This window comes from Streptomyces triticagri, assembly GCF_003429565.1.
Classification (GTDB): domain Bacteria; phylum Actinomycetota; class Actinomycetes; order Streptomycetales; family Streptomycetaceae; genus Streptomyces; species Streptomyces triticagri.
Genome location: NZ_QUAK01000049.1, coordinates 1 through 57,671, shown reverse-complemented (window position 1 = coordinate 57,671; position 57,671 = coordinate 1). Strand labels below are relative to the sequence as shown.

General features: G+C 71.4%; 47 protein-coding genes, 2 tRNA genes and 1 pseudogene. 37 read left to right on the top strand and 13 right to left on the bottom strand.

Going from position 1 to position 57,671, the window contains the following annotated elements; translation table 11 throughout:
- Positions 1-74 precede the first annotated feature (74 nt).
- The 3 genes from rplU (at position 75) to obgE (ending at position 2,258) form a co-directional block, all read left to right on the top strand.
- Positions 75-395 carry a 50S ribosomal protein L21 gene (gene rplU, locus DY218_RS09325; protein WP_128555456.1) on the top strand — a complete coding sequence of 107 codons (321 nt, stop codon included), beginning with the start codon at positions 75-77 and terminating at the stop codon, positions 393-395.
- Positions 396-409: 14 nt separating this feature from the next.
- Entirely contained in the window at positions 410-667 is a 258-nt protein-coding gene (gene rpmA / locus DY218_RS09320) for a 50S ribosomal protein L27 (RefSeq protein ID WP_128555455.1), read from the top strand.
- 154 nt (positions 668-821) lie between these two features.
- Complete coding sequence (obgE, locus tag DY218_RS09315) at positions 822-2,258, top strand: GTPase ObgE (protein ID WP_128555454.1); 1,437 nt, start codon at positions 822-824, stop codon at positions 2,256-2,258.
- A 113-nt stretch (positions 2,259-2,371) separates the two neighbouring features.
- Here the strand turns inward: obgE and DY218_RS09310 are convergent, their stop codons facing one another.
- A complete protein-coding gene (locus DY218_RS09310) occupies positions 2,372-4,501 on the bottom strand; it encodes a hypothetical protein (protein ID WP_128555453.1) in 2,130 nt (709 codons plus the stop codon).
- A gap of 517 nt (positions 4,502-5,018) precedes the next feature.
- Here DY218_RS09310 and proB point away from each other — a divergent pair.
- The 5 genes from proB to DY218_RS09285 all read left to right on the top strand — a co-directional run bounded on the left by proB (position 5,019) and on the right by DY218_RS09285 (position 10,119).
- Positions 5,019-6,149, top strand: a complete 1,131-nt coding sequence (gene proB, locus DY218_RS09305; RefSeq protein ID WP_128555459.1) for a glutamate 5-kinase — start codon at positions 5,019-5,021, stop codon at positions 6,147-6,149.
- A 205-nt stretch (positions 6,150-6,354) separates the two neighbouring features.
- Positions 6,355-6,810, top strand: a complete 456-nt coding sequence (locus DY218_RS09300) for a hypothetical protein (protein ID WP_128555452.1) — start codon at positions 6,355-6,357, stop codon at positions 6,808-6,810.
- Positions 6,811-6,915: 105 nt separating this feature from the next.
- Positions 6,916-8,208, top strand: coding sequence for a glutamate-5-semialdehyde dehydrogenase (locus DY218_RS09295; protein ID WP_128555451.1), 1,293 nt, complete (start codon positions 6,916-6,918; stop codon positions 8,206-8,208).
- A gap of 114 nt (positions 8,209-8,322) precedes the next feature.
- The gene (locus tag DY218_RS09290; protein ID WP_456341168.1) at positions 8,323-8,907 is read left to right on the top strand and encodes an SCO2584 family spore wall biosynthesis protein; all 585 of its coding nucleotides are present in this window, start codon (positions 8,323-8,325) and stop codon (positions 8,905-8,907) included.
- Positions 8,908-9,030: 123 nt separating this feature from the next.
- On the top strand, positions 9,031-10,119 hold the full coding sequence (locus tag DY218_RS09285) for an SCO2583 family membrane protein (protein ID WP_128555449.1): 1,089 nt from the start codon (positions 9,031-9,033) through the stop codon (positions 10,117-10,119).
- A gap of 22 nt (positions 10,120-10,141) precedes the next feature.
- Here the strand turns inward: DY218_RS09285 and DY218_RS09280 are convergent, their stop codons facing one another.
- Complete coding sequence (locus tag DY218_RS09280) at positions 10,142-11,248, bottom strand: M48 family metallopeptidase (protein ID WP_128555448.1); 1,107 nt, start codon at positions 11,246-11,248, stop codon at positions 10,142-10,144.
- 209 nt (positions 11,249-11,457) lie between these two features.
- Between DY218_RS09280 and DY218_RS34485 the strand changes: the two genes are divergently transcribed.
- The 6 genes from DY218_RS34485 (at position 11,458) to DY218_RS09255 (ending at position 15,516) form a co-directional block, all read left to right on the top strand.
- Positions 11,458-11,622 (top strand): hypothetical protein, encoded by a 165-nt coding sequence (locus DY218_RS34485; RefSeq protein WP_199566676.1) that lies wholly within the window; start codon positions 11,458-11,460, stop codon positions 11,620-11,622.
- Positions 11,623-11,696: 74 nt separating this feature from the next.
- The gene (gene nadD / locus DY218_RS09275; protein ID WP_128555447.1) at positions 11,697-12,332 is read left to right on the top strand and encodes a nicotinate-nucleotide adenylyltransferase; all 636 of its coding nucleotides are present in this window, start codon (positions 11,697-11,699) and stop codon (positions 12,330-12,332) included.
- Between the two features lie 16 nt (positions 12,333-12,348).
- A complete protein-coding gene (locus DY218_RS09270) occupies positions 12,349-14,073 on the top strand; it encodes an LCP family protein (RefSeq protein WP_325051983.1) in 1,725 nt (574 codons plus the stop codon).
- Between the two features lie 120 nt (positions 14,074-14,193).
- Positions 14,194-14,637 carry a ribosome silencing factor gene (rsfS, locus tag DY218_RS09265; RefSeq protein ID WP_128555445.1) on the top strand — a complete coding sequence of 148 codons (444 nt, stop codon included), beginning with the start codon at positions 14,194-14,196 and terminating at the stop codon, positions 14,635-14,637.
- The gene (locus tag DY218_RS09260) at positions 14,634-15,302 is read left to right on the top strand and encodes a histidine phosphatase family protein (RefSeq protein WP_128555444.1); all 669 of its coding nucleotides are present in this window, start codon (positions 14,634-14,636) and stop codon (positions 15,300-15,302) included. Before rsfS ends, DY218_RS09260 begins: the two co-directional genes overlap by 4 nt.
- 141 nt (positions 15,303-15,443) lie before the next feature.
- Positions 15,444-15,516: transfer RNA gene (locus tag DY218_RS09255), tRNA-Ala, on the top strand.
- Positions 15,517-15,600: 84 nt separating this feature from the next.
- Here DY218_RS09255 and DY218_RS09250 read toward each other — a convergent pair.
- Complete coding sequence (locus DY218_RS09250; RefSeq protein ID WP_128555443.1) at positions 15,601-16,479, bottom strand: helix-turn-helix transcriptional regulator; 879 nt, start codon at positions 16,477-16,479, stop codon at positions 15,601-15,603.
- Positions 16,480-16,572: 93 nt separating this feature from the next.
- On the opposite strand from DY218_RS09250, the gene DY218_RS09245 reads away from it, so the two are divergent.
- The 4 genes from DY218_RS09245 (at position 16,573) to DY218_RS09230 (ending at position 18,778) form a co-directional block, all read left to right on the top strand.
- Positions 16,573-18,027 carry an MFS transporter gene (locus tag DY218_RS09245; protein ID WP_128555442.1) on the top strand — a complete coding sequence of 485 codons (1,455 nt, stop codon included), beginning with the start codon at positions 16,573-16,575 and terminating at the stop codon, positions 18,025-18,027.
- Positions 18,028-18,117: 90 nt separating this feature from the next.
- Entirely contained in the window at positions 18,118-18,351 is a 234-nt protein-coding gene (locus DY218_RS09240; protein WP_128555441.1) for a hypothetical protein, read from the top strand.
- Between the two features lie 3 nt (positions 18,352-18,354).
- Entirely contained in the window at positions 18,355-18,588 is a 234-nt protein-coding gene (locus DY218_RS09235) for a hypothetical protein (protein ID WP_128555440.1), read from the top strand.
- Between the two features lie 117 nt (positions 18,589-18,705).
- Positions 18,706-18,778: transfer RNA gene (locus tag DY218_RS09230), tRNA-Ala, on the top strand.
- Positions 18,779-18,859: 81 nt separating this feature from the next.
- Here the strand turns inward: DY218_RS09230 and DY218_RS09225 are convergent.
- From DY218_RS09225 to DY218_RS09205, 5 genes are read right to left on the bottom strand one after another with little or no spacing between them, the layout of a single operon-like run.
- A complete protein-coding gene (locus DY218_RS09225; protein ID WP_407703587.1) occupies positions 18,860-19,687 on the bottom strand; it encodes an ATP-binding cassette domain-containing protein in 828 nt (275 codons plus the stop codon).
- Between the two features lie 38 nt (positions 19,688-19,725).
- Positions 19,726-20,790: an ABC transporter ATP-binding protein gene (locus DY218_RS09220; protein WP_128555438.1), complete on the bottom strand. Its 1,065-nt coding sequence runs from the start codon at positions 20,788-20,790 to the stop codon at positions 19,726-19,728.
- A complete protein-coding gene (locus tag DY218_RS09215) occupies positions 20,787-21,677 on the bottom strand; it encodes an ABC transporter permease (protein ID WP_128555437.1) in 891 nt (296 codons plus the stop codon). Before DY218_RS09215 ends, DY218_RS09220 begins: the two co-directional genes overlap by 4 nt.
- A complete protein-coding gene (locus DY218_RS09210) occupies positions 21,670-22,599 on the bottom strand; it encodes an ABC transporter permease (RefSeq protein WP_128555436.1) in 930 nt (309 codons plus the stop codon). The genes DY218_RS09215 and DY218_RS09210 overlap by 8 nt, the downstream gene beginning before the upstream one ends.
- Positions 22,600-22,642: 43 nt before the next feature.
- Positions 22,643-24,247: a peptide ABC transporter substrate-binding protein gene (locus DY218_RS09205; protein WP_158574000.1), complete on the bottom strand. Its 1,605-nt coding sequence runs from the start codon at positions 24,245-24,247 to the stop codon at positions 22,643-22,645.
- Between the two features lie 284 nt (positions 24,248-24,531).
- On the opposite strand from DY218_RS09205, the gene DY218_RS09200 reads away from it, so the two are divergent.
- The 3 genes from DY218_RS09200 to DY218_RS09190 all read left to right on the top strand — a co-directional run bounded on the left by DY218_RS09200 (position 24,532) and on the right by DY218_RS09190 (position 28,429).
- Complete coding sequence (locus tag DY218_RS09200; RefSeq protein WP_128555434.1) at positions 24,532-26,238, top strand: PucR family transcriptional regulator; 1,707 nt, start codon at positions 24,532-24,534, stop codon at positions 26,236-26,238.
- 72 nt (positions 26,239-26,310) lie between these two features.
- On the top strand, positions 26,311-26,928 hold the full coding sequence (locus DY218_RS09195) for an FMN-binding negative transcriptional regulator (RefSeq protein ID WP_128555433.1): 618 nt from the start codon (positions 26,311-26,313) through the stop codon (positions 26,926-26,928).
- Positions 26,921-28,429 carry an amidohydrolase gene (locus tag DY218_RS09190; RefSeq protein WP_128555432.1) on the top strand — a complete coding sequence of 503 codons (1,509 nt, stop codon included), beginning with the start codon at positions 26,921-26,923 and terminating at the stop codon, positions 28,427-28,429. Before DY218_RS09195 ends, DY218_RS09190 begins: the two co-directional genes overlap by 8 nt.
- A gap of 77 nt (positions 28,430-28,506) precedes the next feature.
- On the opposite strand, the gene DY218_RS09185 is transcribed toward DY218_RS09190, so the two are convergent.
- Positions 28,507-30,228, bottom strand: a complete 1,722-nt coding sequence (locus DY218_RS09185; protein ID WP_128555431.1) for a M14 family metallopeptidase — start codon at positions 30,226-30,228, stop codon at positions 28,507-28,509.
- 269 nt (positions 30,229-30,497) lie between these two features.
- Between DY218_RS09185 and DY218_RS09180 the strand changes: the two genes are divergently transcribed.
- The 3 genes from DY218_RS09180 to DY218_RS09170 all read left to right on the top strand — a co-directional run bounded on the left by DY218_RS09180 (position 30,498) and on the right by DY218_RS09170 (position 33,987).
- On the top strand, positions 30,498-31,217 hold the full coding sequence (locus tag DY218_RS09180) for a VIT1/CCC1 transporter family protein (RefSeq protein WP_199566675.1): 720 nt from the start codon (positions 30,498-30,500) through the stop codon (positions 31,215-31,217).
- Positions 31,218-33,035: an FAD-binding protein gene (locus tag DY218_RS09175; protein ID WP_128555430.1), complete on the top strand. Its 1,818-nt coding sequence runs from the start codon at positions 31,218-31,220 to the stop codon at positions 33,033-33,035.
- Positions 33,036-33,126: 91 nt separating this feature from the next.
- Entirely contained in the window at positions 33,127-33,987 is an 861-nt protein-coding gene (locus DY218_RS09170) for an ABC transporter permease (protein WP_128555429.1), read from the top strand.
- A gap of 39 nt (positions 33,988-34,026) precedes the next feature.
- Here DY218_RS09170 and DY218_RS09165 read toward each other — a convergent pair whose 3' ends face one another.
- Together DY218_RS09165 and DY218_RS09160 are read right to left on the bottom strand one after the other, a co-directional pair.
- Positions 34,027-35,613, bottom strand: coding sequence for an NADH-quinone oxidoreductase subunit NuoF family protein (locus DY218_RS09165; RefSeq protein ID WP_128555428.1), 1,587 nt, complete (start codon positions 35,611-35,613; stop codon positions 34,027-34,029).
- Positions 35,610-37,133 (bottom strand): ferric reductase-like transmembrane domain-containing protein, encoded by a 1,524-nt coding sequence (locus tag DY218_RS09160; protein WP_128555427.1) that lies wholly within the window; start codon positions 37,131-37,133, stop codon positions 35,610-35,612. The genes DY218_RS09165 and DY218_RS09160 overlap by 4 nt, the downstream gene beginning before the upstream one ends.
- A 492-nt stretch (positions 37,134-37,625) precedes the next feature.
- On the opposite strand from DY218_RS09160, the gene leuS reads away from it, so the two are divergent.
- The 10 genes and pseudogenes from leuS (at position 37,626) to DY218_RS09110 (ending at position 51,109) form a co-directional block, all read left to right on the top strand.
- Entirely contained in the window at positions 37,626-40,517 is a 2,892-nt protein-coding gene (leuS, locus tag DY218_RS09150) for a leucine--tRNA ligase (RefSeq protein ID WP_128555426.1), read from the top strand.
- Between the two features lie 153 nt (positions 40,518-40,670).
- Complete coding sequence (locus DY218_RS09145) at positions 40,671-41,498, top strand: hypothetical protein (protein ID WP_128555425.1); 828 nt, start codon at positions 40,671-40,673, stop codon at positions 41,496-41,498.
- 138 nt (positions 41,499-41,636) lie between these two features.
- Complete coding sequence (locus DY218_RS09140; protein WP_128555424.1) at positions 41,637-42,482, top strand: DegV family protein; 846 nt, start codon at positions 41,637-41,639, stop codon at positions 42,480-42,482.
- An 890-nt stretch (positions 42,483-43,372) separates the two neighbouring features.
- Positions 43,373-44,314, top strand: coding sequence for a ComEA family DNA-binding protein (locus DY218_RS34980; RefSeq protein ID WP_233521443.1), 942 nt, complete (start codon positions 43,373-43,375; stop codon positions 44,312-44,314).
- Between the two features lie 248 nt (positions 44,315-44,562).
- A pseudogene (locus DY218_RS09130) lies at positions 44,563-46,415 on the top strand (ComEC/Rec2 family competence protein); the annotation flags it as partial.
- A gap of 1 nt (position 46,416) precedes the next feature.
- The coding region (locus tag DY218_RS34975) for a ComEC/Rec2 family competence protein (RefSeq protein WP_325051982.1) at positions 46,417-47,135 on the top strand (719 nt) is incomplete at its 5' end.
- Between the two features lie 62 nt (positions 47,136-47,197).
- Positions 47,198-47,830 carry a winged helix-turn-helix domain-containing protein gene (locus DY218_RS09125; RefSeq protein WP_128555422.1) on the top strand — a complete coding sequence of 211 codons (633 nt, stop codon included), beginning with the start codon at positions 47,198-47,200 and terminating at the stop codon, positions 47,828-47,830.
- Positions 47,827-49,137, top strand: a complete 1,311-nt coding sequence (locus DY218_RS09120) for an MFS transporter (protein ID WP_128555421.1) — start codon at positions 47,827-47,829, stop codon at positions 49,135-49,137. Before DY218_RS09125 ends, DY218_RS09120 begins: the two co-directional genes overlap by 4 nt.
- Positions 49,138-49,169: 32 nt before the next feature.
- Positions 49,170-50,081: an arylamine N-acetyltransferase family protein gene (locus tag DY218_RS09115; protein ID WP_128555420.1), complete on the top strand. Its 912-nt coding sequence runs from the start codon at positions 49,170-49,172 to the stop codon at positions 50,079-50,081.
- 134 nt (positions 50,082-50,215) lie between these two features.
- Complete coding sequence (locus DY218_RS09110; protein WP_128555419.1) at positions 50,216-51,109, top strand: YceI family protein; 894 nt, start codon at positions 50,216-50,218, stop codon at positions 51,107-51,109.
- A 26-nt stretch (positions 51,110-51,135) separates the two neighbouring features.
- On the opposite strand, the gene DY218_RS09105 is transcribed toward DY218_RS09110, so the two are convergent.
- Complete coding sequence (locus DY218_RS09105) at positions 51,136-51,381, bottom strand: hypothetical protein (RefSeq protein WP_199566674.1); 246 nt, start codon at positions 51,379-51,381, stop codon at positions 51,136-51,138.
- A gap of 121 nt (positions 51,382-51,502) precedes the next feature.
- On the opposite strand from DY218_RS09105, the gene holA reads away from it, so the two are divergent.
- Entirely contained in the window at positions 51,503-52,492 is a 990-nt protein-coding gene (holA, locus tag DY218_RS09100; RefSeq protein ID WP_128555418.1) for a DNA polymerase III subunit delta, read from the top strand.
- A gap of 524 nt (positions 52,493-53,016) precedes the next feature.
- On the opposite strand, the gene rpsT is transcribed toward holA, so the two are convergent.
- On the bottom strand, positions 53,017-53,283 hold the full coding sequence (rpsT, locus tag DY218_RS09095; protein ID WP_128555417.1) for a 30S ribosomal protein S20: 267 nt from the start codon (positions 53,281-53,283) through the stop codon (positions 53,017-53,019).
- 282 nt (positions 53,284-53,565) lie between these two features.
- Between rpsT and lepA the strand changes: the two genes are divergently transcribed.
- Positions 53,566-55,431: a translation elongation factor 4 gene (gene lepA, locus DY218_RS09090; RefSeq protein ID WP_128555416.1), complete on the top strand. Its 1,866-nt coding sequence runs from the start codon at positions 53,566-53,568 to the stop codon at positions 55,429-55,431.
- Positions 55,432-55,689: 258 nt separating this feature from the next.
- Positions 55,690-57,579 (top strand): AMP-dependent synthetase/ligase, encoded by a 1,890-nt coding sequence (locus tag DY218_RS09085; protein ID WP_128555415.1) that lies wholly within the window; start codon positions 55,690-55,692, stop codon positions 57,577-57,579.
- The last annotated feature ends 92 nt before the right edge of the window (positions 57,580-57,671 follow it).

Here is a 57,671-nt window from a genome sequence, read left to right as displayed (position 1 = left end):
GATCCTCGGTTCCCCAGGGAGCCGTGTGAGCGGCTGGCATCAGGGGTTCCGTTCCGAGCGAGAGAGAGTTCCGCGTGTACGCCATCGTGCGCAGCGGTGGTCGCCAGCACAAGGTTGCTGTCGGCGACATCGTTGAGGTTGACAAGATTTCCACCGCCCAGGTAGGCGACACGGTAGAGCTCTCTACCCTGCTCGTTGTCGACGGCGAGTCCGTGACCAGCGACCCGTGGGTGCTGGCCGGCATCAAGGTCCAGGCCGAGATCGTGGACCACCACAAGGGCGCGAAGATCGACATCCTTCGCTACAAGAACAAGACCGGCTACCGCCGTCGTCAGGGCCACCGCCAGCAGTACACGGCGATCAAGGTCACTGAGATCCCCACGGCTGCGAAGTAAGGGACTGAGGAGACATGGCACACAAGAAGGGCGCATCGTCCACTCGGAACGGTCGCGATTCCAACGCTCAGCGGCTCGGCGTGAAGCGCTTCGGCGGTCAGCTCGTCAATGCCGGTGAGATCATCGTCCGCCAGCGTGGCACCCACTTCCACCCGGGCGACTCCGTCGGCCGCGGCAAGGACGACACGCTGTTCGCGCTTGCCGCCGGCGCCGTGGAGTTCGGTACCCACCGCGGCCGCAAGGTCGTCAACATCGTTCCGGCCGCCGAGTAATTCCGGCTCCGTAGAGCGGTTCTTTCCGAGGGCGGACCTCGCCTTCCGTACGGACTCCGTACGGGAAGCGGGTCCGCCCTCGGCGTGTTACGAGTAAGACCATTCCGTACTCCTCCGGCCGCCGGCCGGGGGGACCCCCAGGAGGCACCCCACCATGACCACCTTCGTGGACCGCGTCGAGCTGCACATCGCCGCGGGTAACGGAGGCCACGGCTGTGCCTCCGTGCACCGGGAGAAGTTCAAGCCGCTCGGCGGCCCGGACGGGGGGAACGGCGGCCGGGGCGGTGACGTCCTGCTGGTCGTCGACCAGTCCGTGACGACGCTCCTCGACTACCACCACAGCCCGCACCGCAAGGCCACCAACGGCAAGCCCGGCGAGGGCGGCAACCGCTCCGGCAAGGACGGCGGCGACCTCGTGCTGCCCGTACCGGACGGCACCGTCGTCCTGGACAAGCAGGGCAACGTCCTCGCGGACCTGGTCGGCGAGGGCACCAGCTACGTCGCCGCCCAGGGCGGCCGCGGCGGCCTCGGGAACGCGGCGCTCGCCTCGGCCCGCCGCAAGGCCCCCGGCTTCGCGCTGCTCGGTGAGCCGGGCCGTACCGGGGACGTGGTCCTCGAGCTCAAGACCGTCGCCGACGTGGCCCTGGTCGGCTACCCGAGCGCCGGCAAGTCCTCGCTGATCTCGGTGCTCAGCGCCGCCAAGCCGAAGATCGCGGACTACCCCTTCACGACGCTTGTGCCCAACCTCGGTGTGGTGACGGGCGGTTCGACGGTCTTCACGATGGCCGACGTGCCCGGGCTCATCCCCGGCGCGAGCCAGGGCAAGGGCCTCGGCCTGGAGTTCCTGCGGCACGTGGAGCGCTGCAGCGTCCTCGTACACGTCCTGGACACCGCGACCCTGGAGTCCGACCGCGACCCGCTCTCCGACCTCGACGCGATCGAGGCGGAGCTGAACGAGTACGGCGGGCTGGCCGACCGTCCGCGCCTCGTCGTCCTCAACAAGATCGACGTCCCCGACGGCAAGGACCTCGCCGAGATGGTCCGGCCCGACCTGGAGGCCAGGGGGTACCGGGTCTTCGAGGCGTCCGCCGTGGCGCACACGGGGCTGAAGGAACTGTCCTTCGCGCTCGCCGAGTTGGTCGCTGCGGCGCGTGCCGCGAAGCCCAAGGAGGAGGCGACCCGTATCGTCATCCGGCCGAAGGCGGTGGACGACGCCGGGTTCACGGTCAAGCGCGAGGAGGACGGCCTCTTCCGGGTGCGCGGCGAGAAGCCGGAGCGCTGGGTCCACCAGACCGACTTCAACAACGACGAGGCCGTGGGCTATCTCGCGGACCGGCTCAACCGCCTCGGTGTCGAGGAGGAGTTGGTGAAGGCGGGCGCCCGCTCGGGCGACGGCGTCGCGATCGGCCCCGAGGAGAACGCGGTCGTCTTCGACTGGGAGCCCACCGTGCTCGCGGGCGCCGAGATGCTCGGCCGGCGCGGCGAGGACCATCGCCTGGAGGCCCCGCGGCCGGCCGCGCAGCGCCGCCGTGACCGGCAGGCGGAACGGGACGAGGCGGACCAGGAGTTCGACGGCTTCGAGCCGTTCTGAGCGGCGCCCCGCCGCCGCGGGAGATGTGAGCGGCCCGGCGCGCTCGGAAGAACGGGTCGGGCCCCCAGGAGAAGTTCCTCGGGGCCCGACCCGTTGCGCGTGCCGTCGTCGATTCAGGCGTTGACCGAGTCCTCGGCTCCGGCCGCATCGGTGTTCTCGGCGTTCTCGGCGTTCTCGGGGTCGGCGTTCTCGCCGTGCAGCTCCGCGGCGGCCTCGTCGGCCTCCGCCTCGCGCTGCGTCGGGATGCCCGCCGCGGTCTTCGACTCCATCCGGGCCCGCCGCTCGTCCGCCCGCGCACACAGGGCGCGTACGGCGTCGTTGAAGCGGACCAGGGACGGCGGGTCCGCGGGGCCGAGGAGGTGCTCCTTCAGCTCCGCGCGGGCCGCCGCGTGCCGGTCCTTCTCCGGGTTGCGCACGGTGTCCAGGAGACCGGGCACCTCGTCGGCGGCCGGGCTCAGGATCGTCGCGGCGCTCACGGTCGGGAAGCTGCTGCGGAACTCGGCCTCGGACATGCCCGAGGTGTTTGCGACCGCGTACGGCTTCTCGCTGGTCAGGTAGTCGGAGACCACACTGGACACATCGCTGATCAGCAGGTCGGCCTGGTTGAAGCAGGTGAAGATGCCGGGCCGGGCGTCCGTGATGATCTGGTGCTCCCAGTCCGGCAGCGACGCCCAGTAAGCGGCCTCCCAGGCCTCGGTGGCGACCGCGACGGCCGCCTCCCGGCTGCCGTCCGGGACGCCCTGGAGCAGCATCCGCTCCATTTCGTCCGCGCCGGTGCGGAAGTTCGTGGAGGTCAGGTCGTCGAGCTCGGTGGCGCGCCGGGCCAGCTCCTGCGCGGCCTCGGGTCCGGGGCGCTCGCCGGAGCGCCGGGCGGCGGCCTCGCGGATCAGGGCCCGGATGCGCTCGTCCGCCGCGCCCGCGCGCGGGTCCACGGAACCGGTCATCGGATGCGGCTTGTAGAGCAGCCGGACGCGGTCGTCGGCGAGCAGGTGGCGCACGATGTTCTCACCGGCAAGCACCACCGAGGTGTTGCCCGGGTTGCCGTCCCAGCCCTCCCAGGTGGGGGCGTACAGGACGGTGGTGTACGTGCCCTTCGGGGCGCCCGTGTACGGCAGGATCGGCGAGAGCTGGGGGCGGCCGACCTCGACCACGTCCCGGTCGTCGACGCCGATGTCGGCCTGCTGGTAGCGGTCGCGGGCGGCGGGTCCGGCCACCCAGACCTCGTCGTAGGCCTTGGCGTACGGGTTGCAGGAGGAGAGCTTGTCGCTCTCGCCGTGGTTGGTGAACGCGTGCTTGATCGACGGTATCCGCAGGACCTGCGACGTCTTACCGGAGTTGGCCGGGTGCAGCATCATCTTCAGCGTCGAGTTCTCGAGCGCGAACATGTTGGCGACCTTGGGGATGCAGACGATCGGCACGTCTGTGGCGTCGATCTTCTGCACCATGAAGCGCTCGCGGAGCACGATCAGCGGCTTGCCGTCCACCTTGGAGAGCGTGGAGAGCCACATGTTCGCCTGGTACGCGGAGGTGGTGCCGCCGGAGAAGTACATGGCGACCGTGGGCCGGTACTCGGCGAGCCACCGGTCGAACCACTCCATGACCGCCTTGTCGTTCGCCGCGCGCTTGGCCGGGAGCAGCCAGGTGGCCAGGTGCACGGTGCCCGCCAGGGTCACGGCGAGCGAGACGCCGACGCCGACGGCTCCGCCGTACACGGTCTTGGTGAGTGCCGAGGTGAGCAGGCCGACGGTCGCGGGGACCGAGAACAGCAGCAGGCGGTGAGCCTGCCGGCGGGCCAGGATGCGCGGCGGGGCCTTGGTCAGGTGCAGCGCCGACGCGTCGATGTTCCGCGTGACGAGCGGCAGCTGCCGGCTGCGGCGGACCAGGACGGCGAGCGCCTGGCAGACGAAGTGCAGCAGGAAGAAGGCGAGCAGCGAGATGGTCAGCGGCGCCTGCTCGTGCAGCGGGTTGATGCCGGGCAGTCGCAGCAGGCCGACCAGGATCAGCATGTCGCGCAGGAGCTGGCGGACCGTGACGTCGAAGCGGATCTTGCCCAGGAGCGCGAGCAGACCGGGCTGCCGGTACTGCAGATACGTGTCGAGGGCGAGCCCGCCGGCGGAGGCGATCACGAAGACCGGCAGGTTCGGCAGCAGCGCGCCGGCGAGCTGGGCCGTGAAGAGCACGAACATCGACAGCAGGGCAAGCAGCTGCACGACGCGGCGGGGTGCGAGACCGGCGGAGGGCACGGGCTGGGCTCCTGGCAGGTTGGCTGGGGGGAGGGCGAGTGTTGCTCGAGGGTGCTGCGGGACCGGCGGCGAGCTGCCGGCCGGAACTTGCGGATCATCCTCGGACCTTGGTGGGGAAGGTCGACCCCTGACCGTATGGCTATCCCGGTCCCTGTAGCAATCTTCGGTCCCAGGAATCGTGAGATAAAGGGGCAAACGCTATGAACCTCAACACGTCCCGGCCCTCTGTCGGTTGGGACGTGAAACGCGCCACATTCCGTTCCCTGTCCCGGGCGCTCGGCACGGTCCTCGTACCTGCGCCTTCCCGCCCTTGGACCCTGGCGTTCCGCCCCTCGGAATGCAGAAGCGGTCCCACGCGGTGCTCGCGTAGATTGCAGACACCGCTCCGCAAGCGGACTCCGCTGCGGATACCAGCAGGTCATGACCATTGGGGACGTACGTGTCGGGCGCAGGGCAGAACGAGGCAGGCATCGGAGCGGACGAGGCCGAGGCCGTGCGACCGCCCGAGCGCCGGGCCGTGCGCGAGGCCCGGCGGATCGTCGTCAAGGTCGGCTCGTCCTCCCTGACCACCGCGGCGGGCGGCCTTGACGCGGACCGGGTGGACGCCCTGGTCGACGTGCTGGCCAAGGCTCGGACCCGGCCCGCCGCAGGAGCGCCCGAGGACGGCGGGCGGGAGATCGTGCTCGTCTCCTCCGGGGCGATCGCCGCCGGACTCGCCCCGCTCGGACTGATCCGCCGCCCGCGCGATCTGGCCCGCCAGCAGGCCGCGGCCAGCGTCGGCCAGGGACTGCTCGTGGCCCGCTACACCGCGTCCTTCGCCCGCTACGGCGTACGCGTCGGCCAGGTGCTGCTGACCAGCGACGACATGGCCCGGCGCGCCCACCACCGCAACGCCTCGCGCACCCTCGACCAGCTCCTTGCGATGGGCTCGCTGCCGGTGGTCAACGAGAACGACACGGTGGCCACCGACGAGATCCGCTTCGGCGACAACGACCGGCTGGCCGCCCTGGTCGCCCACCTGGTCCGCGCCGACCTCCTGGTGCTGCTCTCCGACGTGGACGGCCTCTACGACGGCGATCCCGCCAAGCCGGGGACGTCCCGTATCGAGGAGGTGCGCGGCCCCGCCGACCTCGACGGGGTGCAGATCGGCAGCTCGGGCCGGGCCGGCGTCGGCACCGGCGGCATGGTCACCAAGGTCGAGGCGGCCGGGATCGCGGCCGCGGCCGGCATCCCCGTGGTGCTGACCTCCGCCGTGCACGCCGCCGACGCCCTGGCGGGACGCCCCACGGGCACGCACTTCCACCCCACCGGGCGGCGCTCCGCCGACCGGCTGCTCTGGCTGCAGCACGCCTCGACCCCGCAGGGCGCCCTCACGCTTGACGACGGTGCGGTGCACGCGGTCACCGAGCGCCGCACCTCGCTCCTGCCGGCCGGGATCCGGGCGGTCGAGGGCGAGTTCTCGGCCGGGGACCCGGTGGAGCTGCGGGACGTGGCCGGCCGGGCCGTCGCCCGGGGGCTCGTCAACTTCGACGCCAAGGAGATCCCCCAGCTGATCGGCCGGTCCACCCGCGATCTGGCCAGGGAACTCGGGCCTGCGTACGAGCGCGAGGTCGTGCACCGGGACGATCTGGTGGTCATGAAGGCGTGACGGGCCCGGTCGTTCCGCGAAGTGCCCGGCCCGGGTCAGCCCGTGTCGCCACCTGTCGCCACCTGTCGACACCTGTCGAAAAGAGGCCGAAACCGCAGCCCCCGGTGAGGGACCTTCCGTAAAACCGTCACGCGCGCTCTCGTCGCCTGGTCAACTTTGTCCAGGGGGCAACTTCCGCACGACGAGAGCTTGACAGGAGGCCGCCGTGAGACGAGTGCGCCCTGGGGCGGCAGCCCGAGGTGTGCCCGCCGAACGAGCGCTGACCAGCGTGACGGCGGGCCAGGAGTGCCCGGACGAGGAGCGGCCCGGGCCCGTGGACCTGCCCAGGCTCTGGCACGTCACGCTGAGCGTCTCGGGCCCCGCGGCGCAGCTGCCCGATGTGCGGCGCGGCCTCGAGCAGCTGGCCCACGACCACCCCTTCCTGCTGACCAGCCGCTATGCCGCGGACCACGCGGAGATCCGGTACTGGGAAGAGGCCAGGGATCTGCACGACGCCGCCGCCGTCGCGCTGCGCCTGTGGGGCGAGCACCGCCTCAGTGCCGGGCTGCCGCCCTGGGAGATCGTCGGCCTCGAGGTCATCGACCGCGAGACGTACCACCAGCGCATCGCGGAAGGCTACGGTCCGCCCCCGGCGGCCCCGGTCGGCGTGCACCCCTTTTGAGCCGAGTCGCGCCCGCGGGGGCGTCCGCGCGCAGACGCCTCCGCGCACGTCTCGGAGTACGGAACACCCTCTGGACGCCCCAGGCCGCCCGGCTACCCTGCGGTCATGACGTCGCCCATCCCGGTCTCCCCGTACGACAACATGACGCCGGTCGCCCAGGCCGCCTACCGGGCCAGGTCCGCCGCCGCCGACCTCGCCCCGCTGCCGCGCTCCGTCAAGGACGACGCGCTCCTGGCCATCGCCGACGCCCTCGAGGTGCGGACCAAGGAAATCGTCGAGGCGAACGCGAAGGACGTCGCAAGGGCCGAGGAGGCCGGCACCAGCGACACCGTCGTGGACCGCCTCACCCTCACCCCCGAGCGGGTCCGCGCCATCGCCTCCGACGTACGCGACGTGGTGGCCCTGCCCGACCCCGTCGGCGAGGTGGTCCGCGGCTCGACCCTGCCCAACGGCATCGACCTGCGCCAGGTCCGCGTCCCGCTCGGCGTGGTCGGCATCATCTACGAGGCCCGGCCCAACGTCACGGTGGACGCCGCCGCCCTCTGCCTGAAGTCGGGCAACGCGGTCCTGCTGCGCGGCTCCTCCTCCGCGTACGACTCGAACACCGCCCTGGTCCGCGTGCTGCGCGACGCCATCGGCGGCGCCGGCCTGCCCGCCGACGCCATCCAGCTGGTCCCGGGGGAGTCCCGCGACTCCGTGACCGAGCTGATGCGCGCCCGCGGCCTGGTCGACGTCCTCATCCCGCGCGGCGGCGCCTCCCTGATCCGCACCGTGGTCGAGGAGTCCACGGTCCCGGTGATCGAGACCGGCACCGGCAACTGCCATGTGTACGTGGACGCGCAGGCCGACCTCGACACGGCCGTCGAGATCCTGGTCAACTCCAAGGCCCAGCGCCCGAGCGTCTGCAATGCGGCCGAGACCCTGCTCGTCCACCAGGACATCGCGGACGCCTTCCTGCCGCGTGCCCTCGACGCACTCGCCGAGGCCGGCGTCACCGTGCACGGCGACGAGCGCGTCGTCGCGGCCGCCGCCGGCAGCAAGGCCACCGTCGTCCCCGCGACTCCCGAGGACTGGGAGACCGAGTACCTCTCGTACGACATCGCGGCCGGCGTCGTCGACTCGCTCGACAAGGCCGTGGAGCACATCCGGCTGTGGACCTCCGGGCACACCGAGGCCATCGTGACCACCTCGCAGCAGGCGGCCCGCCGCTTCACCCAGCTCGTCGACTCCACCACCGTCGCGGTCAACGCCTCGACGCGGTTCACCGACGGCGGCCAGTTCGGCTTCGGCGCCGAGATCGGCATCTCCACCCAGAAGCTGCACGCCCGAGGCCCGATGGGACTGCCCGAACTGACCTCCACGAAGTACATCGTCACCGGCGACGGCCACGTGCGCTGACGCTCGCCGCTCGGCGCCGGTCCGACCCCGCGCGGACCGGCGGCACACATCGGGTTGCGGGGTGAATTCCCGTACCGTCTGCCCAAATTGCCCCCTCCGGTCTACGCTGGAGCCGTGCCGGAGGACGTGGGGGGCACGCCGTTTCCGGACGGCCGGGAGCCCGACGACAGCCACGACCGCGGAGGTGCGGACGACGCGTTCGCCTCCGTGGTCTTCGACGAGGCCTTCGTGCGCTCGGCCGAATTCCATGAACCCACCGCGGTCGAGCGGCTGCTCGCCGCCGCCGAGGCCCGCAGAGCCCGTGGCCACGGCTCCCCGGGGGACGACGACCCGGAGGCGGCCGACGGCCCGGGCGACTACGGCGAGCGCACCGGGTACGGCACGCGCTATGTCTTCGGCACCGGCGCGTTCGCCCGCTCCGACGCCGAATCCGATGACGACGCGGACGAGCCGGAGTACGCCGAGGGGCCGTACGCCCGCCGCGGCAACTCCCGCTGGCACCGCCCGGTGGCCTGGCTGCTCGCCCTGGTGATGGGCGTCGGCATGGTCGCCCTCGCCTTCGCCGCCGTCTACCGCGGCAGCAGCTCCGGCCGTCAGGACCCCACCCCGCCGCCCGCCACCACCGGCGTCGACCAGGCACCCTCGGCATCGGCCGACTACTCGCAGCCACCGGTCCCCGCAGAGCCGCGGCTGCCCTGACAGGACCTGCCGCGCACCCGTCCGGCACCAGCCCGTACGCAGGTCGGAGGGCTGTGAGATTCCGTCAGAACTTGTGGCGCACCAGGGCGTTTAGGCACGCCCGTGACGACCTACTCTGAATGTATGGCCGGGTCTGGAGAGCCACCTGAGGGCACACCCGATTCAGTCCCGGGTGGCGGCGAGGAAGAGTACCGCTCCGTCGTCTTCGACGAGTCCTTCGTCCGTGCTGCCAGGATCCAGGAGTTCTCCGCGCACGAGCGGGTCGACGAGCACACACCGGCCGTCCGCAGCCGCCCGGCCGCCGCCGTGGTCAAGAACTTCTCGCGCCAGGCCATGATCCTCGTCGTGCTCATCGCGATCGCCTTCGGCACCGCGATCTACATGGGCGTCCGCCACCCGTACGAGCAGCCCTCCGCGGGACGCCCCGCGGAACCGCTCCGGTCGACCGTCATCCCGCTCGTGCCCAAGGGCGCGGTGCCGGGCGCGAAGGACCCCGAGAAACTCTTCGCGAACAGCCCGGCCGCCCAGTTCAAACAGGGCGCGGCAGGCATCTCGCTGCCCGCGGTCCGGGCCACCGCGCACTTCTCCGAGAGCCAGGTCCTCACCGCCCTGACCACGGCCAAGGACTACCTGGTCGAGTCGTCGCTCGACCACGACGTACTGAACGGGCACACGGTGCGGCCGGTGCGGATACTCCTCGACCCGGACCAGCTCGACCAGTTCGACGCCAGCTTCGCCCGGCCCGTCGCCGACGGACGGCACGCCGCCACCGGCTGGCTGGTGCGCTTCGACCCCGGCCAGGCCGCGCTGGCCGACAGCGGCATCCGGGTCCGCGGCTCGATGCACGTCGGCGAGGCCAACGACCGTACGCTCGAGGTCACTTCGGAGCACACCTTCGTCTACGCGCTGCGCGAGCCCGGCTCCGACGAGGGCCGCAGCTCCCTCTTCACCGTCCGGCGGGAACTGCACTTCCGCTTCGACCAGACCGATCTGCGCATGCACCGGGCCGAGCTGCTCGTCTCGTATCTGCAGGCCGGACCGCTGGCCTGCGCCGCGGACTCGGTGGGGCGGCTCAGGCCGCTGCTCGCCGGTCAGAAGGCCGAGGTGGGCGGGCCCGCGGGCACCGACCCGTACGCCCCGGACAGCGCCACGGCACTGTGCGGATCGCTCGACCCCTCGGCCCAGCCGAAGCCGCCCCGCTCCTCGTCGTAGACCGGGCCGTCCCGGCCGGGGCTCAGGCCCGGTCGTCCGGTCCCTCGCCGTTCTCCGTCGGCGTACCGGAATCGCGGCCCGAACCGCCGCCGGAGCCGCCGGAGCCGCCCGTCCCGCCCGTGAACCGGTCGCGCAGCTTGCCGCCCAGGTCGCCCGCCCCGCCGGCCAGGTCCGAGACCAGCTTCATCAGCGGGTCCTTGCTGCTGCGCACGTCCTGGGCGTACGCGCCCGCGGACTGGCGGAAGGAGTCGGAGACCGACGCCTCCTTGTCCTCGTCGCGCCGCGGGTAGTGGCCGTCCATGATCCGCTGGTAGTCGCGGGTCTCCGCCCAGCGCTTGAGCTCGGCGGCCCGCACGGTGGTGAAGGGATGGGTGCGCGGCAGCACATTCATGATCTTCAGGACCGAGTCGCGCAGGTCGCCGCCCGCCTCGTACTCCTCGGCCTGGGCCAGGAACGCGTCGACGTTCATCTCGTGCAGGTGATTGCCGCCCGCGATCTTCATCAGGCCGCGCATCGAGGCCTGCAGATCCTGGCCCACCAGGAGGCCCGCGCGGTCCGCCGAGAGCTCCGACTTGCGGAACCACTCGCGCAGGGCGGTGACGATCGCCATGATCGCGACGTTCCCCAGCGGGATCCAGGCGACCTTCAGGGCCAGGTTCGTCAGGAAGAGCAGGATCGTCCGGTACACCGAGTGGCCCGACAGGGCGTGGCCCACCTCGTGTCCGACGACCGCCCGCATCTCCTCCTCGTCGAGCAGCTCCACCAGGCCGGTGGTGACCACGATGATCGGCTCGTCCATGCCGATGCACATCGCATTCGGCTTCGGGTCCTGGCTGACGTACATCGGCGGGACCTTCTCCAGGTCCAGGATGTAACAGGCGTCCTGCAGCATCGTGTTGAGATGGCTGAACTGGGCGTCGCTCACCCGCACCGAGTCCGACAGGAACAGCAGCCTGAGGCTCCGCTCCGGGAGCAGACCGCTCAGCGCCTTGAAGACGGTGTCGAAACCGCTCAGCTTGCGCAGGGCCACCAGGGCCGAGCGGTCCGCCGGATGTTCGTAGGCCCGGGTCGAGATCCCCGGAAAGCGCCGGCGGTTGCGGCCCGGCAGCTGGTCGTGGCTTTCGGTCATTTCACGGCCCCCAAAGATCTGCGAGTGGTCTCGCCCCCCGTACGGGAATCCAGCCTACGGGCTCCGCCTGCGCTGCGAGAGGGACGAGCCGGCGCTTTCCGGGCCGAACGGCCGCGGGGCGTGTCCGGTACCCGGTCCCCGTGAGCGCTGCGGAACGTCCGATTACGATGTGGCAGAACCCGCTCCCACCCGGATAGGTCCACTCCACGATGAGTCTGCACAGCACCGCGGCCCAGCTGGTCACCCTCGCCTCCGAGGGCGGCGAGCACGGCGGCAACCACGAGAGCCTCAACCCCTACTTCGTCGGCGGCATGGCGTTCTTCGCGCTGATGCTGCTCCTGTGGATCACCACGCGGTTCAACCGCGACCGCTGACACGGCCCGCGGAGCGGTCCTCCGGAGGACGGCCGCGACCGCGTCACCCGAACGGGCCGGTAGGGTCTGCACGCATGGGAGAGCAGGACACGCCTACCGGCCCGCAGACGGAGCCCGGCGCCGCCAAACGCCGTCTCGGCGTCATGGGCGGCACCTTCGACCCGATCCATCACGGGCACCTGGTGGCCGCCAGCGAGGTGGCCGCGCAGTTCCAGCTGGACGAGGTCATGTTCGTCCCGACCGGAGAGCCGTGGCAGAAGAGCCACAAGACGGTCTCACCGGCCGAGGACCGCTATCTGATGACGGTCATCGCCACCGCCGAGAACCCGCAGTTCTCGGTCAGCCGTATCGACATCGACCGCGGCGGCAAGACCTACACGATCGACACCCTGCGCGATCTGCGCTCCATGCACCCCGACACGGATCTGTTCTTCATCACCGGGGCCGACGCCCTCGGCCAGATCCTCACCTGGCGGGACGCCGAGGAGCTGTTCTCCCTCGCCCACTTCATCGGTGTGACGCGCCCCGGGCACACGCTGGCGGACCCCGGCCTCCCGGAGGGCGGCGTCTCCCTGGTGGAGGTCCCGGCCCTGGCCATCTCCTCCACGGACTGCCGTGCGAGGGTCGCGGCCGGCGACCCGGTCTGGTACCTGGTGCCGGACGGCGTGGTGCGTTACATCGACAAGCGCGAGCTGTACCGCGGCGAGTGAGCCGAGAGGGGCACCGGTGAACGACCGACAGTACGACCCGTACGCGGGCGGGCAGGACCCGTACGCTCAGCCGGGCTCCGCCTACGAGATCGTCGGCTACGACGAGTACGGCCGGCCGGTGTACCAGCAGGTCCCGCAGCAGCCGCCCGCGGCGCCCCGGCAGCCGCCGCATCCGCAACACGACCAGCACACCCAGCAGTTCGACCCGTACGCCGGCGACCAGGGCTACGGCTACGACCCGTACGGCGCCGCCGCGAACACCGGTCCGCAGCCGCCCGTACCGGACCAGGGCTACGGCGGGCAGGGCTACGACCAGGGATACGGCGGCTACGACCCGTACGGGCAGGCCGCCGGCACCGGACAGCAGCCGCGGGTCGACGACCGGACCGCCTGGGTCCCCCAGCAGCACCGCCCCGAGGATCCGCCCCAGCAGCCGCTCCCGCCCCAGCGCGGCCCGCAGGGCGACGCCGCAGCCGGCGGCGACGAACGCGACTACCGCACCGAGCAGTTCTCGTTCATCGAGGAGCCGGACGAGGAGTCCGAGGACGTCATCGACTGGCTCAAGTTCACCGAGAGCCGCACCGAACGCCGCGAGGAGGCCAAACGCCGCGGCCGCAACCGACTCGTCGCCCTGGTCGTCGTCCTGGCCCTCGTCCTCACCGGCGGCGTCGGCTACCTCTGGTACGAGGGCAGACTGCCCGGCGTGTCCGACACCAAGGGCGACGACGCCGCCGCGTCCGGACCGCAGAAGCGCGACGTCATCGTCGTCCACCTGCACAACACCAAGAAGGGCGGCACCTCCACGGCGCTGCTCGTCGACAACTCCACCACCGGCCGCGGCAGCACCGTCCTGCTGCCCAACTCGCTGTCCGTGACGAACGACGACGGCGCCACGACCACCCTCGGCAAGTCCGTCGACGACGACGGCACGGGCGGCACCCGCGACTCCATCAACTCGCTGCTCGGCACCCGCATCGAGGGCACCTGGCGCCTGGACACCCCCTACCTGGACAACCTGGTCGAACTCGTCGGCAACATCGACATCGACACCGACACCGACGTCCCCGACCCGGCCGCCGAGAAGAAGGGCCAGGCGCCGCTGGTCAAGAAGGGCGAGCAGCAGACCCTCAGCGGAGCGATGGCCGTCGCGTACGCCACATACCGCGCGAAGGGCGAGCCGGAGACGGCGCAGCTCAAGCGGTTCGGCCAGGTCATGCAGGGCGTACTGCGCAAGATCTCGACCGATCGGCAGGCCGCGACCACCACCGTCGAGACGCTCACCCTGATCCTCGACCCGCCGCTGGACGAGAAGAGCCTCGGCGCCTTCCTCGCCAAGCTGGCCGACCGCGCCAAGGGCGGCGACTACCAGTCGACGGTGCTGCCCGTGCAGCGCGACGGGACCCTGACCCAGGCCACCTCGCAGAAGGTCGTCCAGGATCTTCTCGGCGGCAAGGTCAAGGCCCCCGACCAGGACGAGGCGGTCCGGGTCAGCCTCTCCGGCGCCGGGAAGGCCGTGCAGCGGGCCCGGGTCGATCTGGTCAACGGCGGCTGGTCGGTCGTCGCGGGCAGCGGCTCCGACCGGACCACGTCCCAGGTCACCTACGGCGACACGGCGCAGCAGAAGGAGGCCGCCGAGATCGCCAAGACCCTGGGCCTGCCCGCGGCCGCCGTACGCAAGGGGAAGACGGCGGCCAACGCGGACATCTCAGTGGTCCTCGGCTCCGACTACAGCGCTTCCTGAGGCACCTCGCGGTCCGCCCCCAGCGCGTCCCCCCGGGGGGCGGACCTGATATCGGCTCCAGTGTCCTGTGCGGTCCGTGAGACCCTGGAGGTCCACCCGATATCGACGGAAAGCCTTGCAGTGACCGCGACAGACCGCTCCATCGAGCTCATCGAGACCGCCGCCCAGGCAGCCGCCGACAAGCTCGCGCACGACATCATCGCCTACGACGTCAGCGACGTGCTGTCGATCACGGACGCCTTCCTCCTCGCCTCCGCGCCGAACGACCGGCAGGTCAAGTCGATCGTCGACGGCATCGAGGAGCGGCTGTCCAAGGAGCTCGACGCCAAGCCCGTGCGCCGCGAGGGCGACCGCGAGGCCCGCTGGGTGCTGCTCGACTACGTCGACATCGTGGTGCACGTCCAGCACAGCGAGGAGCGCGTCTTCTACGCGCTCGAGCGGCTGTGGAAGGACTGCCCCGAGCTCGACCTGCCCGAGGACGCCGAGGCGACCCGCGGCAAGGGGGCGGAGCACGCCGAGCAGACCGCGCAGGACACCGATCTCCCGGCCGGTGACATCCGGTGACGTCCGGGCCCTTCCAGAACGCCACGGCCGGCCGCGGCCGCCGCATCGTCCTGTGGCGGCACGGCCAGACCGCCTGGAACCTCGAGCGCCGCTTCCAGGGCACCACGGACATCCCGCTCACCGACGAGGGCCTCGCCCAGGCCCGCCGCGCGGCCCGGCTGCTCGCCTCCCTGAAGCCGGCTGCGATCGTCGCGTCCGACCTGGCCAGGGCAGCCGCCACCGCCGGTGAACTCGCCGCCCTGACCGGCCTCGAGGTCAGCCACGACGAAGGTCTGCGCGAGACCTACGCCGGTGCCTGGCAGGGGCTGACCCACGACGAGATCATGGCGTCCTACGGCGAGCAGTACGCGGCGTGGAAACGCGGCGAGGCCGTCCGCAGAGGCGGCGGTGAACTGGAGACCGAGGTCGCCGACCGCGCGGCCCCCGTCGTCCTGGGGCATGCCGACAAGCTCCCCGACGGCGGCACCCTCGTCGTCACCAGCCACGGCGGCACGATCCGTACGACCATCGGGCGGCTGCTCGACCTCGAGCCGCACAACTGGGAGGGGCTCGGCGGCCTCTCCAACTGCTGCTGGTCCGTGCTCGGCGAAGGCGCCCGCGGCTGGCGGCTCCTCGAGCACAACGCGGGCACGCTGCCCGAGCCGGTCCTCGGCGACGACGACTGACGAACGGCTCCTGCGGGGTGCGGGCGGGGGCCTGTCGGGTCGCCCACCGGCCGGTGGGCGGGGCCCGCACCCGGATTTCACTTTCCGCCTGGTCCCGGGCTAAAGTTCTTCTTGTTCGCCCGCCGAGCGGGGAGAGCGCAAGGGGCTATAGCTCAGTTGGTAGAGCGCCTGCATGGCATGCAGGAGGTCAGGAGTTCAATTCTCCTTAGCTCCACAGCTCCACAAGCAGTACTTTTCGTCCCGTCCCCAGCAGGGGGCGGGACTTCTGCGTTCCCGGCCGCAAGGGCGTCCGCGGCCGTCAGGGGCTCGCCGTCAGGGGCTCACTGCGGGCCCGCAGTACGGCCAGGCGCCGGCGGCTCTCCTCGTCCTCCGGCGTGTACGCCACGATCCGGCACTCCGGCATGCCGTTGATCGCGAGCGATACCGACGTCATCCGCAGCTCGCCCACCAGACCGTGCTTGAAGTGCTTCACCCGCGGTCCCGGAGGCACCACGTCCCCGCCGGCCCACAGCTCCGCGAAGTGCGGGCTGGCCTCGCACAGACCCGATATGAAGCACTCCCAGGCCGGCTCGCCGACATGGGTGCCGTACGCGCCGCGCAACTGCGCGACCATCACCGGCAGTTCGGCGTCCCGGAAGACCAGCGGACAGGCCTCCTCCGAGACGGTGAACAGCGTCCACAGCACATTGGGCGTGGGGGTGTCGGCCATCGGCGGGACGAAGAACAGCGCCCGGTAGGCGGCATTGGTGGCGAGGATGTCGTACCGGGCGTTGTAGACCACCGCCGGGTGCGGGTCCAGGGCGTCCAGGAGGCCCTGGATCTCCGGGCCGACCTCCTGCGCCAGTGCGGATCCCGGCACCTCGGGCGTGAACGGCACCTCCGCCAGGTGGTACAGATGCTCGCGCCCGGGGCGATCCAGGCGCAGGGTGCGGGCGACCGCGTCGAGCACCTGCGGCGAGGCATTGATCGGACGGCCCTGCTCGAGCCAGGTGTACCAGGTCACACCGACACCGGAGAGCTGGGCGACCTCCTCGCGGCGCAGGCCGGGCGTGCGCCGCCGCACGCCGGGCGGCATGCCGACGTCCGCCGGGCTCACACGGGCCCGGCGGCCACGCAGGAAGGCGGCCAGCTCCGTCCTGCGGCGCTGTGTGGTGGCCATCGTCGTCACATCCCCCATCGTCGTGCCCCGGCCGATGCCTTGCCAGGTGCTGTCACTACCCGTATCGGCGGGCTCTCGGTACGGGCACCGGGCTGCGGTCAGGCTCGGCGCATGACCACTTCCGCCGTCACCAGTAGAACGCGCGGCACTGACAATGCGCACGGCACCCGGCCCGGCCGGGTCCTCGCGCTGGTGCTCGCCGCCCAATTCATGGCCCTGCTCGACGTGTTCATCGTCAATGTCGCGGCACCCACCATCCGCACCGACCTGTCCGCATCGGGCGCCGGCCTCCAGCTCGTCGTCGCCGGCTACACCATCGCGTACGCCGTGCTGCTCATCACCGGCGCGCGGCTCGGCGACCGGTTCGGGCACCGTCGGATGTACCTCGTCGGCCTTCTCGTCTTCACGCTCGCCTCGCTCGCCTGCGGTCTCAGCGTGAACACCGGCGAGCTGATCGCCTTCCGACTGGTGCAGGGCGCGGGCGCGGCCGTACTGATCCCCCAGGTCCTCAGCCTCATCCAGCGGACCTACCAGGGCGAGGCACGGGTGCGGGCGCTCGGTGCGTACGCCGCAGTGCTCGCCACGGGGGCGGCGGCGGGCCAGGTGATCGGCGGGGTCCTGGTGAGCGCCGACCTCTTCGGGTCGGGCTGGCGGCCGGTCTTCCTGGTGAACGTGCCGATCGGTGCTGCTCTGCTGCTCCTGGGCGCCCGGCTGCTGCCCGCGGACACCCGGCCCGCACCCGAGAGCCGGCGCGGGCTCGACCTGCCGGGTCTGGTCCTGCTCGCGGCGGCGGTGACCCTTTTCACCGTCCCTATGGTCCTCGGTCAGGAAGAGGACTGGCCCTTGTGGTCCTGGCTTTCGATGGGCTCAAGTGTCTTGATGTTCGCGGTTTTTGTGGCCGTCGAATCGAGGCTCTCCGCGCGCGGGAGCGCCCCCATCGTCGCCCCCAGGGTGCTGCGACTGCCGGGCATGGGCCTCGCCGTCGCCCGCATCCTCCTGGTGATGGCGGTCAACGCCGGTTTCCTGTTCGTACTTGCCCTGCATCTCCAGGGCGGGCTCGGATACAGCGCGCTGCGTGCCGGCCTGACGTTCGCGCCGGCCGCGATCGCCTTCGGTGCGGTGGGGCTCACCTGGCGGAAGTGGCCGGCGCCGCTCCAGCGGTGGCTGATCCCCGCCGGGTGCACTCTGGTCGCGGTGTGCACCACGGCCTTCGCACTGCTGCTGCGGGACGGCGACGACGGCGGGCTGCTCCTGTACCTGGCCTTCGTCGGGGTCGGCGTAGGGCTCTCGCTCGGCTTCAGCCCGGCGCTCACGGGAGCGCTCGCCGGGGTCGGTCCGGCCGACGCGGCGGACGCCAGCGGGCTCCTGGCGACCGTCACCCAGCTCGGGCAGCTGGTCGGAGTCGCGGTCTTCGGCGCGCTGTTCCTGAACCGCGTGGAGGCCGCTGCGACCGGGGGTACGGGCGGGGCGCAGGCGTCGGCGGACGGGCTGCTCGTGTGCGCGGCCGCGCTTGCCGCGACCGCCCTGGCCGGCGCCTTGTCCGGACTGGTACGCGCACGTCGCTGACCCATGAGTGCGGCCGTGGCAGAATCGGGCGGGGCCGGAAGGGGGCCGCCCCATCACGCGAGGAGCCGGGTCGACGGGAGGGAGAGACCGATGCCTGCGAGCATCCTCGAGGAGGTCAACGACCTGCTCGACGTCGCAGAGGCACAGGGCTACGACTGGCTCCCGGAATACGCCCTCCGGTTCACCTGCCCCGCGTGCGAGGACCCCGTCGGCTCCGGCGATCTCAACTGTCCGTCCTGCGGCTCGGGCCATGTCGCCCAAGTCCTCGGGGACAACGGCGGAATCTCCTTCGTCTGCACGGCCTGCGGCCACTCCTGGAGCTGATCGATGGGTGCGCACAGGAGGAAATGCGACTGGTGCGGCAGTGGTACGCCGATCGTCCGCGACATGGAGCCGGTGAACGCGGAGTACCAGTACTGGTGCGAGGAATGCGCCCGGGCGCTGATCATAAAAGGCGACCCCATCGAGACCTACCGGGAGCTCGAGGGGGAGCCCATCTACGGCCGCCTCCTGGAGGAGCACTGCACGCTCAAGCGCTTCTATTCCTTCGCCACGGCCTGACCACAGGTCTGCGCCCTGACCGGCGGTCTTCGCGGACAAACGATTTGGCGAACGGCCGGGGGGACCGTGTAATGTTGTCGACGTCGCCGCGGCCCGGGGCCGCTGTACGGACAGCAAGGGGCTATAGCTCAGTTGGTAGAGCGCCTGCATGGCATGCAGGAGGTCAGGAGTTCAATTCTCCTTAGCTCCACACCTCGACCTCGGTTCACCGAGGTGATTCCACCAGATCCCGCCTGACCGGTTCGTCAGGCGGGATCTTTGCGTCGGCCTGCTACGGCAACGGCGCGGGTGAGCTGCTCAGGAGCTCTGCCGTGTATGGGTGCCGGGCGTGGTCGTAGATCTCGTCCACCGTGCCCTGCTCCACGATGCGACCGTGGTGCATGACGGCGACCCGGTCGGCCATGTGCTCCACCACCGCGAGGTCGTGGGAGATGAATACATAGGCGATGCCCAACTCGCGCTGGAGCGCGGTGAACAGGTTCACGATCTGGGCCTGGACGGAGACGTCGAGAGCGGAGACCGGCTCGTCGCAGACCACGACCTCGGGGCGCAGCGCAAGTGCCCGCGCGATGCCGATCCGCTGGCGCTGGCCGCCGGAGAACTCGTGCGGCCGCCGGTCCGCATGGTCGGGGTTCAGTCCTACGAGTTCCAGCAGTTCGGCGACGCGTCGGCGCCGGTCCCTGCGCGGCGCCGGATCACGGTGGATGAGCAAGGGCTCACGCACGATGGCACCGACCGTCATCCGGGGATCCAGGCAGGTGTACGGGTCCTGGAAGACCAGTTGGATGTTCCGGCGTGCGGCACGCAGCGCTCGTCCGTCCAGCTGATCGAGCCGGCGGCCCAGCACCTCGACGTGTCCCGAGGTCGGGCGGTCGACGGCCGTCAGCAGGCGGGCCAGACTCGACTTGCCGCACCCCGACTCACCGACCAGGCCGAGCGTCTCGCCCTGGCGCAGCCGCAGGCTCACACCGTCGACGGCAGGAGTGTCGCTCGACGCCCGGGACCGGAGGAACCCGCTGCTGCGGTGCCGCTTGACGAGATCCGACGCTTCGAGGACCAGGGGGCGCGCGGACGACAGGGGATCCCCATCACGGTTCACGGGACTCTCGTCAGGGCTCACGGCTCGGGAACTGCGGCTCATCGCGCGGAAACCTCCTGGGAACGGTGGCAGGCGGACAGATGGCCGGGGCCTACCGTCTCCAGCGGCGGTGGTACCGCACAGTCCGCCTGCGCGAGCGAACACCGGGGACGGAAGGGGCAACCGCCGGGCGGCCGCGCCGGATCCGGCGGAGCACCGGGGAGCGCCGCGAGCGGCCGGCCCCGGTGGCCCCGCCGGGGGACGGCGTCGAGCAGCGCCCGGGTGTACGGGTGGGCGGGGCGCGCGTAGAGATCGTCCGCAGCGGCCTCCTCGACGACCCTTCCGCCGTACATGACGGCGACGCGGTCGGCGGTTCCGGCGACGACGGACAGGTCGTGGCTGATCAGGACGAGGCTCAGCCCGTGTTGGTCCTTGAGGCTCTTGAGGAGGCCGAGGATCTGGGCCTGGACGGTCACGTCGAGAGCGGTGGTCGGCTCGTCGGCGATGAGTACCCGGGGCGTCAGCGCCAGGGCCATGGCGATCATGACCCGCTGGCGCATCCCGCCGGAGAACTGATGCGGGTAGTGGCCGGCGCGTACTGCGGGCTCGGGTATGCCGACCCGGGCGAGCATCGCCACCGCCCGGTCGAAGGCCTCCCGGCGTCCCGTGCATCCGTGCACGCGGTACACCTCGGCGATCTGGTGCCCGACCGGGACGACCGGATTGAGGGCGGCGAGCGCATCCTGGAAGACCATCGCGATGTGACGTCCGCGCAGGGAGCGTGCCTGCCGGTCCGGGAGGCCGAGCAGATCGACCCCGCAGAGCCGGGCGTGGCCGTCGGTGACGCGGGCGCCGTGCGGCAGCAGCCCCATCACGGCGCGAGCCGTCAGGCTCTTGCCGCTGCCCGATTCGCCCACCACGGCGAGTGTCCGGCCCGACGCGACCCGGAACGTGGCACCGGAGACGACGTCGGCCCGCGGTCGGGACCGGGTGGCAGGGAACTCGACCTGCAGGCCGCCGACTTCGAGGGGAGCGGCCCCGGGATCGTAGCCGGGCAGGTCCTGCAGCGGGCCCGGGTGCAGCGGGCCGGAGTGCTGGGGGCGGGCGTACGGCGCAGTGGTCATCGGGACCTCGGATCGAAGGCGTCGCGGAGGCAGTCCCCGAGCAGGACGAAGCTGAGGACGGCGACGGACAGGAACAGGGCGGGGAAGACGAGCAGATTGAGGTGCTCGGTGAAGTACTCCTGAGCGGCGTTGAGTTGGACACCCCAGGACATCGCCGGTGCGGTCAGGCCGACGCCGAGGAAGGTGAGGGCGGCCTCGGCGGTGATGACGGCGCCGATGCTCAGGCTCGTCAGGACGGCGACGGGTGCGATGGCGTTCGGTATCACGTGCCGGACCAGAATGCGCAGCGTGCCCGCCCCCAGCTCGCGGGCCGCGGTGACGAATTCGAGACTGCGGACGGCGAGTACGGACGATCGCATGATGCGGGTGAGCGAGGGCCAGGTGAAGAGCGCGAGGACGACCGAGACGCTCCACACGTCGTGCACGCCGAAGGTCTGCAGCACCACGATCATGCCGATCAGCAGCGGGAACCCGAAGAAGATGTCCATGACCCGGCTGATCACCTGGTCGACGAGCCCGCCGAAGTATCCGGCCAGGGAACCGAGTACGACCGCGACGGCGAAGCTGAGCCCGGTGGCGAGCAGGCCTATGGTCAGCGAGTCACGGGTGCCGTGCACGACGTTGCTGTAGAGGTCACACCCCTGGATGTCGAAGCCGAACGGGTGCCCTGCGGCGGGCCCTTGGCCGCTGCGTTCGAGCGTGCACTCCCGCGGGTCGCCGTGTCCGAACCAGCCGCTGAAGACGCCCGGGGCCACGGCCATGGCGCACATCAGCAGGACTCCGCATGCCGGTACGAGGAATCGTGGCCGGCGCAGCAGCCCCCGGAAGGTCCCCTCGCTACGGCTCCGGTCCCGGTCGGTGACGGGTGTGTTCAGGACGCTAGTCAAGGCGGATCCTCGGGTCGATGACGACGTAGAGCACGTCGACGATGAGGTTGATGAGCAGGAAGGTGAGGACGAGAAGGGTGCTGATGCCGACGACCACGGGCCCGTTGTGCTGCTGGATGCCCTGGAAGGCCTGGTAGCCGAGGCCGGGCAGATTGAAGATCCCCTCGATCAGGATCGTCCCCGACATCAGGGTGCCGAGGGTCAGTCCGAGCATGGAGACGACCGGGATCAGCGAGTTCCGCAGGACGTGTCCGACCAGCACCCGCAGCCGGCCTGCGCCCTTGGCGACCGCGGTGTCCACGAACTCGGCGTGCAGATTCTCCAGCACGCTGGCGCGGGTGAGGCGGGCCACCTCGGGCACCCCGAGGAGCGCGAGGCAGAGTGCGGGTACGAGATAACTCCGGGGCCAGCCCTCGTCGATGCCCGACACGGGGAACCAGCCCAGCCGGTCGCCGAGCACGATCTGGGCGACGTACGCGGTGATGAAGTACGGCACGGCGAGGATCAGGGTGGAGCCGCCGAGGATCGCGAAGTCGGTGGCCCGGCCGGCGCGGACGGCCGCAAGCACCCCGAGCCCCACCCCCACCAGGGCCTGGATGACCCAGGTCATCAGGGCGAGCCGGACGGTCACCGGCCAGCCGGCCGCGATCAGCGAGGAGACGGGAGTCTCGTTGAAGTCGATGCCGAAGTCCCCCTGGGCCAGCCCTGCGAGGTAGTGCCCGTACTGGACGAGGAAAGGCTCGTCCAGGCGGTAGTGCGCCCGCAGCGCCTCCGCCATGGCGGGCGTGACGGCGCGGTCGGGACCGGCCAGGGTCTGTACCGGGTCACCGGGCAGGGCGTAGACGGCGGCGAAGATGATCAGGGTGGTGCCGAGCACCACAGGAATCGTCATGAGAAGCCGGCGCAGGATGTGACGGGCCACACGCGCTCCTTCCTTGGTCGGCGGTGCCGCGGGCGGGGGGTGGTCAGCGGATCCCGATACCGGGGAGCCGCACGTCACCGAGGGCGTCGAGGCGCACGCCGGTCAGGTTCTCGGCGTGCACGGCGCCGGTCGTCGGGTGATACAGCGGAGCGAGCGGCAGGTCCTTCAGGGCGGCCCGCTCGGCCTGCCGGGCCAGGGCCGAACCGGCCGCCCCGGAGCGGGCCGCCGCCCGGTCGAGCAGCGCGTCGAAGCGTGCGCCGCGGTACCCCGTCGTATTGGTGGCGGAGCCGGCCGCGAACAGCTGCTCCGCCTGGGCGTACAGGGCGGGGTAGGCGGCTCCCATGTACAGCAGGAACGGGCCGTTCGCCTTGTGCTGGGCCAGATTCGGGTAGAGCTGCTCGGTGGGCTGCGCCTTGATGGTGATGCGGTCGATGCCCAGATTGCTGCGGAGTTGATTGAGCACGGCCTCGAGCACGGTCTGCATCAGCGGATCCTGCTCGGTCCACAACGTCAACGCGCCCTGCCAGCCGCCCGCCTCCTCGAGCAGCCGGCGTGCCTCCTTCGGGTCGTAGCGGCAGTCCGCACATGTCCTACCGCCACCACCGACGACGGCGTCGGGGGCGATCCCCGCCGCGGGCTCCGCCAGACCCTGCAGCAGTGAGCGGGAGATGGACCGCCGGTCGATGGCGAGCGAGAACGCCCTGCGCACCCGCGGATCGGTGAACCGCCGGTCCCAGAGCGGGAATCCGAGGTAGCTGACACCGCCGACGGCCGCGGCCTCGGTGCTGTCCGGGCGGGTGCGCTGCGACCGGGCGAGGCGGTGCCCGCTCGCCAGGGCGAGATCGACGGCGCCGGCCTGGAAGCTGGTGTACGCGGTGGCGTCGTCCTGATACGACTTCACCTCGATGCGGGCCGCCTTGCCCGCGGGGCCCGCGTATCCGTCGTAGCGTTCGAGCGTGATCTCCTGCACGCCGGGGCGCAGGCCCGGTGCGGCCACCCGGTAGGGGCCGTTGCCGATCGGTCGGCGGTCGTGGGCGGTCAGGTCCTTGAAGGCGGCCTTCGCCATCGGTGCGAACACCGTGCCGGCCAGCACGTACGGGAAGGTGGCCAGCGGCTTGGTCAGCGTGATGCGCAGGGTGTGTGCGTCGACCACGTCCACCCCGGAGAGCTTCTTGGCCGTGGGACGGCCCTCGGCCGGATTCAGCGCCGCGTAGCCGTCGATCGCGGCGAACATGTAGCCGTACGGCATGGCGTTGGGGCCGTAGGCGGCGGCGTTCCACGCGTCGGCGAAGGACTGTGCGGTGACCGGCTCCCCGTTGTGGAACGTCCAGCCCTCCTCGAGCCGGACGGTCCAGTGCCGGTTGTCGTCCGAGCGTATGGATTCGGCCACCGCGCCGACCGCTCTGCCGTCCTTGTCCACCCGGGTCAGCGGGGTCCACACGGCTTCGGCGACGGAGCTCTTTCCGGCACGCGCCGGCGTCAGATGGGCGACGTACCACGCGGGCACGCCGACGCTGAAGCTGCCGCCGTCCGCTGCGGCGACGGGTCCGCGGCCGGCGCCGCCGCCGCATCCGCCCACGGTCGCGACGAGCGCCGCCGTCCCGACGGCGAGCACCGCCCTGCGGACTGCTCCGGAGCTTCCTGGCACAGCGAGCAAGGCTTCCTCCAGGGGCTTTTCGCTCGACGGCATGCGGCGACCGAGTGGCACGGGAGCAAGGAGAGTCCCGGAATCGCAGGCGCCGCAGCATCGTCGGCGACGGCAAAAAACGCCCGGGTGGATTGTCGGAGCCCACACGTCGGGGCGACCTCGTTTCCGTCCGGTGAACCGACCGATTCCGCTCGGTTTCCGGGCACCGGCCGGCGACCGCAGGGCACATCCGGCCGCCGCCCAGGCCTTGCTGCGGACGATCTCCGTGTGCCTACGATGACCGGATGCCGAGCCCTACGGACCCATCAATTCCGGACATACGACAGGGCCGGTCGTCGCCGGAGGACCGCATCGCTCTGCGGCGGCTGCGCGAGGCGCTCGGCCCCTTGGTGCTCCGCCTCGAATGCGCGCCCGCAGGCGAGGACATCCCGGTCGGACCGCAGATCATCCACGGTCTGCACGAGCCCCTCATGGTGAGCCCCAGCGGATTCCTGATCCTGGTCGGCGGGGCCGCCGAGGACAGCGGGACGCTGGAGGTGATCGCACGGGCCGGCGAGACGGGCTGCAGCGCCGTGGTGCTCAAGTCGTACGGAGCCGATCTGACGTCCGCCGTCTCGGCCGCACGGCAGGCCGGCATCGCGCTGTGCACCGTGCCCGACGACATGCCGTGGCGGCACTTCGATGCCTTGGTGACGGCCGCGTCCGGGGCACTGGAACCGGCGCAGGACACCTACGCCTCGGTCGGCCTCGGCGACCTTTTCGCCCTCGCCAACGTCATCGCGTACCAGGTCGGCGGCGCCGTGAGCATCGAGGATCCGCGTGGCCATGTGCTCGCGCACTCGAGTCTGCCGCACCAGGAGATCGACGAGATCCGCCGCAGCGCCATCCTGGGGCGGCAGACCCCGCACCGTCCCGGCAACAGCGCGGAGTACGAGCGGGTCATCCGCGCGGACGGGCCGGTGCGGTTCGACATTCCGGCCGACGACCACACCGACCGGCTGGCCATGGCGGTCCGTGCCGGCTCCCAACTCCTCGGTCTCGTCTGGGTCCTGGACGGATCGCCGGCCCTGGGCGACGGCGCGGAGTCCGCCCTGGAGGAGGCCGCGAAGGTCACGGCCCTGCACCTGCTGCGGGCCCGTACCCATCGTGACCCGAGCCGGCGGCACCGGGCCGAGGCCCTGGCGTCACTGCTCGACGGGGAGATCGGGGGCCGTACCGCGGCCGGCCAGCTCGGCCTGGCGCAGGAGGCGGGGACTGTGGTGGTGGCCTTCGCCCAGTCCGCTCCGGAGGAGACACCGGGACTTGCCGGCGCCCGCATCGTCGACCTGGTCAACCTGTACTGCGAGGCCTGGCACCCGCAGGCGCTGTGCGTCGCGGCCGGCGCCACCGTGTACGCCCTCCTGCCGGTCAGGAACGATGCCGGCGCCCAGCAGCGCGTGGTCAAGTTCGCCGAGAACGTCTGCGACACGGTGCGGCGCAGCACCCAGGTCGTCCTGAAGGCCGGCATCGGCGCACGCAACGACCGGCTCGACCGGGTGCCGGCCGGGCGGCGCACCGCGGACCGGGTGCTGCGCGCGCTGGCGGCCGACGGCGGACGGCTCGAGGCCGCCACGGTGGAGGACGTACGCAGCCGGGTGACGCTCCTGGAGTACCTCGACCGCGGCGCCTCGAACGCGGACCTGGGCCCCGGACCGGTGCAACGCATCATCGAGCACGACGAGTCGAACGACTCCGCGTACGGTATTTCCCTCCTCGCCTACCTCGACGCGTTCGGTGAGGCGATACCGGCGGCCGCCCGGCTCTCCATTCACGAGAACACCCTGCGCTACCGGATCCGGCGTATCCAGAAGCTGTTCGGCCTCGATCTGGATGACCCGGAGACCCGCCTGGTGACCTGGCTGCAACTGAGCCTGCACCAACTCGGCCGGGCGGACGTGCGGCCGGACGGGGGTGTGTCCGCGCCGACAAAGAGGGCCTCCTCAAATGCATGACTCGCACGATGTTCCTCCGCTGCCGGGCCCATAGCGTCGGGCCGTCAAGGCAGCACAGACCGTGAGGAACGCATGCTGGAACAAGACGAATACGCCCTGGACGACGTCGATGCGCTCAGAGGGCTGATCGCCGGCCACGGCTGGGTCACGCTGGTCAGCGCGGCGGACGCGGGCCCCGTCGTCTCGCATCTGCCGGTGCTTCTGGAGAACGGCCGAGGGTGCGAGATCGTGGGGCATCTGGCGCGGGCGGACGCGGAGCGGCACCGCCTCGGCGAACATCCGGTGGTCGTGGTGGTCCAGGGGCCGCACGGCTATGTCTCTCCCACCCTCTACGCGGCCGGCCCGTATGTGCCCACCTGGAATTTCGTGGTCGCCCATCTGCACGGGACCCCGGAAGTCCTGGGCGGCGACGAGACGTTCGACGTGCTGCGGCGTACGGTCGACCACTTCGAGGCGGAGCGGCCCGTGCCGTGGCGGCTCGAATCGGTGCCCGAGTACGCCCACTCGCTCGCCCCGTACACGACCGGCTTCCGGCTGCGGCCCGACCGGATCGTGGGCAAGCAGAAGCTCAGCCAGGAGAAGCCGCGCGCCGTCGCCGAGCGGGTGATCACAGCGCTCGGCGGGGACGATCCGCAGCGCAATCCCCAACTGGCCGCCGCCATGCGCCAGGTGGTGACGGCGGATGAGTGAGCTCGGCATCGCCACGGATCTGGACACCTCCCTGCTGCTGACCCGGGTCAGGCTCGGCCCGCACGGCCCGATCGGCCATGTGGAGATACGCGGCGGACGCATCGTGTCCATCTCGGCGAGTCCGCCGACGGATCGGCCCGATGAGATCTTCGATGCCGGCGGGCGCACGCTGCTGCCCGGCCTCACGGACGCGCATGTGCATCTCGTGCAGTGGGCGAGCGCCCGCCGCCGGGTGGACCTCTCCGGTGCGGCCTCCGCACGGGAAGCCGCGGATCTCATGGCGCAGGCGGCGCGACGCGCCCCGGGGCCGGGAGCCGGCGAGGCGCTCATCGGCTTCGGGTTCCGCGACGCGCTCTGGCCGGACGCCCCGCACCGCGACCTGCTGGCCTGGGCTCAGGACCGCGCGGTGGCCCTGGTGAGCAACGACCTGCACACCGCCTGGCTGGGTCCGGCCGCACTCGCGGCACTCGGCAGGTCCGGCCACCCGACGGGGGTCCTCCGGGAGAACGAGGCCCTCGACGCCGCGGCGCAGCTCGCCAGTACCGGCCGTGCGCTCACGGACGCCTGGATCGGCGACGCGCTCCGGGCGGCCGCGGCCCGTGGCGTCACACGTCTGATCGACTTCGAGTACGCGGACAACGTGACGGACTGGGCACGGCGTGGCGCCGAGGAAGAACTGCCGGTCCGCGTCACGTGCACCGTCTATCCCGACCATCTGGAGCGGGCGATCGCCGACGGCCTGCGGACCGGAAGCGTGCTGCCCGGAACTGCCGGCCGGGTCGACGTCGGGCCACTCAAGCTCTTCGTCGACGGCTCCCTGAACACACGTACCGCCCTGTGTCACGACCCGTATCCGGGTACGGGTGGGGAAGTCCCGGACCGCGGCGTCCTGCTGACCCCGCCGGACGAGCTGCAGCGGACCATGGCCCGGGCTGCCGCGCACGGTCTGCAGAGCGCGGTGCATGCGATCGGCGACCGGGCGAACGCCATCGCGCTCGGAGCCTTCGAGCGGGTGGGCTGTCCGGGCAGGATCGAGCACGCCCAGCTCATCGATCCTGCCGACCTGCCCCGGTTCGCCCGCCCGGATCTGGTCGTGGGCGTACAGCCGGCACATGCGCCGGACGACCGCGACGTGGCCGACCATCATTGGGGCGGGCGCACACATCGCGCCTATCCGTACGCGGATCTGCTGAAGGCCGGTGCCACCCTGGAGTTCGGGTCGGATGCCCCGGTCACGCCGCTCGATCCGTGGCACGGTGTCGCGGCCGCCGTGCACCGCGGCGGTGACGCGGAACGCCCGCCGTGGCACCCGGAACAGCGGATCGGCCTCGACGATGCACTTCTCGCCACGGGAGCGGGGCCCGGAGGCCTCCAAGTGGGCAGGACCGCCGACCTGATCGTCACCGAGGAGAATCCAGCTGACGTGGCGCCGCAGGAACTCGCCGCGATGCCGGTCCACGCGACGCTTCTCGCCGGCCGCTGGACGCACCGAGCCGATTGAGAAGGGGGGGCGCGATGCCGCCCCCCCCTCGTTCCCCTCACTCTTCTCGCTCTTCTCGCTCTTCCTGCTCGGGCGAGTCAGTCCCCGAGGTGCACGCGGGCGCTGTCCGCGCCGGCCCGCGGGTGACGTGCGGTCACCGTCACCGTGGTGCCGGGCGGGGCCGTCACCACCCACTCGGCCGCGGCCAGGTCGGGAGTGCCCGGGGCGTGCCCCCACCAGGTGGTGGAGGAGAGCGCTCCGCTGCGTCCCTCAAGGCTTCCCACGGACACCGCGGCCTCGCCCGCCAACAGGCGTACCCCGTCCGGCAGTTCGATACGGAGCATGGTGCTGCCGCCGCGCCGCCTCCGTACGGCCTGCTCGGAGACATGCGTCGGCAGCCAGCCGTTGTTGGCCACGACGGCACGGATCCGGTACACGCCCGGTGCCTGTTCGGTCGCTGTCACGGAGCGCATCTCCAGGCGCGGCGAGCACAGCGCCTGGAACACGACCCACTCCGTGTGCGGCGCGACCTCGTCCTCGATGCGTGACAGCGGTGGGTTGTACCAGTAATTGATCATGTCCCAGCCGCCGAGCTCCACCTCGCCGAGCTGCGGGTGGTCGAAGGGGTACCAGTCGACGAACCCCTTGCCGTCCAGCTCCTTGTCGCTCCACTCGATCATCCGCAGGTCGTCGCCCTCCGGGTGGTCGAGGAGCCAGCGCGAGGGGTGGTACGCGGTGATCCCGGCGGCACGCTGCGGGCTCCAGAACTCGGTGATCCACGAGAAAATGCCCAACTGCTCGTAGTACCAGCCCAGTTGGCCGCCGTGGAACTCGATGTCCGGGTCGTACTTGAGGTCCTGGAAGGACATCACGTCGTAGCCGGTCAGCGCGGCGGCCCTGGCGCCGAACGTCTCGTACACGCGGCGGTCCGCGTAGGGCAGTTGCTCACCGCTGTTGAGCGGCGGGCGCAGATGCAGCCCTCCGAAGGTGTGGCAGGTGACGAAGCCGGTGATGTTGGGTCGGGCGGTGACGGCCTTCAGTACGGCCCGGGTCTCCGGCTCCGATCCCGCGAACGGGCCCGCGTTGTCGGGTATGCGCCCCGCCGTCGCCCAATCGGTGGGGAGGTTCTGGCCGAGGTCGATTCCTTCCAGCGGCTCGGCCGGCTCGATGACGTCCGGGCGGGGACGGTCGGCCCCGCTGTCGAGCCCGTCCCCGTGGCCGCCCTCGATCTCGCCCTCCAGCAGGAGCCGGTAATACGTGCCGCCTTCCTCGTCCGGCTCGCGCGGCACCATCAGCCGGGGCTCCTCGTGGTGCTTCTTCCATGGCCCGTGCGGGTCGGGCAGGCGCATGAACAGCACCCGGCCGTCGCCGTCCACGTCTCGGAGCTGAAGTCCCGGGTCGGGGACGGGATTCGGGTACGCACGCATGCTGGACCGTATGTAGCGGCCCTCGGTCATCATGTGCTCGGTGCCGTCCGGATTCAGCCGGGGGACCACGTACACCGCCCTGGTGTCGAGCAGTCGTGTCACCCGCTCGTCGCGGCCGTGGCCGGCCAGCAGACGGTGGACGAGGTGCAGGGCCGCGTAACTGCCGGTCCACTCCGCGGCGTGAATGCCGGCCTCGACGAAGAACCCCGGCTTGTCCTCGGCCGGTCCCGTCGCCGAATTGGTCAGCGTCAGAAGCCAGATGTCCCGGCCCTCGAGTGAGCGGCCGGCGCTTTCCAGGCCGGCGAGATCAGGCCTGGCGGCCACCCAGTCCGCGAGCAGGGCACCGAGTTCGGCGTGCGTGTGGAACCGGTCGTACGTCAGGGGTCGGATCATGGGGCGGCAGTCCTCACATTCGGTCGACGGCTCGGGTGTGTGCACGGGGTCAGTCTTCGGCTCCGGAGGCCTGCCGTTCTTTGTTCGCGCGCCCAAGCTTCGCCGCTCAGGTTTTCAGATGCCGCCAATTTCTGTAACGGGTGTGCGCTCTACGTTTCTTGACGAACACGCTCACCGCTCCGGTAAAGCAATCCTTACCTAACGGCCCGGGTTCTTCAGGGGTTTCAGGGTGGGCGTACCGGATTCGATGCCGAAGGACGGAATGTTTCATGGCAATGACCGCCGATGCTGCCGCACCGGAAATCCATCACGCCCACCGTGATGTCACGGGCGGCTGGGTACGTCCGGCCACCTTTGGTGCGATGGACGGGCTCGTGTCGAACTTCGCGCTGGTCGCCGGCGTTGTGGGCGGAGGCGCGGCGACCGGCGCCGTCGTCCTCACGGGCTTCGCCGGCCTGGTGGCAGGCGCTTGCTCGATGGCGACCGGCGAATTCACCTCGGTGTCCTCGCAGAACGAACTCACCCAGTCGGAGATCGAGCGGGAACGCCGCGAGCTGGAGCGTCACCCGGAGGACGAACTCCGTGAACTCGGCCTGATATTCGAAGCAAAGGGCGTGAACCCGAAGCTTGCGGCGGATGTCGCGAAAGAACTCACCGCGGATCCCGATATCGCCTGGCGGGTCCACGTCCGGGAGGAACTGGGAGTCGACCCCGACGATCTGCCGTCCCCGTGGGCGGCGGCCGGCTCGTCCTTCCTGGCCTTCTCGCTCGGTGCCCTGATCCCGCTGCTGCCCTTCCTGCTCGGTGCGGCCAGTCTGCTGCCCGCCCTGCTCGCCAGCGCCGTGGGCCTGCTCCTCACCGGGGGGCTCATCGCCCGCATGACCGCGCGCCCCGCGTGGTTCGGCGGGGGCAGGCAGCTGTTGCTCGGTGGGCTCTCGGCCGCGGTGACATTCGGCATCGGCCTCCTCGTCGGCACCGGGGTCTCCTAAGTGACCGCCCCGCAGGACCGCCCCCTGCGCATCGCCGTACTCGTCAAGCAGGTACCGGCGTACGGCGATGTCACCGAACTCGACGGCCGGGGACGGCTCGTACGGTCCGGGCGTCCTGCCGAACTCAACGCCTGGTGCCGGCGGGCGGTGGCCCGAGCCGTCGAACTGGCCCGTGCCTCCGGCGGCATGGTGACAGCAATCACGATGGGGCCGCCACCGGCCGTCGACGTCCTGCGCGAGGCCCTCGCCTGCGGCGCGGACGAGGCGCTGCAGCTGTGCGATGCACAGCTCGCGGGCGCCGACTGCCTGGTCACGGCACGGGCGTTGGCCGCCGGCTTGCGCACCCTGCCACCGCTCGATCTGGTGGTCGCCGGGCACAGCAGCACCGACGGGGCGACCGGTGCGGTCGCCCCGATGGTGGCGGCTCTCATGGGACTGCCGTTCGCCGGACCGGCGCTGACCCTGCGCCGGCAGGGCGCCGGCCGTCGCCTGCACTGCACGCTCCAACGGGACGACGGGAATCACGAGACCGAGGTGCGGCTGCCCGCGGTGATCTCGGTGGCGGAGCGCTCGGGCGCCGTGGCCCGGGCGGAGCGCGCCACATGGCCCGGTACGGAGCGGATCCGCAGGGTGCCGCTGAGTCGGCTCGCGGGGGCGAGCCCGGCATCCGGCTCGCCGACCCGTGTGCTGGACGTCACCGAGCCGGCCGCCCGGCGTCGCCCGATCCTGGTCACCGACGACCTTGCCGACGCGGGCCGGATCATGGAACTTGTACGGCGTCGCCTCGACGCCGGGCCGGCTCAGGACGAGCCGCCCGTGGCGATGCGGTGGGCCCCGGCTGATCCGGACGGCGGGACTGCCACCGGTGATGGGGCGTGGATCCTTGCCGTCTGCGCCGAGCCCGACGGTCCGGCCGCGCGGGCGCTGCTCGGAGCTGCCGCGGATGTGGCGGCCGGAGTGGGCGGGCACGTCGTGGCGGCCGGACCGGGCGGCGACCTGCGACGCCTGTCGGCGTGGGGCGCGGATACGTACGTCGGCCTCGACGGACTGGCTCCGCGCCCGGCCGCGGACGCGCTGGCTGCCTGGGCACAGCGCCGGGGCGTCCCGGCAGCCGTCGTCGGCGGTGCCACGGCCTGGGACCGTGAACTCCTCGCTCGGCTCGGCGTACTGCTCGACGGAGGTCTTCTGAGCGATCTGACGGAGATTCGTCACGACACCGTCACCGGCCGTCTGATCGGCACGAAACCTGCCGGAGCAGCCCTGGCCCTCGTGGCGAGCAGCGCCCGCACACAGCTCGCCACGGTGCGCACCGGGTGCCTGCCCCTGCGTCCGCCTCGGGCTCCGGGACGGCTGCCGGTCCGGGCGCTGAGCGTGGCGCCCGACCCGGCCGTCACGACGCTGCGCCGGATGCCGCGAGGCGACGCCGACGCATTGGATCGCGCGCCGGTCGTCCTCGGAATCGGCGCGGGAGTTCCCCAAGAGTGCCACCACGAACTGAAGCCCCTGCAGGCCGTGCTGGGTGCCGAGCTCGCCGGGACCAGGAAGGTGACGGATTCCGGTGCGCTGCCGCACGAGCGGCAGCTCGGCATCACGGGCCGGGCCGTCGCACCCCGGCTCTATCTGGCGATCGGCGTCTCCGGCAGTTGGGACCACCTCGTCGGTGTGCAGCGCGCCGACACGGTGTTCGCGGTGAACTGCGACCCGGCGGCCGAGATTTTCACCCACTGCGACTTCGGCCTGATCGCCGACTGGCGCACCGCGGTCCGTGCCCTGACCCGGGAGGCGGAGCGCGCGACGCCATCGCCTGCGTCCACCTGAGCCGTATGCACCGAAGCGGCACGAGCCGCAGGGACCGAACCTGCAGGGACCGAAAGTGCAGGAACCCGTACGACTCGAAGGGACCGATTCGATGTTGCTGCCGGTCAACGCGGCGCTGGCCGTGGTCATGGCCGTACTCCTGGCAGCCGCCGTGGCCGGTGCCGCATGGGCCCGCTTCAAAGATGCCCGAGGCCGGCGCCGGTACTGGAAGGACATCGGTGCCGCGGGCCTTCGAGCCACCCTGCAACTCGGTGCGGTGTCGCTGCTGATCGGCTCGGTGATCCGCGTCCTGCCCCTGTCCCTGGCGTTCATGATGCTGATGTTCGCCGTCGCCACCCGCACCGCCGGGCGCCGGATCACGGCCGACGCCACCTGGAAATGGGCGGCCGCACCGATCGCCGCCGGCGTCATCCCGGTCCTGGCGATGCTGACCCTGACCGGCCTCGTACCGCTGGAGGGCCTTGCCCTGATCCCCGTGGCCGGCATCCTCATCGGCGGCGCGCTCACCGCCACGGTGCTCGCCGGTCGCCGCGCACTTGACGAACTCCGGGACCGCAGGGGCGAGGTGGAGGCGGCGCTCGCGCTGGGCTTCCCGGACCGCGACGCCCGGACGGAGATTGCCCGCCCGGCAGCGTCCGAGGCGCTCATCCCCGGACTCGATCAGACCCGCACGGTCGGCCTGGTGACGCTGCCCGGTGCGTTCGTCGGCATGCTGCTCGGAGGGTCGTCACCCGTACAGGCCGGTGCCGTCCAGCTCTTCGTCCTGATCGCGCTGATGGCGGTCCAGACCGTGGCCGTGGCGGTGACCCTGGAGCTCGTCACCCGCGGTCTTCTGCGCGGCACGGAAGCCGGCAGCCGCGCCGCGGGAGCGAAGCGGCTGCCGGGCGGACTGCTGGGGCCCGTCCCGGGGCTCGGCCGGTACCTGCCGAAGGCTCGGTCCTCAGCACCCTGAACGGCACCTGAGCAGCACCTGATCGCACCCGGCGGAGGGTCAACTCCGCCCGCTGTCCAGGGCCTTGCGGCCGGGGCGGCCCGGGAGGGCGGCGCGGGTGGGGCGGGCCGGCGGTTCGCCGGTGGGCTCGAGGCGCAGGGCGAGCGCGGGGCAGCGGCGTACCGCGCGCTGGGCACGGGCCCGCAGCGCCAGCGGTACGTCGGCGTCCGCGACCGCGGGGAACCCGTCGGGACCGAGTCTGATCAGCTCCGGCACGATGTCCGCGCACAGCCCGTGGCCCTGGCACAGCGTCCAGTCCACGGCGAGCTTCTCGCCGCTGCTGCTGCCGAGCGACTGCTCGCCGGCGTTCGGCAGCGGCAGTACGGCGCTCGTCGCGCGTCCGCAGCCGCCACCGAGCACATGCGCCGCCAGATCGTCGGGGAACGCGGACAGGGTCGATGTGAGGAAGCGCGCGGAACCGTCGGGATGCTTGCAGGCGCCGCGTCCCTTGACCGCCTGGGTGACCTCCCGCAGCGCCTCGAGGGCGGCTGGTCCGCCGCCGTTCAGGAGGTCTCCGAGGCCGCTTGCCGCCGCGGGCAGGCCGAGCCGGCACGGGCCGCACTGGCCGGCGCTCTCGTCGGCCAGCCACTGGGCGACCCGCAGTGCCTCGCCGAGCGGGCAGGTCTCCGGGCCGATCGGCAGGATCGCGCCCGCGCCGAGCGCGCCGCCGAGGCCCTCGAGCGAGGCGCGCGAGACGACCGCGTCGTGCGCGGAGAGGCCGTCCAGCCAGCTGCCGTGGTAGCCGCCGGTGAGCACGCCCTGCGGCAGCGGCGGAGCGCCCGCCAACTGCAGTACGTAGCGCAGCGGCACCCCGGTCGGCACCTCCACGACCATGGGCCGTGCGACGGCTCCGGAGACCGTGAGCAGCACGGTGCCCGGCTCGTCGAACAGACCGGTGTTGCGGTAGCGGGCCGAGCCGATCCGGGCGGCGACCGCGAGCTGCGCGAACGTCTCCGCGTTCGACAGCAGGGTCGGGGCGCCACCGACACCCGAGTCGGCCGCGCGCACCCGGCGTCCCGGCGGCAGGGCGGGACCGCCGTCGGCCGAGCGCACGAGGGCCGAGGCCTCACCGGTCACCATGCGTTCGGGATTGCGCTGCACGCGCGCGCGGAGGGCTGCTCCGCGCCGGTTGGTGAGACCCCGCTCGGCGAGTGCTGCCGTCATCGACGCCTCGGTCGAGTCACGGGTCACGCCGACGACGAGACTCCGGGCGCCGAGCGCCTCCGCGGCGAGCAGGGCGCCGTCCAGGATGAGGTGCGGCGACCGGTTGATGAGCACGGTGTCCTTGCGGCAAGCGGGTTCGTCCTCGCTGCCGTTGACCACGACGACCGGGCGTACGCCGCGCTTGATGGCCGACTGCGCCACGGCCCTCAGCTTTCTGGCGAACGGGAAGCCGGCGCCGCCGCGGCCGCGCAGCGTGATCTCGTCGGCGAGGGCGGCGAGCCGCTCGCCCGCCACCGGTTCCAGCGGGCCGTGCACCTTGAGGTGCATCGACAGGTCGAGCCGTTCGACCAGGTCGAAGCCCGAGGTCAGTTGGGGCAGTCCGACGACCCGTACTTCGGGGACATCGGGCAGGGGGGCGCTCAACGCAGGCCTCCGGTGGGGGCGTTCCAGGGCTCGCCGGCGGTCGGCGGCTGGAAGGGGGTGGGCAGCGGACCGGTGAGCGGATCGCTGTCGTACGGGTCCTGCGCGGGGTCGTCCGCGGGGGCTGCGGTGGTGCTGTCCGGGCCGGGATGGGGTGTGGCGGCGCCGGGGGCGTACGGGGCGTGTTCGTGGTGTGCCGGGAAGGCCTCGGCCGGCGGGGGTGGTGACGGCGAGGGCCAGCGGGTGGCGGGGTCCGGAGCGGGCAGGGGATCCGGCGCGCCCGGCACCGGCATCGCGTCGGGTGCGCCCGCAACGGGCGGCAGGATCTCGGTGTCGGCGGTGTGCAGCGCCTCCGAGCCGGGCATCGGGCGGCCGTACGGGGCCCCTGGAGCCGGGGCGGCAGCGGGGCCGAAAGCCGGGTCGAAGTCGTACGGGAGGCCGTGGGGAGGCGTGACCGCACCCGCCACCGCACCCGCCCCCAGCGTGTCCGTGAGCGGATCCTGGCCGGGCGTGGCGGACGTCGCGCGGTACGCGGCGGCCATGCCGCCGGTCGCGGACGGCTCGGCCAGGGCTCCGGGCAGGTCGTGGGAGGCCTCACGGCGGGCCTCGTACACCTGCGGCGCGGGCGGGGCCATGCGCGGGCGCGGGGGCGGGAGTTGGACGTCTCCGAAGCCGCCTGCGGCCGTGGCGGTGGCAAGCGGCGGGGGCGCGAACGGCGCGGTGGCGGGGCGCTCTCCGGTGCTTTCAGGGGGCGCGGGGCGTACGGCACTGTCCATCCCGGGCAGCGGGGCGCCGCGCCGGGACCGCTCCTCGCGGGGCATCCGAGCGGCCCGCGCCTCCGGGTCGATGACGGCCAGGATGCCGTTCGCGACCTTGCGTTTCACGGGCAGCGGGGCGGCCCGCAAGGCGATCGCCCCGGCCACCGCGGCCACGGTCAGGCTGTAGAGGACCACCACCCAGGGCGCGGGTGCACGGCCCGCGTAGAGGCCGTGCACCGTGCCCGCGCACCAGGCCGGATAGGCCAGCATGTGCATCGCGCGCCAACGGGAGGCGATGCTCGCGGGCGCCGCGAACGAACTGCGCATGGCGCCCGTGATGCCGGTGGTCACCATCAGGAGTCCGGCCAGTGAGCCGAGGCCGATCAGACCGTCGGTGCCGGTCACGCCGAGCCCGAAGGGGACCAGGGCACCCACGGCGGACACATGCTCCAGGGCGATCTTCACGGTGCCGTGCAGCAGCAGGAAGCCCAGCGAGGCGACGGCGGTCACCCGGTGCACGGCCTGGGCGAGCAGTCGCTGGCGCGACCTGAGGAACAGTCGGTCGGACGCGACAAGGCCCCAGACGATGCTTGCGGTCAAGGAGACGAGGCAGAGGACTCCCGTCGTGAAGTCGAGCATCTCCCGGAAGCCGTCGCTTCCGGCGAACACGGTCACAGGTATGAGCAGCAGTACACCGATGCTCAGCAATCCCCGGACGGAGGGACTCAGTTCGGGGAGCGAACGGATCTTGCGATGAGGGTTCATGGGGGCAACTCCGAATGGTTTCGGCACAGCGGTCCCGCAGTCGCAGCCTAGGTCGCCCCATACCGGCCAGTACCAGGTTTGAGTTATTGCGTTGTTATCAACCAGCGATGCGCTCTTGGCCTTGCCCCGATAGAGGGCGGTACGCCGAGTAACTCACGCGGCGGCAGCGGTGTTCGCGCGCGCGTGCCTGCGAATCGTGGATCGTGAATCGCCCTCCACGCGCGCGTGGAGGGCGACGGCCGACAGCGGTCGAGCGACCCCGGGCTCCCACTCCCCGGAAGCTCGATGCGGCCCGTGGAGAGGCTGCGGTACCCTGACGCCATGCGTGCCGTACGCCTTCTGCTTAGCGAGCCGCGCTGATCAGTCCCCGCCACTGAGGATTCGTGGCGGGAATCGGCGCGGCGTCCCCTCCTGTGCGAGGGGTTTTTTCGTTTCGGCTGGAATGTCGCGGCCGAATCCGCAGGCAGAGACATCGATGGAGCCTTAAGGATCATGAGCGAGACGAATTCCGCCCCCGCGGCCGCGCCCGCGGGAAATGCCCCCGCCGAGGTGGCAGCGCCGCACCGCTACACGGCGGCCATGGCCGCCGATATCGAGGCGCGCTGGCAGGACTTCTGGGACGCCGACGGCACGTACGCAGCACCCAATCCGACCGGTGACCTGGCAGGCGACCCGGCGATCGCCGAGCTGCCCAAGAAGTTCATCATGGACATGTTCCCGTACCCCTCGGGTGCGGGCCTGCACGTCGGCCACCCGCTCGGGTACATCGCCACCGACGTGTTCGCCCGCTACCACCGCATGACCGGGCACAACGTCCTGCACACCCTGGGCTTCGACGCCTTCGGCCTGCCCGCCGAGCAGCACGCCGTCCAGACCGGTCAGCACCCGCGGGTCACCACCGAAGCAGCCATGACCAACATGACGTCGCAGCTGCGCCGGCTCGGCCTGGGCCACGACAAGCGCCGTTCGTTCGCGACGATCGACCCGTCGTACTACCGCTGGACGCAGTGGATCTTCCTGCAGATCTTCAACTCCTGGTACGACGACGAGGCGAAGAAGGCCCGCCCGATCGCCGACCTGGTCGCCCAGTTCGAGAGCGGCGAGCGTCGGGCACCCACCACGCGCGCGTGGAGCGAACTGACCCCGCTGGAGCGGTCCGAGGTCCTGTCCGACTACCGACTGGCCTACGCATCCGACGCCCCGGTCAACTGGTGTCCGGGCCTGGGCACCGTCCTGGCCAACGAGGAAGTCACCGCGGACGGCCGTTCCGAGCGCGGCAATTTCCCGGTCTTCAAGTCCAAGCTGCGCCAGTGGAACATGCGCATCACGGCCTACGCGGACCGCCTGATCGACGACCTGGAGCCGCTGGACTGGCCCGAGGCCATCAAGCTGCAGCAGCGCAACTGGATCGGCCGCAGCGAAGGCGCGCGCGTGCACTTCGCCGTCGATGCCCAGGGCGACGAGGCCGTCGAGCCGATCACCGTGTTCACCACCCGCCCCGACACCGTCTTCGGCGCGACCTACATGGTCCTGGCGCCCGAGCACGGCCTGGTCGACTCGATCCTGCCCGCCGCCTGGCCCGAGGGCGTCAAGGAGGCGTGGACGGGCGGCGCCGCGAACCCGGCCGACGCGGTGGCCGCGTACCGCAAGCAGGCGCAGACCAAGAGCGACGTCGAGCGCCAGACCGAGCACAAGAACAAGACCGGTGTCTTCACCGGTGCCTATGCCCTGAATCCGGTCACCGGCGCCCGGATCCCGATCTTCGTCGCCGACTACGTCCTGATGGGCTACGGCACCGGCGCGATCATGGCGGTGCCCGGACAGGACGAGCGCGACTGGGAGTTCGCCGAGGCCTTCGAACTGCCCATCGTGCGCACGGTGCAGCCGCCGGAGGGCTGGGAGGGCGAGGCGTTCACCGGCCAGGGACCGGCGATCAACTCCGCCAACGACGAGATCTCGCTGAACGGCCTGGAGGTCGACGAGGCCAAGAGCCGCATCATCGCGTGGCTGGTCGACAAGGGCCTGGGCGAGGCGACCATCAACTTCCGGCTGCGGGACTGGCTGTTCAGCCGCCAGCGCTACTGGGGCGAGCCCTTCCCGATCGTGTACGACGAGGACGGCGTCGCACATGCGCTGCCCGACTCGATGCTGCCCCTGGAACTGCCCGAGGTCGACGACTACTCGCCGCGCACCTTCGACCCGGACGACGCCGACACCCGTCCGGAGACGCCCCTGTCGCGCAACGCGGACTGGGTCGACGTCACCCTGGACCTGGGCGACGGCCCCAAGCAGTACCGTCGCGAGACCAACACCATGCCCAACTGGGCCGGTTCGTGCTGGTACGAACTGCGCTACCTGGACCCGCACAACGACCGGGAGCTGGTCGCCCCGGACATCGAGCAGTACTGGATGGGCCCCCGCGAGGGGCAGCCGCACGGCGGCGTCGACCTGTACGTGGGCGGCGCCGAACACGCCGTACTGCACCTCCTGTACGCCCGCTTCTGGTCCAAGGTGCTGCACGACCTGGGGCACATCGCGTCCTCCGAGCCGTTCCACAAGCTGTACAACCAGGGCATGATCCAGGCCTACGTCTACCGGGACAGCCGCGGCTTCCCGGTGCCGGCCGCCGAGGTCGAGGAGCGGGACGGCAAGTACTTCTTCGCCGGCGAGCAGGTCAAGCGCGAGCTGGGCAAGATGGGCAAGTCCCTGAAGAACGCGGTCACTCCGGACGAGATCTGCGCCGAGTACGGCGCGGACACCCTGCGCCTGTACGAGATGGCGATGGGCCCCCTGGACGTCTCCCGGCCGTGGGACACGCGCGCGGTGGTGGGCCAGTACCGCCTGCTGCAGCGCCTGTGGCGCAATGTCGTCGACGAGGCCTCCGGCGAGGTGACCGTCACCGACACCGAGCCCGACGAGGACACCCTGCGCGCCCTGCACAAGGCCGTCGACGGCGTGCGCCAGGACCTGGCCGGCATGCGGTTCAACACCGCCATCGCCAAGATCACCGAGCTGAACAACCACCTCACGAAGGCCCCCGGTGCGGTACCGCGTCCGGTCGCCGAGAGCCTGGTCCTGCTGATCGCGCCGCTCGCACCCCACATCGCCGAGGAGCTGTGGCGCAGGCTGGGCCACACGGACTCCGTGGTGCACGCCGACTTCCCGGTGGCCGACCCGGCCTACGTCGTCGACGAGACGGTGACCTGTGTCGTCCAGATCAAGGGCAAGGTCAAGGCGCGCCTCGAGGTGTCACCGTCGATCGCCGACGAGGAACTGGAGCGGATCGCGCTCGGCGACGAGAAGGTGGTCGCAGCGCTGGACGGCGCCGGCATCCGCAAGGTCATCGTCCGGGCACCCAAGCTCGTGAACATCGTGACCGCCTGAGGGTTTTCCCTTACGGGCAGGTTGGGGGTTCTGCGGAACCTTCGGCCTGCCCGTTTGCGTTTACGGTGGGAGTACGCCCGGGCAGCATCCGCCCCGGGAGCGCCGGAGCGTACCGCAGCATGCCGACGGGACACAGCGGAAGAGGAGCACTCGATGGACGCGGGCGAGGTGGTTCTGACCGTCCTGGCGCTGATCATGGTGCTGCTCTTCACCCTGGGCGTGGTGGCCACGGTCAAGGCCGTCAGAGCGGCGAAGCGCAGTGTGGACCGCACGGTGCACCAGGCGCGGCGGACGTTCGAGGACACCACCCTGCGGGCGCAGTCCCTTGCACAGCCCGGCCCTGCGGGTGCAGCGGCGCAGCTCCGCCTGAAACTGCGTACGTCCATGCGGGCCACCCAGGACGCCCTCGAGGCCGGGGTCGAGGACGACGCCTCGCTCCAGGAGTCCCTCGCCCTCTTCGAGCGGCTCAGCCGGCACGGCCACGAGCTCGAGGCCGAACTGCAGCGCGTCCAGCGCGACCCGGACCGCACCCGCCTGGGCGAGCGCATTCCGGAACTGACCGAGCGCACCGACCGGATCACCGATGCGGCCGACTCGCTGCGCTGGGCCGCGCGCGACCGTGCCAGCAGGTTCGCCCGAGACGAGCTGGACGGGCTCGACGCGGAGATCCGGATGGAATCCGGTGCCCTGAGGCACTGGACCGAGGCCGAGCCGTCAGAGGGGCGGCCGTCTTCGGCGGCGTCCTCCTCCGCCGCGGCGACGCCCGCGCCCGCACCGGCCTCCGCGTCCACGCCCCCGCCCGTCTCATGGCCCGAGCCGACGCTGGTCGACGGGCCCGGCGCTGCCGAGCAGACCTGGCCGCACGGCGCTTCGGCCGCCGATCCCGAGGACGGCGGCGAGGAGCCGAAGGCCATCTCGCCGAGCCGGCCGCCCGTGCAGCACCCGTGGCAGAAGAGCGCACGTCCGGAGAGCACGACCTGACGTCTCCCGCGCAGTGCCGGCGGCCGGACAGCGGCCGAAGGGGAGGATGGATCCGCACCTGCCGGGCAGGAGCCCGTGAGCGTCGCCGGTACCGGGCCGGGCTGCCGCCGCACAGACCCGGCGGGTAATGTCCAGCTCATGTCCCGCCATGTCGCGATCGTCACGGATTCAACGGCCTACCTGCCGCAACGGGCGACCGAGCAGCACGGCATCCACTCCGTACCGCTGACCGTCGTGCTCGGCGACCGGGCGCTGGAGGAAGGCACCGAGATCTCGGCGCGATCCCTCGCCCTCGCCCTGCAGAAGCGGCAGGCGGTGACGACTTCGCGCCCGGGGCCGGAGACGTTCGCCGAGACCTACCGGGCGGCGGCACGCGACGGTGCCACGGGCATCGTGTCGCTCCATCTGTCGTCGGAATTCTCCGGGACGTACGACGCGGCGGTGCTCGCGGCGAAGGACGCTCCTGTTCCGGTCCGGGTGGTCGACACCGGGATGGTGGCGATGGCGCTCGGGTTCTGCGCGCTGGCCGCGGCGGAGGTGACCGAGGCGGGTGGCAGCGTGGACGAGGCGGTCGTGGCCGCGGAGAAGCGGGCCGCATCGACCTCTGCTTATTTCTATGTCGACACGCTGGACTATCTGCGGCGTGGGGGCCGGATCGGTGCGGCGCAGGCACTGCTGGGTTCGGCGCTCGCCGTGAAACCGCTGCTGCAGCTCGACGGCGGGCGCATCGAACTTCTGGAGAAGGTGCGCACGGCCTCCCGGGCCATCGCCCGCCTGGAGGAAGTGGTCGTCGAGCGTGCCGGTGCCGCGGCCGTCGACATCGCGGTGCACCATCTCGCTGCGCCGGAACGGGCCGACGCGCTGGCCGACCGCCTCCGGGACCGGGTGCCGGGACTTGCCGAGCTGCATGTGAGCGAGGTGGGCGCGGTGATCGGTGCACACACCGGGCCGGGGCTGCTCGGCGCGGTGGTCTCACCGCGCTGACCCCGTCCGGCGCTTCCCGACGACACCTCGCATGACACCTCTCGCCGTGGCGTTCACTCGACCGGGTGGCCGAGTTATCCACAACTGCCGGGTTATCCACGGAAATTGAGCTTGATCAGCAAGCTGTGATCGGGCCGTCTAGCTTCTCCCGCATGGCGATTCGATCTTCTACGCGTTCTGCTGCGCGATCTTCGACCCGGCTGCGTGCCGAGGCGCTCTTCGACCAGGCCCCGCGCGGCCCGGCCGGTACCGGGGCGGGTCCGGCCGGCACCGGATCGGGTCCGGTCGGTACCGGGGCGGGTCCGGTCCGTCCGTCGGGTTCTGCGCGGCCGGCCGGGCGAGTTCGGCGGCGGGTGCGGGTGCTGCCGTTGTGGGCCGCGCCGGACGGGGACCTGCAGGCTGCACGCGGTGGCGTGCAACGCGGCCCGCGGGCGGGTGAGGGAGGAGTGCTCGACGTCCGCCGGGTGCGCAGGCCGTCGTGGGCCTATGCCGTATCGGTGGAGGGCGGTTCGCCACCGGCCCCGGCGCAGGCGGGATCGCAGGGGCAGGCGGCGGCTGAGGTGAGGGCCGGTCGCCTGGTCGACTCCGGGACCGTGAAGCTCAGGGCGGGCAGGCGGCGCCGTGAGCGGGTGGACGGGGCGGGTGGAGAGCACCGTTCGGCCGGAGGAGCGGCTGCGGATTCGGTCGGTGCCCGCAGCGCACCTCCTCGTACGGGTTCGGGCGCGCGGCCGTCTCTGGAAGCGCTGCGGCAGCGGGCGCTGGAAGGCGGGCGCCTGCCGGGTGCCCTGAGCGGCAGCGGCGAGGTGCGGACGAGTGACACGGTGCGGCTTCGTCCGAGAAGGACAACGGGTGCCGCAGCGGCGGGTGTCGGGGCGAACGGTGCCGCCCGGGTGGAAGGCGTCGGGCCGAACGGCACCTTGGCCATGGCCCGGGTGACGCACCCGGGGGAGCGGGTGCACGCGGCGCCCGACATCCGCACGCGCGATCGCGGTGCGGTGACCATGTCCCGGGCTGCGGGCGCGGGTACGACGGCGCGTACGGGTGGAGCGCAGAAGCCGGAGCCTGCGCCGGTCCCGGTCCCCGTCCCGATCCCGCCGCCGGTGACCGAGGCGGAGGTGGCGGGCGGTCAGGAGGCGGTGCGCGGACGGTGGGCGGTCGCCGTTCGTGAACGCCTGCCGCTCTGGCTGCAGTTGAGGTGCGGATTCGAGCGACGCGGCCTGGTGGCGCTGGTCGTCGTCCTGGTCGCCGTGCTGGCTTTCGGCGTGCACCACTTCTGGACCGGGCGGCCGCAGCCCGTACGACCGCCGGAAGCCGTAGGGGACCGGGCGGACGACCCGGCGGCGTCACGTCGTGCCCCGACGGGTGGTGCCGCGGGTGGTGTCGCGACACCGGCCGGCCGGGTCGTCGTGGACATCGGCGGAAAGGTCCGCAGGCCCGGGGTGCGACGCCTGCCGCAGGGGTCGCGGGTGGAGGACGCGTTGCGGGCGGCGGGAGGTGTGCGCAAGGGCGCGGACACGACGGGGCTCAACCGTGCGCGGGTGCTCATCGACGGGGAGCAGGTGATCGTGGGCGCGCCGCCCGATGCGGCAGCGTCCGGAGCGAGTTCGGGGGCTCAGGGCACTCCGGGCGCACAGCCGGGTGGCGCCATCAGCCTCAACTCGGCCACCCCCGAGCAGCTGGAGACGCTGCCCGGCGTCGGGCCGGTCCTGGCCCAGCACATCGTCGACTACCGGACCGAGCACGGGGGCTTCCGTTCCGTGGACGAGCTGCGGGAGGTGAACGGCATCGGGGACAAGCGATTCGCGGACCTGCGGGACGCCGTCGGGCCGTGAACCGAACCGCCGCATCGACCTCGAGGGAGGAGGGACCTGCGGACCTGCGCCTCGTCCCGCCTGCTCTGGCGGCCTGGGCGACGGCCGCGATCACCGTCGGAGCATCGGTCAGCTGGGCGGTCGTGACTGCGGCGGTCGCGCTCGCCGCGGCAGGCTCCCTCGCGGCGGTCGTACGGCTCCGGGGCCACGCCCACTGGACCGGGATGCGCACCGGGCCGATGCACACCGGGCTTGTACGCACCGGGCCGATGCGCACCGGCCCTCACCGCACCGAGCCAAGCTCCAGCGGCCTCCACCCCACCGGCCCTCATCGCGCCAGGCCCCGCCGAACCACAGTGCTGGTCGCGGTGTTGATCGCGGTGGCCGCGGCCGGAGCGTCCGCCGCACTGCACCGCGCCGAGGTGGAACAGGGACCGCTGCCGGAGCTGGCGGACTGCTATGCCCCGGTCACCGCAGAGCTCGAAGTCGTGGCGGATCCGCGCAGGACACGGCCACGGACGCAGGGACCGGGCGCATTGCCGCCGAGCCTGCTCATCGAGGCGGAGGTCACCCGACTCACCGGCCCGGACGGCAGCGAGACCGCGACCCGTACACCGGTCCTCGTGATCGTGCGCGGCGAGACGGACACCGCGGGCTCGGCATCGGCGGAGGCGGAGGCCGACCCGCCGAACAGGGCCCCGGATTCGCCGAGCCACGCCCCGGACACACCCAACGCCGCCCCGGACACCCCTTCCTGGGCCGAGCTGCTGCCCTCGACGCGTCTGCGGGTGCGCGCGGAGACGGCACCTCCGTTCGGCGACGGCGAGCGTTCGGCCGCCGTGTTGCGGGTGTCCGGCACGGAGCCGCCGCTGGTCGTCGCGCAGCCGAACGCCGCCCAGCGACTGGCCGGGCACCTCCGGGCAGGGCTGCGGGAGGCCACCGACGGGTTGCCCCCGGACGCCCGGGCGTTGCTGCCCGGTCTGGTCGTCGGGGACACCTCGCGGGTCCCGGCCGATCTCGACGCCGCGTTCCGGGCGACGGACCTCACGCACCTGCTGGCCGTCTCGGGAAGCAATCTGACCATCGTGCTCGTCCTGCTGATCGGCCCTCCGGGCATCGCGATGCAGGCCGAACGGCGCGGCCTGGCCGCCAGGTTCGGACTGTCGCTGCGGACGACGGCATTGCTGGGCGGGGTGCTCACGCTCGGCTTCGTGATCGTCTGCCGGCCGGATCCGAGCGTGGTGCGAGCCGCCGCGTGCGGAGTGATCGCGCTCCTCGCGATCGCCACCGGCCGCCGCCGCGCGTTGTTGCCGGCCCTGGCCGCAGTGGTGCTCGTCCTGGTGCTCTACGACCCGTGGCTGTCGCGGAGTTACGGCTTCCTGCTCTCCGTGCTGGCCACCGGTGCGCTGCTCACGCTGGCGCCGCGATGGGGCGCGGCGCTGCGCAGACGCGGCCTCCCGGCGCGTGTCGCCGAGGCGCTGGCGGTGGCGGCGGCCGCACAGGCGGTGTGCGCTCCGGTGGTGGCGGTGCTGGCCGCCCGGGTGAGTCTGGTCGCGGTGCCGTGCAATCTGCTGGCGGAGTTGGCCGTGGCGCCGGCGACGGTGCTCGGCTTCGCGGCCCTCGCGTTCGCACCCGCGGCGATGCCGGTGGCGAAGGGTCTTGCCTGGTGCGCCGGTTGGCCGGTCGGCTGGATCGCCGAGGTGGCGCGTACCGGCGCGGCGCTGCCGGGCGCGGAGCTGGACTGGCCCGGTGGCTGGCGGGGCGGACTGTTGCTCGCCGCGGCCACGGTGCTGGTGCTGTGGGCTGGGCGCCGGGTGATCAGACATCCGGTGCCGGTCCTGGCCTGTGTGTTGTTGCTGGCGTTGACCGTGGTCCGGCCGGCACCGCTGTCCCGGATCATCGCCGGCTGGCCGCCGCCGGACTGGCGCTTCGTGATGTGCGATGTGGGCCAGGGCGATGCGACGGTGCTGCGGGCGGGGCCCGGGACGGCCGTGGTGGTGGACGCGGGGCCGGACCCGCTTCTCGTCGACCGCTGTCTGCGCACGCTGGGCGTCACGCGGGTGCCGATGGTGCTCCTCACTCATTTCCATGCCGACCATGTGGCGGGCCTTCCGGGGGTGCTNTGCTCCTCACTCATTTCCATGCCGACCATGTGGCGGGCCTTCCGGGGGTGCTGCGCGGCCGGGACGTGGGGCTGATCCAGACGACGGGACTGCGCGAGCCGGCCGGGCAGGCGGCTTTCGTACGACACCGCGCCGCCGAGTCCGGGGTCCCGCTGGGCGAGGCCGCGGTGGGCGAGCGACGCCGCACCGGCGAGGTGGACTGGGAGGTGCTCTGGACGGGACCGGGTACCGGACCCGAGTCGGGACCTCGGACCGGCCCCGGGTCGGGGTCTCCGACCGGACCCGAGTCGGGACCCCACAGCGGCGACAGCGAATCGGGCAGCGGTGCGAACGACGCGAGTGTCACGTTGCTGGCCCGGGTGGCGGGGGTGTCGCTGCTTCTGCCGGGCGATCTCGAACCACCCGCGCAGCGAGCCCTGTTGAGGTCGCGGCCGGACCTGCCGCGGGTGGATGTCCTGAAGGTCGCCCACCACGGTTCGGCGCATCAGGATCCAGACCTCCTGTCCAGGGTGAGTCCGCGTCTCGCCCTGATCAGCTGCGGCGCGGACAACAGCTACGGACACCCCGCACCCCGCACCATGGCCGCCCTGCGCGCGGGCGGTGCGGCCGTGCTGCGTACAGACCGCGACGGCTCGATCGCGGTGACGGGGGAGGGGGACGGGCTGCAGGCGCTGCGGGACGGGGGTGGGGCGGCGGAAGAGTCGCGGCGCAGCATCTAGAGAAACGCATGCATCTAAAGAAACGTTTACAAAGAATCCCTTCTAAAGATATCTTTAGGAACATGACCAGTCACCGGAACGACGCCGGACGCACCGAGGCCCACCTCAGCGACCCCCGCGCCCTGCGGGCGTACGCGCATCCCACCCGGATGACGCTGGTGGGGCTGCTCCGCACCGAAGGCCCCTTCACGGCGACGCGGGCGGCGGAACTGACCGGGGAGTCCGTGGCCAGCTGCTCGTACCACCTGCGGATGCTCGCCAAGTACGGCCTGGTCGAGCAGGCCGGGGGAGGCCAGGGACGGGAGAAGCCCTGGCGCGCGACCGCCGCGTACACGGTCTGGCCCGACAGCTCGGACGACGCGGACGTCGCCGCCGCATCGGCCGCACTGAGCACCGCCGTGGCCGAGCACTACTTCGAGCGCGTGATGCAGGCCATCGAGACCCGGCACACGCTGCCGCGTGCATGGCAGGAGGCGGAGCAGTTCGGGGACAGCCTGGTGTATCTCACGGCGGACGAGCTCACCGAACTCCGGGAGCAGATGTGGGAGTTGCTCTCCCGCTTCGAGGCGCGCAACGCCGACCCGGCGCTGCGGCCCGAGGGCGCGCGGCTCGTCGAGGTACTGCGCATCGCCTTCGCGTCGAGGCGAGTGCCGGGTGGCGCGGCGCCCAGCGACGACGCCGGGGACCGGGCATGAGCCGGCGCCGGGTTCCCGAGCTGCTGAGGGACCGGGCGTTCCGGCGGTACTGGACCGGGCAGACCGTCTCGCTGGTCGGTGACCAGATCTCGCTCATCGCGATCCCGCTCGCCGCCGTGCTGATCCTCGGTGCGGACGCAGCGGAGATGGGCTTACTCAAGACCGCCGAGCTGCTGCCCGCCCTGCTGCTCAACCTGCCGGCGGGAGCCTGGGCCGACCGCAGACCGCACCGCCGGTACGTCATGATCGCGACGGATCTGGCGCGGGCGGCGCTGCTCGTCTCGCTGCCCGTGGCGTACGCCTTCGACTCGCTGACCCTCATTCAGCTCTACCTCGTGGCCTTCTCGATCGGCGCGCTCACCGTCCTGTTCGACGTCTGCAACGTCACCCTGCTGGTCTCCCTGCTCCCCACCACCCGCTACGTGGAGGGGAACGCGCTGGTCAACGGCAGCCGGTCGATGTCGGGACTCGCGGGACCGGGGGCCGGCGGAGTGCTCGTGCAGGTGCTGGGGGCGCCGCTCGCCCTGCTGGCCGACGCGTTCACGTACCTGATATCGGCCGACCGGCTGCGCCGTATCGACCCGGTGGAGCCGCCGCCCGCTCCGCGCGAGAAGGGCCACTTCACGGCGGGCATCAAGTGGGTGGTACGGGACCGGGCGATGCGTGCGATGTTCGGGGCCTCGGCGACCGTGCAGTACTTCAACTTCATGTTCCATACGTTGTTCCTGCTGTACGCGACGCAGGAACTGGGCCTGTCCGCGGGGCTGTTCGGGGCGATGCTGAGTGCGGCCGCGGTCGGGGGACTGCTCGGGGCGGTCTGCTCCGGGGTCGTGGTGCGGCGGATCGGGATCGGTCCGTCGATCACGGCCGGGTTCGCGGTGTTCACGCTGCCGCTGATGCTGGTGCCGCTCGCCTCCGATCCGTCGCCGGTGGTGGTCGGGCTGCTGTTCGTGGCGGAGTTCGTGTCGAACTTCGGCGTGATGCTCGTCGACATATCCGGCGGCTCACTGCAACTCGCGCTGGTTCCCGATCAGTTGAGGTCCAGGGTGCTCGGTGCCCTGCGTACGCTGACCCATGGATTCCGGCCGCTCGGAGCCATCACGGCAGGGTTCCTGGGCAGCACGATCGGACTCCGGCCGACCCTGTGGATCGGCACGGCGGGTGCGGTCCTGAGCGTGTTCTGGGTGCTCTTCTCACCGATCTCCCGTATGCGGGACCTGCCGCCGCCCCGGCACGTCGTACCGACCGACCCGACCGACCCGACCGACGAAGCAGTCGGCGAGGCAGCCGGCGAGGTGGTCAGGTGAACGGCGGCCGGGCCGGGGGCCAGACTGGTGCCATGGATGCCAAGCAAGTCAGCGATGCCGACGACGGGCAAGTCAGCGATGCCGATGCCGAGCAGACCGGCGTCGCCACGGCAGACGCCCTCGAGCCCGCCCTCGAGCCCGCCCTCGAGCCCGCCCTCGAGCCCGCCCGCGTGGACGCCTATCTCCGCCGCATCGGCGCCGAGCGTCCGGCGGAACCCACCGCCGAGGCCCTGCGGGTGCTGCACCGCCGGCATCTGCTCACCGTCCCGTTCGAGAACCTCTCCATCCACCTCGGTGAGGAGATCGTGCTCACCGACGAGGCGCTGATTGCGAAGATCGTCGACCGCCGGCGCGGCGGATTCTGCTACGAACTGAACGGCGCCTTCGCCGCGTTGCTCCGCTCGCTCGGGTACCGCGTCACCCTGCTCCAGGCACGGGTCTACGGAGCGCCCGGCAAGCTGGGCATCCCGTACGACCACCTGGCCCTGCGCGTGGACACGGCCGACGGGGTGTGGCTGGCCGATGTCGGGTTCGGCGCGCACAGCCTGTACCCGCTGGCCTTCGACGAGCCCGGGGACCAGCAGGACCCGGGCGGAGTCTTCCGGATCGAGCAGGTGCCGAACGGCGATCTCGACATCGTCCAGAACGGCAGGCCGGAGTACCGCCTCGACCAACGCCCCCGCGAGCTGGACGAGTTCAGGGTCGGTGCCTGGTATCACCGCAGCTCTCCGGATTCGAACTTCACCCGCTCCCTCGTCTGCTCGCGCGCCACGGAGGACGGACGCGTCACGCTGAGTGGCCGACAACTGAAGATCGCCGCGGGTGGTGAGCGCCGCGCGGCCGTCCTCAAGACCGACGACGAGGTGCGCGCCGCGTACCGGGAGCACTTCGGAATCGTCCTCGACCGGCTCCCGGACCTGCCGAAACGCCAAGCGGAACGCTGAATTCGGACCTTCGGGGCAGTCCCTGCGTAGCCGCAGGTTTCCCGCTATGTGGGCCCGTGTTGCCTCGAAAGCCTCGACGATGGTCGAATGCAACTCCGTCATCGGAGAAAACAAGCCATGCAGGGGTGTTCCAGTTGTTCGGCCGTCTCATAGGAACGCGTAGAAATCGGGCAAACAGCGCTCATCGCGGCGGTCACCCCTCTCCTGTGCTGTCCGTGCCTCCGCACGGCGGAGTGCTCAGCTGCCGGGCCGTGGACCAGGTCGGAGAGCCCGCGCGGCACGCCGAGTTCACCGTCACCGACGCCCAGGGGCGCAAAGTCGTGCGTGGCGAGGCCGATCCGTTCGGCTCGTTCGTGACGGGCGTCCCGGTCGGCGAGTACCGCCTCGCGGTCTCTGCCGAGGGCTTCACGCCCTTCCGCGGAAGCGTCACCGTGGGGGAGGGGGAGCATGCCGCGCTCGGCGATGTGCTGTTGCAGATCGCCGAACCGCCGGCGCTGCCCGAGCCGGGCGAGTGGGAGATCGAACCGATGCACTCGGCGGTGGCGTTCACCGCACGGCACATCGGTCTTGCGCGCATCCACGGGCGGTTCACCACCTTCGCCGGCGCGATCCGCGTGGCCGACCGCATGGACCTCTCCGCGATGCATGTCGTCATCGACGCCGCATCGATCGACACCAACGTCAAGATGCGCGACGACCACCTGCGTTCGGCCGATTTCCTCGATGTCGGCCGGTACCCGACGCTCGAGTTCTACAGCGAGCGGTTCGTGCACCGCGGCGGTACGCGCTGGGGCGTGACCGGTGCGCTGTCGCTGCACGGTGTGACCCGTACCGTCACACTCGACACCGAATACCTGGGCACCGGCCACGGCATGGAGGGCGAGACCCGCGCCGCCTGCCGCGCGACCACCGAACTGCACCGCGACGACTTCACGATCAGCTGGCAGACGATGCTGGCGCGAGGCATCGCCGTGGTCGGCCCGAGCATCACCGTCGACCTGGACATCCAGATCGTCCCCAAGTCCTGAGCCGCCGGGGGCTGTCGGTGCGGGCCCTACGGCTCCTCGCGCCAGCCCTCGTACTCCGCGGCGAAGTCGTCGAGCGCGGCCGGGTCGAGCCGGTCGTCCTCGTCCGCGAGCAGGACCAGCCACTGGGCGTCCTCGGCGTCGTCCTCGCCCGCGAGGGCCTCGCGCAGGATCCGCGCCTGCTCCTCGGTCCCGAACCGCTCGCCCAGCTCACGCGCCGCCTCCTCGGCGGCGTCGCGGTCGGGCAGCACCAGGACATGCCGTACGTCGCTCACGTGCTCCTGCTCCAGTCTCCTCGGCCCGGGCCCCAGACCACCAGTGTCCCGTACGTGCGGACCGGCCGGTGCCGGGGCGGCGTTGTATCAATGTCGGTGGTACGTGGGATCCTTGACCGCGATGGCCAGGAACCCAGGAAACCCCGGAAACGACGACCCGCTCACCCCCGTCACGATCGCGGTGGGCCAGGAGGATCTGCTCCTCGACCGTGCGGTGCAGCAGGTGGTGGCGGCGGCCCGCGCGGCCGACTCCGACACGGATGTGCGCGACCTCACCTCCGATCAGCTGCAGCCGGGCACCTTGGCGGAGTTGACCAGCCCGTCGCTGTTCGCCGAGCGGAAGGTCGTGGTGGTGCGCGGTGCCCAGGACCTGTCCGCGGACTCGGTGAAGGACGTCAAGGCGTATCTGGGTTCGCCCGTCGAGGAGATCACGCTGGTCCTGCTGCATGCGGGCGGGGCCAAGGGCAAGGGGCTCCTCGATGCCGCGCGCAAGGCGGGTGCCCGCGAGGTGGCCTGCCCGAAGATGACGAAGCCGGCGGACCGGCTTTCGTTCGTACGCGGGGAGTTCCGGACACTCGGCCGGTCGGCGACGCCGGAGGCCTGCCAGGCTCTCGTCGACTCGATCGGGAGTGATCTGCGGGAGTTGGCGAGCGCGGTCTCGCAGCTCGTGGCCGATGTGGAGGGCACGATCGACGACGCGGTCGTCGGGCGGTACTACACGGGTCGTGCCGAGGCGTCGAGCTTCACGGTCGCCGACCGGGCGGTCGAGGGGCGGCCGGCGGAGGCGCTCGAGGCGTTGCGGTGGTCGCTGGCGACGGGAGTCGCGCCGGTGATGATCACCAGTGCGCTGGCGCAGGGGGTGCGCTCGATCGGGAAACTCTCCGCGGCGCGGGGTGGACGGCCGGCCGATCTCGCCCGCGAGTTGGGCATGCCGCCGTGGAAGATCGATCGGGTGCGGCAGCAGATGCGGGGGTGGACGCCGGAGGGTGTTGCCACGGCGTTGGCCGCGGTGGCGGCGGCGGATGCGGGGGTCAAGGGTGGGGGCGACGATCCAGCGTACGCTCTGGAGAGAGCGGTTGTTGCGGTGGCTCGGGCCAAGGGGCGGCGATAGTTTTCGGCTCGGCTGCTGCCGGGTGCGTTCTCGTTTTCCAGGCATCGGCCTGGCGGCCTCGTCCTCAAACTCCCCCAGACTTCGTCCGGGGGGACCCCCAGACGGGCTGAAGGATGTCCTCAAGCGCCGGACGGGCTTGGGATGGAGCGTCGGCCGGGCCGAAGTTGAGCCTGTCCGGCGATTGAGGACGAGGCCGCCAGGCCGACATATGAAGCCCGTCCGGCGATTGAGGACAGAGGCGCGCAGCGCCCGCCGGAGGGCCGCAGCGCCGCAGGAAGGTCCGCAGCGGCGGACAAAAGACGAAGGCCCCACCCGCGCCCTGGGGAAGGACGGAGGCGGAGCCTTCGGGATGTACTGGTGGATCCGCACCCGCGTGGCGAACGCAGGCCGCGTACGGATCCGGTTTGCCGGCAGGGAGCGGATGAGAGGGCCCGCTGGATCCCTTCCGGCGATCAAGTCACGGCACTCGCCCACGAAGGGGCTCGGCCGGGGTCCGGACGCCCATGGCGCCCGGCAAGCAGTGCTCAGCCCTTGAGGGAGGCAACCTGGGAAGCAAGCGCCGACTTCTTGTTGGCGGCCTGGTTCTTGTGGATGGCGCCCTTGGAGACGGCCTTGTCGAGCTTGCGGTTGGCGTCACGCAGGGCCGCGGTGGCCTTGTCGACGTCACCCGCGGCGGCAGCCTCACGGGTCTTGCGGATCGCGGTGCGGAGCGACGACTTGACGGCCTTGTTGCGCAGGCGCGCCTTCTCGTTGGTCTTGTTCCGCTTGATCTGGGACTTGATGTTCGCCACGAAAGAGCCTTTTCAGGTTCGATGATCTTCTTGGTGCGTCCCGCCACCGAGAGGGCGCACGAGACACAGCTGACAACGCTACCAGCAGCTCCTTCGACGGCCCAATCCGAGCCCGCACGCCGCCCGCGACCGACAGGCGACCGGCCCGCGATCCGGCCACCCGGGCCGTCCCACCGGCCCAGGGCCCGGCCCGAGCCCCCGTTCATGGGACGATGGAGGCTACGTGACGATCCGACCCGAGGCTGCAGTGAGCTGCAGACGTCTCAAGAATCAGGACCCTGCGTGCCCGCGACCCCTATCCATGTGCCCGAGCCGAGCCGCACCGACCCGGCGCTGATCCGCAATTTCTGCATCATCGCGCACATCGACCACGGCAAGTCCACCCTCGCCGACCGGATGCTCCAGCTGACCGGGGTGGTCGAGCAGCGGCAGATGCGCGCTCAGTACCTCGACCGTATGGACATCGAGCGCGAGCGCGGCATCACCATCAAGTCCCAGGCGGTCCGGCTGCCCTGGGCGCCGACCGAGGGTGAGGGGCAAGGTACGACCCACATCCTCAACATGATCGACACCCCGGGCCACGTGGACTTCACGTACGAGGTCTCGCGCTCGCTGGCCGCCTGTGAGGGGACCATCCTCCTGGTGGACGCCGCCCAGGGGATCGAGGCCCAGACGCTGGCCAACCTCTACCTGGCGATGGAGAACGACCTCACGATCGTTCCCGTGCTCAACAAGATCGATCTGCCGGCCGCCCAGCCGGAGAAGTTCTCCGAAGAGCTCGCGAACCTGATCGGCTGCGACCCCGAGGACGTACTGAAGGTCTCGGCGAAGACCGGCGTCGGCGTGGACGCGCTGCTCGACCGCGTGGTGGGCGAGGTGCCGCCGCCGGTCGGCGTGAAGGACTCGCCCGCCCGCGCGATGATCTTCGACTCGGTCTACGACTCGTACCGCGGCGTCGTGACGTACGTCCGGGTCGTCGACGGCAAGCTCGGTAAGCGCGAGCGGATCCGGATGATGTCCACCGGCGCCACCCACGAGCTGCTCGAGATCGGCACCAACTCCCCGGAGATGCGGCCCGCCGACGGCCTCGGCGTCGGCGAGGTCGGCTATCTGATCACCGGTGTGAAGGACGTCCGGCAGTCCAAGGTCGGTGACACCATCACCTTCCTGAACAAGGGCGCGGAGGAACCGCTCGGCGGCTACAAGGACCCGAAGCCGATGGTGTTCTCCGGCCTGTATCCGCTGGACGGCTCGGAGTACCCGGACCTGCGCGAGGCGCTCGACAAGCTGCAGCTGAACGACGCGGCGCTGGTCTACGAGCCGGAGACCTCGGCGGCGCTCGGCTTCGGCTTCCGCGTCGGCTTCCTCGGCCTGCTGCACCTGGATGTGATCCGCGAGCGCCTGGAGCGCGAGTTCGGCCTGGATCTGATCGCCACGGCGCCCAACGTGGTGTACCGGGTGATCATGGAGGACGGCACCGAGCACCAGGTGACCAACCCGAGCGAGTTCCCCGAGGGCAAGATCGACGAGGTCTTCGAGCCGGTCGTGCGCGCCACCATCCTCGCGCCGAGTGAATTCGTCGGCTCGATCATGGAGCTCTGCCAGAGCCGCCGCGGCTCGCTGCTCGGCATGGACTACCTCTCCGAGGACCGCGTCGAGATCCGCTACACGCTGCCGCTCGCGGAGATCGTCTTCGACTTCTTCGACCAGCTGAAGTCCAAGACCCGCGGCTACGCCTCGCTCGACTACGAGCCCACCGGCGAGCAGTCCGCCCAGCTCGTCAAGGTCGACATCCTGCTGCACGGCGACAAGGTCGACGCCTTCTCGGCCGTCACGCACAAGGACCAGGCGTACGCCTACGGGGTCCGCCTGGTCGCCAAGCTGCGCGAGCTGATCCCGCGGCAGGCGTTCGAGGTGCCCGTGCAGGCAGCCATCGGCTCCCGGGTGATCGCCCGCGAGACGATCCGCGCCATCCGCAAGGACGTGCTCGCCAAGTGCTACGGCGGTGACATCTCCCGTAAGCGCAAGCTGCTCGAGAAGCAGAAGGAGGGCAAGAAGCGGATGAAGATGGTGGGTTCCGTGGAGGTTCCGCAGGAGGCCTTCATCGCGGTTCTGTCCAGCGACGAGGGCGCGAGCAAGAAGAAGTAACGCCTTCCGGTTACCCGGAACGCCTCAATCAGTGGGCCCGCCGTGCTCTGCGCGGCGGGCTTCCGCTTTTCTGCCGGCCCGCGGCAGCGGCCAGAGTACGGCGCAAATCGCGGTCCCTCGGACACGGCCCGTGAAAGTGACAGGTCGCAGGCCCTTACGCGGCGGGCGCGGGCCATCTACTCTGATCCCGATCGGAAGTTACTCGCAAGTTAAACAACCACCCAGTCGCACGCACTGTCGCGGGCCCCGGAGGATGTCGTGAGCGACACACAGACCTTGATCGAGAACCGTCCACCTTCCGTGGCGACGCTCTTCCTCGAGCGCGTGGCGGCCACGCCGGACGGTGAGGCCTATCGCTACCCCGTTCCCCCAGCCGCAGGCGAGGGCCCCGACGACTGGAAGTCGCTGAGCTGGGCGCAGGCCGCCGAGCGGGTCTACGGCATCGCGGCCGGACTGATCGATCTCGGTGTGCAGCCGGAGGAGCGCGTCGCGCTCGCCGCGAACACCCGTGTCGAGTGGATCCTCACCGACCTCGGCATTCTCTGCGCGGGCGCGGCCACCACCACCGTGTACCCCTCGACCAACGCCGAGGAATCCGCGTACATCCTGGCCGACTCCGAGAGCCGGGTGCTGATCGCCGAGGACGCGGAGCAGCTGGCCAAGGCCCGTGAGCGCCGCTCCGAGCTGCCCGGTCTTCGGCACGTCGTCGTGATCGACGCCGAGGGTGTGCAGCCGGCCGCCGACGACCCCGAGGGCTGGGTGCTCTCGCTCGCCGAGCTCGAGGCGCGCGGCGCGGCCTACCTGGAGAAGAACCCGGAGTCCGTCCGGGAGCGCGTCGCCGCGATCACCAAGGACCAGCTCGCCACGCTGATCTACACCTCGGGCACCACAGGGCGCCCGAAGGGGGTGCGCCTGCCGCACGACAACTGGTCGTACATGGCCAAGGCCATCGCGGCCACCGGCCTGCTCGGGCCCGAGGACGTGCAGTACCTGTGGCTGCCGCTCGCGCACGTCTTCGGCAAGGTGCTGACCTCCGGCCAGATCGAGATCGGCCACGTCACCGCGGTGGACGGCCGGATCGACAAGATCATCGTGAATCTGCCGGTCGTCCAGCCCACCTACATGGCGGCCGTCCCGCGCATCTTCGAGAAGGTCTACAACGGCGTCGCCGCCAAGGCCCGCGAGGGCGGCGGGGCCAAGTACAAGATCTTCCAGTGGGCGGCCGGGGTCTCCCGCGAATACGCCAAGGTCACCCAGGACAACTTCAAGCGCACCGGCACCGCCTCCGCGCCCTTCGGCCTGGAGACCAAGCACAAGGTCGCCGACGCGCTCGTCTACAAGAAGCTGCGCGAGGCCTTCGGCGGCCGGCTGCGCGCCGCCGTCTCCGGCTCGGTCGCGCTCGCGCCCGAGATCGGCTACTTCTTCGCCGGCGCCGGCATCCACATCCTGGAGGGCTACGGGCTGACCGAGTCCAGCGCCGCCAGCTTCGTGAACCCTGGCGAGGCGTACCGCACCGGCACGGTCGGCAAGCCGCTGCCCGGCACCGAGGTGCGCATCGCGGACGACGGCGAGATCCTGCTGCGCAGCCCCGGCATCATGCAGGGCTACCACGGTCTGCCCGAGAAGACCGCCGAGGTCCTGGAGCCGGACGGCTGGTTCCACACGGGCGACATCGGCGAACTGTCTGTCGACGGCTATCTGCGGATCACCGACCGCAAGAAGGACCTGTTCAAGACCTCCGGCGGCAAGTACATCGCGCCGACCGAGGTCGAGGGCAGCTTCAAGGCCGTCTGCCCGTTCGTCTCCAACATCGTGGTCCTCGGCGCCGACCGGAACTACTGCAGCGCGCTGATCGCCCTCGACGAGCCGTCCATCCTCGGCTGGGCGGCGGAGAACGGCCTGGCGGGCAAGTCCTACGCCGAGGTCGTCGCCGCCCCGGCGACCCAGGAGCTGATCCAGGGCTACGTCGACCGGCTCAACGAGGGCCTGCAGCGCTGGCAGACCATCAAGAAGTTCCGCCTCCTGCCGCGCGACCTCGATGTCGAGCACGGTGAGCTGACGCCCAGCCTCAAGCTGAAGCGGCCGGTCGTCGAGCGCGAGTACAAGGGGCTCATCGAGGAGATGTACGCGGGGGCTCGCGAGGCGTGAGTGTGCTGCCCCGGGTGGTCCCGGGGTGGCTCCCGGGCCAGGGTGTGTTCGCACAGCACTGTGCGAACACACCCTGGCCCGCGGTTCGTTCG

What these genes read in the sequence shown, in the direction of transcription:
- rpmA (WP_128555455.1), top strand. Translation starts at nt 410, where the DNA reads ATGGCACACAAGAAGGGCGCATCGTCCACTCGGAACGGTCGCGATTCC.
- DY218_RS34485 (WP_199566676.1), top strand. Translation starts at nt 11,458, where the DNA reads ATGAGTCTGCACAGCACCGCGGCCCAGCTGGTCACCCTCGCCTCCGAG.
- DY218_RS09115 (WP_128555420.1), top strand. Translation starts at nt 49,170, where the DNA reads ATGGATGCCAAGCAAGTCAGCGATGCCGACGACGGGCAAGTCAGCGAT.
- DY218_RS09140 (WP_128555424.1), top strand. Translation starts at nt 41,637, where the DNA reads ATGTCCCGCCATGTCGCGATCGTCACGGATTCAACGGCCTACCTGCCG.
- DY218_RS09245 (WP_128555442.1), top strand. Translation starts at nt 16,573, where the DNA reads ATGACCACTTCCGCCGTCACCAGTAGAACGCGCGGCACTGACAATGCG.
- DY218_RS09285 (WP_128555449.1), top strand. Translation starts at nt 9,031, where the DNA reads ATGGCCGGGTCTGGAGAGCCACCTGAGGGCACACCCGATTCAGTCCCG.
- DY218_RS09160 (WP_128555427.1), bottom strand. Translation starts at nt 37,133, where the DNA reads ATGAACCCTCATCGCAAGATCCGTTCGCTCCCCGAACTGAGTCCCTCC.
- DY218_RS09145 (WP_128555425.1), top strand. Translation starts at nt 40,671, where the DNA reads ATGGACGCGGGCGAGGTGGTTCTGACCGTCCTGGCGCTGATCATGGTG.
- DY218_RS09180 (WP_199566675.1), top strand. Translation starts at nt 30,498, where the DNA reads ATGGCAATGACCGCCGATGCTGCCGCACCGGAAATCCATCACGCCCAC.
- DY218_RS09220 (WP_128555438.1), bottom strand. Translation starts at nt 20,790, where the DNA reads ATGACCACTGCGCCGTACGCCCGCCCCCAGCACTCCGGCCCGCTGCAC.
- obgE (WP_128555454.1), top strand. Translation starts at nt 822, where the DNA reads ATGACCACCTTCGTGGACCGCGTCGAGCTGCACATCGCCGCGGGTAAC.
- DY218_RS09240 (WP_128555441.1), top strand. Translation starts at nt 18,118, where the DNA reads ATGCCTGCGAGCATCCTCGAGGAGGTCAACGACCTGCTCGACGTCGCA.
- DY218_RS09185 (WP_128555431.1), bottom strand. Translation starts at nt 30,228, where the DNA reads ATGATCCGACCCCTGACGTACGACCGGTTCCACACGCACGCCGAACTC.
- holA (WP_128555418.1), top strand. Translation starts at nt 51,503, where the DNA reads ATGGCCAGGAACCCAGGAAACCCCGGAAACGACGACCCGCTCACCCCC.
- DY218_RS09280 (WP_128555448.1), bottom strand. Translation starts at nt 11,248, where the DNA reads ATGACCGAAAGCCACGACCAGCTGCCGGGCCGCAACCGCCGGCGCTTT.
- DY218_RS09120 (WP_128555421.1), top strand. Translation starts at nt 47,827, where the DNA reads ATGAGCCGGCGCCGGGTTCCCGAGCTGCTGAGGGACCGGGCGTTCCGG.
- DY218_RS09250 (WP_128555443.1), bottom strand. Translation starts at nt 16,479, where the DNA reads ATGGGGGATGTGACGACGATGGCCACCACACAGCGCCGCAGGACGGAG.
- DY218_RS09295 (WP_128555451.1), top strand. Translation starts at nt 6,916, where the DNA reads ATGACGTCGCCCATCCCGGTCTCCCCGTACGACAACATGACGCCGGTC.
- DY218_RS09200 (WP_128555434.1), top strand. Translation starts at nt 24,532, where the DNA reads ATGCCGAGCCCTACGGACCCATCAATTCCGGACATACGACAGGGCCGG.
- DY218_RS09125 (WP_128555422.1), top strand. Translation starts at nt 47,198, where the DNA reads ATGACCAGTCACCGGAACGACGCCGGACGCACCGAGGCCCACCTCAGC.
- leuS (WP_128555426.1), top strand. Translation starts at nt 37,626, where the DNA reads ATGAGCGAGACGAATTCCGCCCCCGCGGCCGCGCCCGCGGGAAATGCC.
- DY218_RS09170 (WP_128555429.1), top strand. Translation starts at nt 33,127, where the DNA reads ATGTTGCTGCCGGTCAACGCGGCGCTGGCCGTGGTCATGGCCGTACTC.
- DY218_RS09190 (WP_128555432.1), top strand. Translation starts at nt 26,921, where the DNA reads ATGAGTGAGCTCGGCATCGCCACGGATCTGGACACCTCCCTGCTGCTG.
- DY218_RS09235 (WP_128555440.1), top strand. Translation starts at nt 18,355, where the DNA reads ATGGGTGCGCACAGGAGGAAATGCGACTGGTGCGGCAGTGGTACGCCG.
- DY218_RS09195 (WP_128555433.1), top strand. Translation starts at nt 26,311, where the DNA reads ATGCTGGAACAAGACGAATACGCCCTGGACGACGTCGATGCGCTCAGA.
- nadD (WP_128555447.1), top strand. Translation starts at nt 11,697, where the DNA reads ATGGGAGAGCAGGACACGCCTACCGGCCCGCAGACGGAGCCCGGCGCC.